Below are 54,378 nucleotides of genomic sequence, written 5' to 3' on the forward strand. Positions count from 1 at the left end.
AGCCTTTCAGCGCCGATGGTACTGCAGGGGGGACCCTGTGGGAGAGTAGGACGCCGCCGAACAATCATTGTGGGAAAGCCCCGCACCAACCCGTCCAGGGTTCGGTGCGGGGCTTTTCTGCGTTCCCGGGCCTCGGCCTTGGTCGTCGGCGGCCGGGCCGGAAATCCGGATGAAGCCTGGAGGGCGGGCTGACTAGGATCCGGTCATGAGCGACTATGTGGTCCGGCCCGTACGCGGCGACGAATGGGAGAAGGTCAAGGAGCTGCGGATGACCGCGCTCCGCGATCCGGTGGCGCCCATAGCCTTCCTGGATACCGAGCAGAAGGCCGCCGCGCAGCCCGATGCGTTCTGGCAGCAGCGGGCCGAGAGGGTCGCGCAGGGGCGCGGGTGCCGGCAGTTCGTGGCCGAGGCCGGCGACGGACGGTGGGTCGGGAGCGTGACCGTGCTGGTGGAGGCCGAGGGGAGCACCGACTACTTCGAGCAGGTCGTCGCGCAGGAGCAGGGGCACGTGGTGGGAGTGTTCGTGCACCCCGAGCAGCGGGGCACGGGGCTCGGCGAGCGGCTGTTCACGGCCGCGCTGGAGTGGGCCTGGTCGCTGGAGGCGCCGGCGCTGGAGCGGGTGCGGCTGTTCGTGCACGAGGACAACGGGCGGGCCGAAGCCTTCTACCAGCGGTTCGGGTTCGTGGCGAGCGGCATGGTGCTGCTGGCCGGCGACAGCGGCGCGAAGGAGCGCGAGTACGTGTACGGGCGGCCGGCGCTCTAGGGGAGTTCGGCGTCCGGCCAGTGGGCGCGGGCCTGCTCGCGGCTGCGGCAGAGGGCGAGCAGGGGGAGCGTCTCGTCCCGGAGCAGGTCCGGGAGTTGGGGGATCGGAGCCACCGCGGCCACGTCGTCCAAGATCAGGGCCAGTGGTGGGTCGAGCCGACCGTGGGATGACCGTGCGGCCATGCGGCGGCCGTGCTCGACCACGTGCGCGGCGAGTGCGGTGAGCAGGGGCATCGCACCCGGGTGGGTACGGGGATCTTCCAACGGTTCGCCCACCACGTACAGGGTGCCCCCTTCCGCCAGGAACGATGCCAGCGTCAGCGAATCCGTTCGATTCGGGTTGCAGGCTTCGCGGATGTGGATGGAGGTCAGGCAGGAGAGGGCGCGGGCCGTGAGGTTCTGGGCCTGCTCGCGGCGTTCCGGGTGGGCGGTGAGGGCGCTCTCCAGCTCGCCGGCGGCGCCGGGTGCGGCCTGGGGATGGGTGCGCAGGATGCGGACGGGTTCCTGGGCGCTCGTGCCCTGGGTCCAGCGGTGCAGCTGCTTGAAGGGGCGGTTGTCGAGGGCCGCGGCCTGGAGCCAGCTGCGCAGGAGCGTTTCGGCGGTGTCGGCGATCGCCGCGTCCATACGGGCCTGCGGACGTACGGGGGTCAGCAGGGCGATCGCGCGGGCGGCGGCGGTGTCGCGGTCGGCGCAGCCCTCGGCCGGGTTCCAGTGCATGCGGGCCGGGGTGTCGCACAGGTGGGAGGGGTCGTAGAGGAGGACCGGTCCCAGCTTGGCGCGGGCGTCCTTGGTCTCGGCCCAGAGGGTCGGCGAGGAGGTCACGACGAGTGCCGCGCCCTCCGCGGACGCGAGGCCGCGGGCCGCGAGGCGCAGGCGTTCGGCGGGGGTGGCGTAGGTCAGCCGCGCCGGCGGTTCGGTGAGGGCGGCCGGTCGGGGCGCGGGGGCGTAGCCGAAGCCGTAGCGGTAGGCCTCGTCCGCCGCGGGCGGCGCGGTAGGGGCCGGTGCGGCCGGTACCGCAGCGGGGGCCGAGGGCGCCGGGGCCGCGTGCTGGGCGGGGGCTGGTACGGGGGCCGGTGTCGATGCCGGTGCCGGTGCCGGTGCGGGGACGTGTGCCTGGGCGGGGGCCGGTACCGGCGCCGTCGCGGGCGGGGGATCGTAAGGCTGCGGCTGCGGCTGCGGCTGCGTGCGGGCCTGGCGGGCCCGGCGGGCCAGGGCGCGGCGGGACTTGGTCCGGGCGATCACACCGATGGCGAAGACGGTGAGGACGAACAGCACCAGGAGCTGGCTGAGGAACAGGCCCCAGAACAGGCCCCAGCCCGAGAGGGCCGCGGGGTCCGTCTCCGGCCAGGCGGCGGCCAGGTCGTGCGGTTGGGCTATCAGCGCGCGTACGGCCTCCGGCGTCCGGCCGAAGGTGACGGTGTCCGGCCAGGCGCCCTTGCTGAACCGGGCGCCGAGGCCGGTCGCGGACCAGACCAGGACGGCCAGGCCGAGGAGGAAGGCCAGGAGGCCGACCAGCAGTCCGTCGGGGATGCCGCCCCGCGCGGGAGTCTCCGTACGTCGTGCGTCGTACATGGTCAGGCCACCGTGGTCGCGGATCCGGGACCACCGCCGGCGCCCCGGCGGCGTTCGATGGACAGGGCCCGCTCCTCCGCCTCCAGTTCGGCGGCGAGCAGGTCGTCGGGGAGTCGGTCGGGGGTGGAGGCCTCGGTCATGGCGCGGTCGGTGTAGACGAGGGGGCGTTCGGCTTCGGTGATCAGGTGTTTGACCACCTGGACGTTGCCGTTGACGTCCCAGACCGCGATGCCGGGGGTGAGGGTGGGGATGATCTCGACCGCCCAGCGGGGCAGGCCCAGGACGAGGCCGGTGGCGCGGGCCTCGTCGGCCTTCTGGGCGTAGATGGTTCTGGTGGAGGCCATCTTGAGGATGGCCGCGGCCTCGCGTGCGGCCGCGCCGTCGACGACGTCGGAGAGGTGGTGGACGACGGCGACGAAGGACAGGCCGAGGCGGCGGCCGAACTTCAGGAGGCGCTGGAACAACTGTGCGACGAAGGGGCTGTTGATGATGTGCCAGGCCTCTTCGACCAGGAAGATCCGCTTCTTGCGGTCGGGTCGGATCCAGGTGTGCTCCAGCCAGACGCCGACGATCGCCATCAGGATCGGCATGGCGATGGAGTTGCGGTCGATGTGGGAGAGGTCGAAGACGATCAGGGGCGCGTCGAGGTCGATGCCGACGGTGGTCGGGCCGTCGAACATGCCGCGCAGGTCGCCGTCGACGAGGCGGTCGAGGACCAGGGCCACGTCGAGGCCCCAGGCCCGGACATCGTCTGTGTCGACGTTCATGGCCTCCGCGGATTCGGGCTCCGGGTGGCGCAGCTGCTCGACGATGTCGGTGAGTACGGGCTGGCGTTCGCGGATGGTGGCGACGACGTAGGCGTGCGCGACCTTGAGGGCGAAGCCGGCGCGCTCGTCGAGGCCGTGGCCCATGGCAACTTCGATGATGGTGCGGAGCAGCGCGAGCTGCCCGGTCGTCGTGATCGCCGGGTCGAGGGGGTTGAGGCGGATCCCGTCGTCGTTGGCGGCGATCGGGTCCAGGCGGATGGGGGTTATTCCCAGCTGCTGGGCGATGAGGTTCCACTCGCCGACGCCGTCCTCGCCCTGGGCGTCGAGGACGACGACCTGGCGGTCCTTGAAGCGGAGCTGGCGCAGTACGTACGTCTTCTCCAGGGCGGACTTGCCGTTGCCGGACTCGCCGAGGACCAGCCAGTGGGGGGCCGGGAGCTGCTGGCCGTACAGCTGGAAGGGGTCGTAGATGTAGCCCTTGCCGCTGTAGACCTCGCGGCCGATGATGACGCCGGAGTCGCCGAGTCCGGGGGCGGCGGTGGGCAGGTAGACGGCTTGCGCCTGCCCGGTGGAGGTGCGGACGGGCAGGCGCGTGGTTTCGACTTTGCCGAAGAGGAAGCTGGTGAAGGCGTCCGTCAGGGCGGACATGGGATCTCGCATGGGCGGCACTTCCCTCCAGCTAGCGTCGGATGCCGGTGGCGAACGGCAGGGTGTTGACGAAGGCCCGGTGGTGCTCGCGGTCGCACCATTCCAGCTTCAGGTAGGACTTGCCGGCCGAGGCGCGGATCGTCCGCTTGTCGCGGGCGAGGGCCTCAGGTGAACGCGAGGACACCGTGATGTACCCGACCAGGTTGACTCCCGCCGCACCGCTGGCCAGATCTTCACCCCTCTGGTCGAGCCGACCGTGGGCGGCGATGTCGCGGGGGTCGACGGTGCGGTTCATCTTGGCGGCGCGGGAGGCGTCCGCCTCGTCGTTGGTCTTCTCGGTGAGCATCCGCTCGATGGCCACCTCGGTGGGCTCCAGGTCCATGGTGACGGCGACGGTGCGGATCACGTCCGGGGTGTGGACGAGCAGCGGGGCGAGGAAGTTGACGCCGACGGGGGTCATCGGCCATTCCTTCACCCAGGCGGTGGCGTGGCACCAGGGGGCGCGGGTGGAGGACTCGCGGGTCTTGGCCTGGAGGTAGGTGGGTTCGACGGCGTCGAGCTCGGCGGGCCAGGCGTTGCGCTTGGTCATGGCCTGGATGTGGTCGATGGGGTGGTCCGGGTCGTACATGGAGTGCACGAGGGAGGCGAGGCGGCCCTGGCCGAGGGGCTGGCGGACGCGGATGTCGGCTTCGGCGAGGCGGGCGCAGATGTCGGTGAGCTCGCGGGCCATGACGATGGCGAGGCCGCTGTCGCGGTCGAGCTTGCGTCCCTTGTGGGGGGTGCCGGCGCGGGCGATGGTGTGGGCCTCGGCGGCGAGTTCGCGCGTGTAGTGCATGCAGGCGACGAGGTACGCGCGGTGCTGCTCGGAGGAGGTGGAGACCATCGACTGGAGCTGCTCGTAGGAGTCGCGCAGCCAGCCGGGGGCCCGGGTGTTGCCGCGCTGGGCCACGTCCTTGGCGTGCGCGTCGGGGTCGGCGGGCAGGGTACGGGCGAGCATCTGGAGGCGGGTGACGAAGCCGTCGCCGTTCGCCACGTGCTTGAGGAGGGTGCCGAAGCGGTCGACGAGTGCTTCCTGGTCCTCGCTGTCGCGCAGGCCGACGCCGGGGCCCTCGATCTCGATGGCGGCGGTGACGGTGCGGCGGTCGGCGTGCAGGAGTACGGCGATCTCGTCGGGGCCGAAGGGTGCGGCGAGCCAGCTGATGCGGCCGATGCCGGGGGGCGGGCCGACCTCGACCTCGCGGCCGTCGGAGCCGCGGATGCCGGCTTCCATGGCGCCGGAGCGGTACGTGGTGCCGCGGCGCAGGATGCGCTTGTAGCTGCGGTTGATCTCGAACCAGCGGTAGAAGGTGCGGCCGCGGTAGGGGACGTACACGGCGGTGAGCGCGAGCATGGGGAAGCCGGCGAGGCTGACGATGCGCAGGGTGAGGTCGGGGACGAGCAGTCCGCTCATCATGCCGAGGAACGCGCCCGCGATGATCAGGGCGATCTCGCCGGTCTCGCGGTTCTTGCCGACGATCGCGTTCGGCCGGGCGCGGCCGATGAGATACGTACGGCGGGGCGCGACCGGGTGCAGCTGGTGGGACTGGGTCGTCAACGCCCGTCACCTCCTGTGTTCCTCGTGCTCGAACTCGTGCGGGGCGGGGGTGCGGCGGAGGGGACAGAACCGCCGCCGGCTCCGCCGCCGGAGGTGGGGCGGCTGCTGTGGGCGGCCACGCCTCCGGAGATCGGGTTGGCGGGGCGGGGCGCGTTGCTGCCGCCGCCGTCGCCGCCGCGGTGGGCGCCGCGGCTGCTGTGGGTCTTGATGCCCTGCGAGACGAGGGAGGCCGGGGAGCTGATGACGGCGGCCGCTTGGGCGCCGTCGGTGGCCTTGCTGCGGTGGGAGCGGGCGGAGGCGATCTCGTCGCCGAAGCCGGGGACGAAGCGGTAGATCATCGCGGAGGCGAAGATCGCCAGGAGGATGATGGCGAGTCCGGTGACGACGGCGGAGAAGGCGTTGGGGCCCTGTTCGCCGGCGAGGGCGCCGGCGAGGCCGAGGACGATGACGATGACCGGCTTCACGAGGATGACGGCGATCATGATGCCGGCCCAGCGGCGGACGTGGCCCCAGAGGTTGCGGTCGACGAGGCCGGCGTAGACGACGACGCCGAGGAGGGCGCCGACGTAGAGGAGGGCGGCCCGGATGAACAGTTCGAGGTAGAGCACGCCGGCGGCGAGGACGGTGACGAGGGCGACGACGATCAGCATGATCGGGCCGCCGCCGATGTCGTCGCCCTTCTTGAGGGCTTCGGAGAAGGAGCCGAAGAAGACGTCGGTCTGGCCGCCGGTGGCGGCGGCGATGACCTCGGAGACGCCGTCGGTCGCGGAGACGACGGTGTAGAGGACGAGGGGGGTGAAGGCGGAGGCGAGGACGGTGAGCCAGAGGAAGCCGATGGCTTCGGAGATGGCGGTGGTGAGGGGGACGCCGCGGACGGCTCGTTTGGCGACGGCGAAGAGCCACAGGACGAGCGTGAGGATGGTGGAGGCGGCGAAGACGACGGCGTACTGCTTGAGGAAGGTGGGGTTGGTGAAGTCGACGTTGGCGCTGCCCTTGACCGCTTCGCTGAGCTTGCCGACGATCCAGGCGGCGGCGTCGGCGCAGCCGCGGGCGAGGGAGGCGAGGGGGTTGAGGGCGTCGGCGGGGTCGTTGGGGAGCCCGGCGGGGGCACTGCCGGTGGCTCCGCCGTTGCCGCGTTCGCAGTAGTCCCGGGCCGGCCCGGCGATCAGCGAGCAGGGGTTGCTCGCACTCGGTGCCGGGGTGGGAGCGGGTGGCGGGGTCGGCGCGGCGGTGGCGCGCGCCGCGAGGAGAACGACCGCAGTCTGGAGTGCCACGGTCGCTGCGCCGATCCGACGGAGCGGGAGCCGGGTGCTACCGGGCATAGGTGAACCCTCCGAATTCGGTGACCGCGCTGCCGATCTCGTCGGAGGTGGATACGGGGACGTCACCGGTGACGGGGGTGGGGCCGTCCTTCTGAGAGGTTTCGACCACCTTCCAGTCGGAGCCGTTCCACTTGAGCGTCATCGAGATCGTGAACCAGCCGCTGGTGACGGGACGAGTGGACTTCTCGCCGGTCAGGCCGAACATGCCGACGCACCAGACGTCGACCGCGGCGGATTCTCCGGCGAAGTTCTTCAGCTTGGTCCCGGCCGGGACGGTCCGGTTGACGAACGTGGAGCCAGCAGGAGCAGTGCCGTCTTTGGTCAGGCCGATCTGTGCGAGCAGGCCTGCCGAGTAGTCCGCGTCGAAGCCGCTCCGCAGTGCGGCGCGACTGCCCTCGTCTGCCAGGGCGTCCACGATGGCGCGGCGCCGACCCGGATTGAACATGGCGTCGGAGCCGAGTGCTACCGCGTAGTTGGCGGCAGCCGACTGGGCGCCCTGTTCGTCGTGGGCGAAGCCCTTCGGGACGGGGCCGTTCTTGCCCTGGACCGGGAGGGTGCCCGTCGGGGAGGTGGAGTTGGTGGTGGGGGGCTTGTCCGAGGACGTGGGCGGCGGGGTGTCCGGGCCCTGGTTCGCGAACGCGATCGCGGCGATGAGGAGGACCACCACGCCGACCACCGTGACCAGGCTGCGGCTCGGGCGCGGGGTGCGGCGGGTGGGGCCGTACGGGTCGGCGGGGGAATCCGGGAGGCGGGTACGGGTCTGGCCCGTGCCGCCGACCTCGCCGTAGCCGCCGCCGTACTGGTCGTCGTTGCTCATTCCGTGTCGGCCCCCTCCGCGTCGTACGACGGTAGCGCTGGTTCCCGCGTAGGTGCGGTGTGGTGAGTCCTCATCAGGTACGGCCGCGGTGGACCGGCTATACGGCCATTCCGTAGACGATCGTGAAGAGCGTCCCGAGGGAGCCGATGATGAAGACTCCCGTCAGCCCGGCCACGATGAGGCCCTTGCCCTGTTCCGCGCTGAACGTGTCGCGCAGCGCGGTCGCGCCGATGCGCTGCTTGGCCGCGCCCCAGATGGCGATGCCGAGACACAGGAGGATCGCCACGGCCATGACCACCTCGATCATGACCTTCGCTTCGTTGCCGAGACTGCCGAAAGGCCCCCAGTTCGGGGCGATTCCGCCGATGATGGTGGTGATGTCGCCCTTTTCGGCTGCCAGGATCATGTAACTCACCGCCCCTGCATGGGTAGTTCCGGTAGCCCGTGCCCGACGGCAGGGGTCACGCACTATCTTCGCTGATGAAACCGCCGCCGTCGTCGACTTGCGGGCTCTCTTTACCCGATCCTGCGGCCGACGGCTCGTCAGGGCGCTCTGACCTGGACCGGGGCGGTGGGCATGTGAAAGTGCGTATGGTCACTCTGTGTATCACGGGGGGTGACGCGTGGGGCTGATCGCCGTTCCGGCGTACGGGGGGTGGGTCGTGGGGCCGCCGTTCGGCGCAGTGGTTTCGCGTGTCGTTGGTCCGACTCGCTGACATTTGTCCGACATTCCGTCAGTCATTCCATAGGTTCGCGCGGTTGCGGGCGATGCTCCGTCGCGTCCGCTGTGATGACGCGAGGAGTGAACGGATGGGTTCTGCGGTGAAGTCGGGTCGGCGCGCGTGGCTGGCCGGTGGTGTGGTGGGTCCGTTGGTGTGGGTGCTCCTGGGGGTCTCGGCCCCGTCGGTGGCCGCCGTGCAGGGTGCGGAGTCGGCGGGGAGCGAGAAGTGCTCGGGGTCCGCTGCGGCTCCGAAGGGCGCCGCGGCCTCCTGTCTAGGGAAGGGCGGGGGGACGGGTAAGGGCGCGGTACAGGGGCGGCGCGCGGCGCAGAAGCCCAAGCCCGAGCGGGGTCCGGCGGGGCCTCCGGGACGGCCCGGGCCGCCCGGGCCGTGCGTGGACATCGACACGGTCGGAGTGCCCGGGTCGATGACGGGCGCCGAGTACAGCGCGGCGCTGTTCCGGGGTCGGACGTACGTCGGCTACCGGGTCTCGGCGAACAGCTCGTACGAATGGCGGGACCTCACGAACCTGAGGGTGACGCCCGGGTATCCGCGTACGGGGTGCGGGGTGTCCGTCAGGCTCGGCGCCGAGCGGGTGTACGTGAAGGTGCTGACGCCGACCGGTGCCATCCACGAGACCTCGTGCACGCTGGGCCTCGTCTGCACGGTCGGTTGGTCGTCGGTCATCAACCCCTGAGGGGTGAGGGCCGCCGCGCGCTGCCGGCGGGTGTCCGGGGGCGGGTGTTCGGGGGCGGCCCTCCTGCCGACGGGCACCCGCCCGTCCTGTGCTGCCGGACCTGTGCTGCCGGACCTGTGTTGCCCGGCGTTCGGCCTGTCGTCGCAGGTCAGGGAGTGTTGTCAGAGGGGTGCGGCAAGGTGGGGGCATGACGACTCCGTGGACCCTTGCCGATGTGGAGGCGGCCATCCGGGCGGGATGGTCGGCCGAGACCTGTTCGCCCGACGACGTCGAGCGGGCGCCCTGGACGGCCGACAATCCGGCCTGGGGGCACTGCGACATCACGGCGCTGGTCGTCCAGGACGTAGTCGGCGGCGAGTTGATGGTCGGGGAGGTCTGGCTGGACGGGGAGCAGCAGGGGTTCCACTGCTGGAACGTCATGCCCGGGGGGATACGGATCGACCTGACCCGGGAGCAGTTCCGCCGCGGGCAGACGCTCACGCCGGGGCGGCCGATGGGGCGGCGGCCGGGCGGGCGGCTGCCGAGGCGCTGGGAGGAGTACCAGCTGCTGCGGCAGCGGGTCATCGACAAGCTGGGGCCGTTGCCGGGGGTGGTCCGGGCGCCGGACGGGCGGCGGCTGTCCTATACGGACTTCGGGGGTCCGGGGGCGCCGCTGCTGGCGTTGCACGCGCACTTCGAGGACGGGGGGAGCTTCGAGGGGCTGGCCCGGGAGGTGGGTCCGGCCTGGCGGGTGATCGCCCTCGACCAGCGCGGGCACGGGGCGTCCGACCGGGCCGCGGAGTACACGAGGGAGGGGTACGTGGCGGACGCCGCGCTCGTCCTGGAGGAGTTGGGGCTGGGGCCCGCGGTGGTACTGGGGCACTCGCTGGGCGGGGTCAACGCGTACCAGCTCGCGGCGCGGCGGCCGGATCTGGTGCGGGCCGTGGTGGTGGAGGACGTGGGGGCGGTCGTCGAGGACGACCTGACGTTCGCGCGGGAGTGGCCGGCGCGGGCCGCCACCCGGGCCGGGTTCCTGGCGGGGGTGGGGAGCGCGGCGGCGTACCTGGCCGGGTCCCTGCGGGAGTACGCCGACGGGTGGGGGACCGCGTGCGTGGTGGAGGACGTGGTGGAGTCCCAGCGCCGGCTGAACGGGGACCACTGGGGGGACTGGCTGGGTGTGCGGAGGCCGACGCTGCTGGTGCGGGGGGATCGGAGCGGGGTGCTGTCGGCGGAGCTCGCGCGGGAGATGACGGTGCGGAGGGCGGGGGTGCGGTTGGTGGAGCTGCCGGCCGGGCACGCGGTGCGGGTGGGGGACCCGGAGGGGTATTTCGCCGCGGTGCGGGGGTTTTTGGCGCGGGTGTGACGGGCGGCGGGGCGGCCGGGCGCGGCGCCGTTGCGGGGCGGTGCCGCTCCGCCGTGCGGGCTCCGCCCCGGCGGGGGGTGAAAGATCGGGGCTCCGCCCCGGGGCCCCGCGCCTCAAACGCCGGCGGGGCTGGAGTGTGCCCCGGCTGGGCTTGGATGTGCCGGTGGGGGATCGGGGTTGTGCGCCGGGGGGTGCGCCTTGAAGGGGTCAGGTCCAGTGGGTGGGGCGGGTGAGGGTCGGCGGAATGCGGGTCGTCGGGTTGCCGCGGGCCGCGTTCAGTTGGGGCTGGGTGAGGAAGACGGCGTCGCGCAGGTCCGCGCCGCGCAGGTCCGCGTCGCGGAGGTCGGCGCCGATCAGGTCGGCCGTGCGGAGGTCGGCGCGGCTGAGGTCGGCGGCGATCAGGTAGGCGCCGCGGAGGTTCGCGCCGCGCAGGTCCGCGCCGGAGAGGCGGGCGCCCATCAGGTCGGCGCCGCGGTGGTTCTTCTTGCGGCCCGGCACCTCGGCCCGTACGAGCTCGCTGGTCTTGAGGAGCAGCGCGTTGACCTCCTGGCGCAGGGCGCCGACGTCGAGGTCCGCGAGTGCCTGCGCGTCGGCACGGGTCCACGCCTCGGTCTCGGCGAGCGCGTGGCGCAGGCCCGGGTGGACCGGGGCGGCGGCCGGAAGGGTGAGTGCCTCGGCGACGTAGAAGAGCAGCTCGTGGAGCTGGCGCATGACGGGGAAGACGTCGTACATCCGGCGGGCCGTGCCGGGGTGCTCCCGCCAGTCGCGGCCGCCGAAGGTGACCTGCGAGACCTGCTGCCCCGCGCCGAAGCAGTCGAAGACGGTGCAGCCCTGGAATCCCTTGTCGCGCAGCGCGGTGTGGATGCCGCAGCGGAAGTCCTGCCGGAGGTTCTTGCAGGGGGTGCCGGCGGGCTTGTTCACGGCGAAGTCGTTGGACCTGGCGAACGGGAGCGCGACGCAGCACAGCGCGAAGCAGTCGGCGCAGTCGGCCCGCAGGACGGGGAGGGGGACGCGGGGACCAGGGGAGGAAGGGGACACGCGTCCCATTCTTACCGGTGAGGTGGAATGCTCCGGCCGGCGCCGTCGGCCTTCACCACGTCCTTGACGTCCTTGACGTCCTTGACGTCCTTGACGTCCTTGCGGACCTGGTCGGTGCGGAAGACCGGCTTCTGGTGGCGTACGCGGCCGAGGCGGGTGTGGGCCGGGATGGCCCGCGTGGGTTGATCGGGGGAGGGGCGGGCGGTGAGCATCGGCTCATGACAGAAGTGATCGCAGTAGCCGTCATCACCCTCCTCGCGGTGATCAGTCCGGGCGCCGACTTCGCGATGGTGGTCCGCAACAGCTATCTCTACGGGCGGCCCACCGGGCTGTGCGCGGCGGCCGGGGTCGCGGCGGGGGTCCTGGTCCACGTCTCCTACACGATGTTCGGCGTCGGTCTGCTGATCGCCTCCTCCACCACCCTGTTCACGGTGATCAAGCTGGCGGGCGCGGCCTATCTGGTGTGGATCGGGATACGGACCTTCCGGGCCCGCGCCGATCTGGTGGTGGACCTGGAGTCGAAGCCGCAGCTGACCGGGCTGGGGGCGATGCGGTCGGGGTTCTTGACCAACGTGCTCAATCCGAAGACGACGCTGTTCGTGGTGTCGACCTTCACCCAGGTGGTCAACCCGGGCACGCCGCTGTGGCAGCAGGCCGGGTACGGGCTGTTCATGTCGGCGGCGCACCTGGTGTGGTTCGGGGCCGTGGCGCTGTTCTTCTCCAACTCCCGGCTGCGCGAGCGGATGCTCAAGGCGCAGAAGACGCTGAACCGGGCCATCGGTTCGGTGCTGGTGGGCCTGGGGGTGGGGCTGGGGTTCGCGCGCTGAGATCGGTACGGGTGGGGTGCCGGGGCTGGTCGAGCTCGTTACCACTCGGTAGCGTGATCGTATGGGTACTGCCGAGGGGTTCTTCGAGCGGATCGACGCGGGCCGGTTCCTGGCCACTGAGCACACGCGCGGGCCGTGGGACCCGGGCTCGCAGCACGCCGGGCCGCCGGCCGCTCTGCTCGGGCGGGCCGTCGAGGAGCGGCCGGGGGCGCGGACGGACATGCGGCTCGCCCGGATCACGTACGAGATCCTGCGCCCGGTGCCGATCGGGGAGCTGGAGGTAACCGTCCACGTGGTGCGGGCCGGGCGCGGCACGGAGGTGGTCGAGGCCGCCCTCGCCCCGGCGGGCGGGGCGGCGCCGGTGATGCTCGCGCGGGCCCTGCGGATCAGGGTGGCGCAGGATGCGGTGCCGGCCGTGGTGCCGGGGCCGCAGCTGCCGCCGCCGGGAGAGGTGGAGGTGACCCCGTTCTTCCCGGTGCCGTGGGAGACGGGCTACCACTCGGCCATGGAGACCCGCTTCACGGAGGGCGCGTTCGTCGAGCTGGGGCCGGGGACCTGTTGGATGCGGATGAAGGTGCCGCTGGTGGCGGGGGAGGAGCCGAGGGCGTTGGACCGGGTGCTGATCGCGGCCGACTCCGGCAACGGCATCAGCTCGGTGATGGACTTCGGCCGCTACGTGTTCATCAACGGCGACCTCACCGTCCACCTGCACCGCCACCCGGTGGGTGAGTGGGCGTGCGTGGAGGCCCGTACGAGCGTGGACGCCGCGGGGATCGGGCTGGCGGACGCGCTGCTGCACGACGAGAAGGGGCCGATCGGGCGGAGCGCGCAGAGCCTGTTCGTGGCGCCGAGGTAGCGCGGCCGCCAGGGACCTGCCGGGGACCTGTGGGGGACCTGCCGGGGGCGGGCGGGGACTCCGGCCGCGGCGCGGGCGAGCGTGCACGCGTACGAGGTGACGCACCGGGACCCGCGACCGCGGTACGTCGTCCTCGGTGCGCAGCGCCCGCAGCCGAGCACCCGGGCGGGTTCCTCCGCCCGCCCCCTCGATCTGTCCGCGACGGGGGCCCTGCCGACCGCGCGACGGTGACGTGTCCGGGACGGCTTCGGGCGGGCGCCGGCGCTCGCGGAGGGCCGGGGGGACTGGACGGTCGTCTTCTGTCGCGTCGAGGATGGGTCCAGCACGTACGCGAGCACCGCCCGCGCCGGTTTCCGGGGGGCGTGGCGGGGGACGCGTAGCAGGGGGCGTAGCAAGTGGGCTAGTAAGACAGGCGACACGGGCGAATCACGCCGAAAAGCGTTAACGATGGGGGAGGGTTGACGGGTGCGCAGATTCTGGATGGCCGGCGGGATCGGGATCGGGCTCTGCCTGAGCTTCCTCTTGTTGCTCGTCGTGGGGACGTACTCGGCCGCGGCGGGGCTCGTGGGCGCGGGGGCGGGCGGTCGCACGGTGGGGCTCGTGAAGGGGGCGGTCCCCGCCAAGTACCAGTCGCTGGTGGAGAAGTGGGGCACCCTCTGCCCGGCCATCAACCCGGCGCTGCTCGCCGCGCAGCTGTACTCGGAGAGCGGCTGGAACCCGAGCGCCGTCAGCCCGGCGGACGCGCGCGGCATCGCGCAGTTCATCCCCGGTACCTGGGCGGGACACGGAATCGACGGGGACGGGGACGGGGACCGGGACATCTGGGACCCCAACGACGCGATCCCGTCGGCGGCGTCCTACGACTGCCAGCTGTCCAAAGACGTGGCGAGCGTGCCCGGGGACGCGACGTCGAACATGCTCGCCGCCTACAACGCGGGTGCCTACGCGGTCATCAAGTACGGCGGGGTGCCCCCGTACAAGGAGACCCAGGGCTATGTGAAGACGATCACGACGCTGGCGCGCAGCTTCGCGAAGCCGGTGGGACGGGTCGCGCCCTCCCAACAGGCGGCGGGGGCGATCTACTTCGCGCAGAAGCAGCTCGGCACGCCCTATCTGTGGGGTGGCAACGGAACGCCCGACCAGAACGGCAGGTTCGACTGCTCGGGGCTGACCAAGGCGGCGTACGAGACGGTGGGGATCGAGCTGCCGCGCGTGGCGAACGACCAGTACAACGCCGGTTCGCACCCCTCGCGCGCTGAACTCCTGCCCGGCGACCTCGTGTTCTTCTCCGATGATCTGACGAACTCTCGGGACATCCGGCACGTCGGCCTGTACGTGGGCGGCGGCTACATGATCAACGCCCCCTTCACCGGTGCCGTGATTCGCTTCGACAAGATCGACACCCCGGACTACTTCGGTGCGACGCGGGTGACGAAGGACGGCGCGGAGGCGCTTCCGGAGCGCCCGGCGGGGACTCCCGCGCCGTAGCAACTCTCTGTGATGCCAAGGCCTTGAGCTGCGACGATGAGTCACTCTTCGATAACGTTGGAGTGATCATTCGGTGGAGAGTGGAACGTAGTCGCCAGAACGGGCGTTCCATGGGCGGAGAGTGTGATCACGCAGGGGGTCAGGGGTGCACACCGGCGTGTGCCCGCAGGGGAACCACGGCAAGAGCAAGGGGCCGCATCGCCATGGCTGGACTCACGACCGGTGGGCCGAACGTGGATGTCAGCCTGCTGTACGAGATCAACGAACTGGCGCGGCAGGCCCCGCCGCTGGTGGACCGGGCCGTGGCCCTGATCGGTGAGTACGGGATCCTGCTGGCCCTGGTGCTCCTGGTCCTGTGGTGCTGGCGCGGCACGCGACGGCAGGACGAGACCACCGCCGTCGAGGCGTTCGCCGCGCTGGTCTGGGCCCCGCTGGCCGCCGCGCTGGCCCTCGTGGTGAACGTCCCGCTGCGCGAATTCGTCGGGCGGCCACGGCCGTTCCTGACGCACGAGGGGCTGCTGGTGGTCGACCCCGGCTTCGGCGCGGGATTCGCGGAGACGGACTTCTCCTTCGTCAGCGACCACTCCACCCTCGCGATGGCGCTGGGCGTCGGCCTGTTCGTGGCCCACCGCGGGCTCGGGTTCGTCGGACTCGGGCTGGCCCTCGCCGAAGGCTTCTCGCGCCTCTACATGGGGGTCCACTACCCGACCGACGTGATCGGCGGCTTCGCGCTCGGCACCGCCGTGGTGCTGGTGCCGGCGCCGCTCGCGATGGCACTGCTGAACCCGGTCGTGCGGGCGGTGGCCCGCTCGCCGCGGCTGGGGTGGCTGGTGCGGGCCGAGGGGCGGGCGGTCCCGCTCGCGGTGGGCCTGGCCCAGGCCCCGACGCCGCCGGGGGACCGGACCCGCGAGAGCGACCTCGCCGCTTAGGCCGGCCGGGGGCGGCTCGGGCTGGGGCTCGGCTCGACGCCTGTCTGCCCGCGTGCTGTGCTTCTGGCCGTCTGTCCGTCTGTCCGTCTGTCCGTCTGTCCGTCTGTCCGTCTGCCTACCGCCCGGTTGTCCGGCTGTTCGGGAGGCCGGCTCAGGTGGGGGCGTACGAGTCCCGGAGCGCGAGCAGTACGGCCACCAGCAGGCACAGTGCCGCGGCGGCGAAACACAGCAGTACCGCGGGCGGGCGGGAGCGCGGGGTCACCGGTCACCGCGCTCGGCGCTGCGGCCGTCCCCGGCGTCGCGGCGGTAGCGGTAGCGCAGCCAGAGGCCGGTGGCGGCGGCCGCGGCCGCGGTGAGTCCGATGGCCAGGGCCACGTCCGCGGGGCCGTCCGCCGAGCCCGCGGGGCGGGCCCAGGCCGCGGCGGCGGGGGCGAAGGTGAGGAGCAGGGCCCACAGGAGGGCGGTGAAGCGCGCGGCGGGTCCTGGCATGAGTCAAGGGCATCCGCTCCGCCGGACCCCGGCCAGCCGGGCCGTCCGATCGGGTGAGCACCCCCGTACCCGGCACGACCGGCCCAGGTCCGCCGGGGCTCCGCGCCGGGGGCGTACCGGGCGCCCCGGGGAGGGTTCCGGGTCGGCGGGCGGGGGTCGCGTCGTGGCGAGGGCGGGCCGTGGCGGGGAGGGCGGGTCAGCCGGACGTGTGGCGGGCGGCGTCCCTGCGGGCCAGGTCGCGGGAGCGGCGGGCCGGGCCGGACCAGCCGCAGGAGCAGACGGCCAGGCAGAACGAGCCGCGTTCGGCGGTGGAGGTGGTGTGGCCGATCCCGGTGTGCCCGTCGGGCGACGCGGACTGCGGCCGGGGGAGCGGCGCGGCGGTGGGCGGAGGAAGCGGAGGGAGCGGCGTCGCTGCGGTGTGCGGTTCCACATCCCCACCGTACCCGGGCCGGGCACGGGCCGGGCACGGGCCGGGCACGGGCCGGGCACGGGCCGGGGAGGATCCCGGCCCGTGACGGGAAACCCCGGACCTCGTTAACCGGAGCGGGTGGGGGCCTCGGGCAAACAGCGGTCACGCGTTGGGGGTTGGCAGGCGATGGTGGTGCACCAGCACAGGCGGCGGCGTGGACGTACGGGTGAGGCGGTGCTCGCCGCGGGCGTCGCGCTGGCGGTCACGGCGATGAGCGGGTGCGCGGGCACCGGCGGCGACGACCGGCCTCCGGCGGCGGACCCGGCGGCGGTGGTCCGCGGGGCCGCCGACGTGCTGTCGAGGACCGGCAGCGCCCGGGCCCGTACGGCCATGGAAATGGCCACCGGCGGGACCCGGGTCACGATCCGCGGCGAGGGCGGGGTCGACTTCAAGACCCGGATGGGACAGCTCCTGGTGATGCTGCCGGCCGACGTGACCGGCAAGCCCGGCCACCGGCCCATCACCGAACTGCTCGCTCCCGGCGCGCTCTACATGAAGAACCGGGGCGCGGGGGTGCCCGCCGACAAGTGGGTGCGGGTCGATACGACCGCCCTCGCCGACGGGAACCTGGTCACGGGCGGGGCGACCGACCCGATGACCGCGGCCGAGCTGCTGCGGGGCGCGCAGGAGGTGACGTACGTCGGGGAGACCGAGGTGGCGGGCACCAAGGTGCGGCACTACCGGGGGACCACCGACATCGGGCGGGCCGCGCGGAGCGCCTCGGTGGAGGTGCGGGGAGCGCTGGAGGCGGCGGCGAAAGGGTTCAGCACGGACACCGTGCCGTTCGACGCGTACCTGGACGAGGAGGGCCGGTTGCGGAAGGTCCGGCACCGTTTCACCTATGTGAACAATGGCGTGATCGATGTCTCGTCGACGACGCTGCTGTACGGGTTCGGGACGCCGGTGACCGTCGTATTGCCCCCGAGCGGGGACATTTTCGCCGGGAAGATCGCCGAATAGGCGTGCGGGCGGCGGCGGAGGGACGCGATCGGGTCATGGGCCGGTATCCGGAAATGGTCCATCCGTGTCATGCGCGGAACGGGCGGTGCTCCCTACGCTGAGAGCGGAGTGGCGCGGGGTGGTCCGGACCGCGCGGAGGGCAGACCGGTGACGGCAGATCGAGGTGACACGCGTGACTCCCGCAGGCGGTACGACGGTCCAGGACCACGTGGCCCTCGCCGAGATCGAGCTGTGCGGTGAGCTGATCATCGCGGCTTCGGCGGCGGCCGAGGAGCGGCTCAGCCAGGACCGGATCGACGAGGTGCTGATGGGCATCTGGTCCGGCTGACCCCCGCTGTGCGAGCGCCCGCGCCGGCCCCGCCCCGCGGCCGTGTCCCGCGCCCGTGTCCTGCGGACCGAGCCCCGCCCCGGCCGGCTACGTGCGCAGGAGGCGGGCGATGGCCTTGGTGGCCTCTTCGACCTTGGTGTCGATCTCGGTGCCGCCCTTGACCGCCGCGTCCGCGACGCAGTGGCGCAGGTGCTCCTCCAGGAGCTGGAGCGCGAAGGACTGGAGGGCCTTGGTGCTCGCGGAGACCTGGGTGAGTATGTCGATGCAGTAGACGTCCTCGTCGACGAGCCGCTGGAGACCGCGGATCTGGCCCTCGATCCGGCGCAGCCGCTTGAGGTGCTCGGCCTTCTGGTGGTGGTAGCCGTGGACGGGGCCGGTCGGGCCCATCGGGGCGGCCGCCGGGTCGGTCGCGGTCGCGGGCGTGCCGGAGTCGGCTCCGGGGCCCTCCGCCTCGATGGTCGTCATGCGTCCTCCCGTGTCCGGATCGAGGGATGCGTACCCGCATACCCCTCATGGGTATAGGGTACTGGGCTCCGCCTGGAGCGACAGGGGTCCGTGGTCCTCGCTCTGTCCGATGGAGGACACTGGGGAACGGCCGGTTAGCCGTGGCCGGGGGATGCGCCTAGCATCAGCCTGACCGAATCCAATGCACCCCGAGGACCTCACGTGCGATTTCGTCTGACCCCCAGGGAGACGAGCTTCTACGACATGTTCGCCGCATCCGCGGACAACATCGTCACGGGCTCCAAGCTCCTCATGGAACTGCTCGGAGCGGACTCCTCCGCCCGGGTCGAGATCGCGGAGCGGATGCGGGCGGCGGAGCACGCGGGAGACGACGCGACGCACGCGATCTTCCACCAGCTGAACTCCTCCTTCATCACGCCGTTCGACCGCGAGGACATCTACAACCTGGCCTCGTCGCTCGACGACATCATGGACTTCATGGAGGAGGCGGTCGACCTGGTCGTCCTCTACAACGTGGAGGAGCTCCCCAAGGGCGTCGAGCAGCAGATCGAGGTCCTGGCGCGGGCGGCCGAGCTGACCGCCGAGGCCATGCCGCACCTGCGGACGATGGACAACCTCACCGAGTACTGGATCGAGGTCAACCGGCTGGAGAACCAGGCGGACCAGATCCACCGCAAGCTGCTCGCCCAGCTCTTCAACGGCAAGTACGACGCCATGGAGGTGCTCAAGCTCAAGCAGATCGTCGACGTGCTCGAAGAGGCGGCCGACGCGTTCGAGCACGTCGCGAACACGGTGGAGACCATCGCGGTCAAGGAGTCCTGAACCTCGTGGACACCTTCGCTCTGATCGTGACCATCGGTGTCGCGCTCGGTTTCACGTACACCAACGGTTTCCACGACTCGGCGAACGCCATCGCGACCTCGGTCTCGACCCGCGCGCTGACCCCGCGCGCGGCGCTCGCGATGGCGGCGGTGATGAACCTCGCCGGCGCCTTCCTGGGCAGCGGGGTCGCCAAGACCGTCAGCAAGGGCCTGATCGAGACGCCCCACGGCACCCGGGGCATGTGGATCCTCTTCGCGGCGCTGGTCGGCGCGATCGTCTGGAACCTGATCACCTGGTACTTCGGCCTGCCCTCGTCCTCCTCGCACGCGCTGTTCGGCGGCATGGTGGGTGCGGCGCTGGCGGGCGGCATCGGCGTCCTGTGGGACGGCGTCATCGACAAGGTCGTCATCCCGATGTTCGTCTCGCCGGTCGTCGGCCTCGTGGCCGGCTACCTGGTGATGGTCGTCATCCTGTGGATGTTCCGCCGCGCCAACCCGCACAAGGCCAAGCGCGGTTTCCGTATCGCGCAGACGGTGTCGGCGGCGGCCATGGCGCTGGGCCACGGTCTCCAGGACGCGCAGAAGACCATGGGCATCGTGGTGATGGCGCTGGTCATCGCCGACGTGCAGACGGCCGACGCGGCGATTCCGATCTGGGTCAAGGTCGCCTGCGCGGTGATGCTCTCGCTGGGTACGTACGCGGGCGGCTGGCGCATCATGCGCACCCTGGGCCGCAAGATCATCGAGCTGGACCCGCCGCAGGGCTTCGCGGCCGAGACCACCGGTGCCTCGATCATGTTCGGTTCGGCGTTCCTCTTCCACGCGCCGATCTCCACCACCCACGTGATCACCTCGGCGATCATGGGCGTGGGCGCCACGAAGCGGGTGAACGCGGTCCGCTGGGGCGTGGCGAAGAACATCATCCTCGGCTGGTTCATCACGATGCCGGCGGCGGCCCTGGTGGCCGCGGTCAGCTTCTGGATCGTGAACCTCGCCTTCGTGAGCTGACGGTCCGACCGCCCCTGGTCGCGTGACCGCATGACGGCGTGACGGCGTGATCGCATGACGGCCCGACGGCCGTACGGATACGAAAGCGGGCCGGCTCCCCCCACCCAGGGGGAGCCGGCCCTTCTTTCTTTCGCCTCGCGGTGGCACCGCCATGCAGCACCGCAGGACGTCTGCTCACGCGGCGCGCGGCCGCATGACGTCGGGTCCGGTCTAGCCGAAGCGGCCGGAGATGTAGTCCTCGGTCGCCTGCACGGACGGGTTCGAGAAGATCCGGTCCGTGTCGTCGATCTCGATCAGCTTGCCGGGCTGGCCTACGGCCGAGAGGTTGAAGAAGGCGGTGCGGTCCGAGACGCGGGCCGCCTGCTGCATGTTGTGCGTCACGATGACGATCGTGAAGCGCTCCTTGAGCTCGCCGACCAGGTCCTCGATGGCCAGGGTGGAGATCGGGTCCAGGGCCGAGCAGGGCTCGTCCATCAGCAGGACCTGGGGCTCGACCGCGATGGCACGGGCGATGCACAGGCGCTGCTGCTGGCCGCCGGAGAGGCCGGAGCCCGGCTTGTTCAGGCGGTCCTTGACCTCGTTCCAGAGGTTGGCGCCCTGGAGGGACTTCTCCACGATGTCGGCCAGCTCGGACTTCTTGAAGTTGCCGTTCAGCCGCAGGCCCGCCGCCACGTTGTCGAAGATCGACATGGTGGGGAAGGGGTTCGGGCGCTGGAAGACCATGCCGACGGTGCGGCGGACCGCGACGGGGTCCACGCCGGTGCCGTACAGGTTCTCGTCGTCCAGCAGGACCTTGCCCTCGACGCGGCCCCCGGGGGTGACCTCGTGCATGCGGTTGAGGGTGCGCAGGAAGGTGGACTTGCCGCAGCCGGACGGGCCGATGAAGGCGGTCACGGAGCGGGGTTCCACGGTCATCGAGATGTCGTCGATGGCCTTGTGGGTGCCGTAGAAGGCCGAGAGTCCGCTGACGTCGATTCGCTTCGCCATGAAAATCACTGCTTCTTTCGTAGCCGCGGTCAGCGGCCGGTCTTCGGGGCCTTCCAGCGGGCTATGCCGCGGGCCACCAGATTGAGGATCATGACGAAGGCGATCAGGACGAGCGCTGCGGCCCATGCCCGGTCGTAGGAGGCTTCACTGCCGACCTTGTACTGCTCCCAGATGTAGAGGGGGAGCGAGGACTGAGCGCCTTCGAACGGGTTGCCGTTGATCAGCTGGGAACCGAAGACCAGCAGCATGATCGGCGCGGTCTCGCCGGCGATGCGGGCCACGGCCAGCATGACACCGGTGGAGATGCCGCCGATGGCGGTGGGGAGCACGACCTTGAGGATCATGCGCCACTTCGGCACGCCGAGGGCCAGGGCGGCTTCGCGCAGCTCGTTCGGGACGAGCTTGAGCATCTCTTCGGTGGAGCGGACCACGACGGGCATCATCAGGATCGACAGGGCCATCGCGCCGGCGAAGCCGGAGGGACCGAAGCCGAGCATCAGGTTCCACGTCGTCAGGATGAACAGACCCGCGACGATGGAGGGGATGCCCGTCATGACGTCGACGAAGAACGTGACGGCCCTGGCGAGCGAGCCCGTGCCGTACTCGACGAGGTAGACGGCGGTCAGCAGGCCGATGGGCGCCGCGATCAGGGTGGCGAGGGCGACCTGCTCGATGGTTCCGAGCAGCGCGTGGTAGACGCCGCCGCCCTCCTCGAAGCTGGTCACGCCGTTCATCGAGTGGGTGAGGAAGTCCCCGTCGAAGGCCTCCAGGCCGCGGCTGATCGTGGTCCACATCAGGGAGAGCAGCGGGATGACCGCGAGGACGAAGCAGACCCACATGACGGAGGTCGCGACGCGGTCCTTGGCCTGCCGGCGGTTCTCGACGATCGCGCTGGCGGTGTAGGTGACGACGACGAAGAGCAGGGCGGCGAGCAGGCCCCACTGGATCTTGCTGTGCAGGTCGAAGAGGAGGCCGAGGCCGCTGCCGAGGACGATCGAGAGGACCGCGATGGCGGCCGGGGCCCAGCGGGGCAGGCCGCCCCGGGTGAGGCCGGCGGGGGCGGCGGACCTGGTGGCCCGGGTGGGCCGCTGGTCCTGGAGTGCGTGGCTCATCAGGCGTTCGCCCCCGAGAAGTCCTTGCGGCGAGCGATGATCAGCCGAGCTGCACCGTTGACCAGCAGGGTGAGCAGGAAGAGGACCAGACCGGAGGCGATCAGCGCGTCCCGGCCGAACTCGTTGGCCTCGTCGAACTTCGCGGCGATGTTCTGCGCGAAGGTTCCGCCGCCCGGGTTCAGGACGTGGAGCGAGATCAGGAAGCTCGGGGAGAGGACGGTGGCGACGGCCATGGTCTCGCCGAGGGCGCGGCCGAGGCCGAGCATCGAGGCGGAGATGACGCCGGAGCGGCCGAAGGGCAGCACCGATATGCGGATGACCTCCCAGCGGGTCGCGCCGAGGGCCAGGGCGGCCTCCTCGTTCATGCGCGGGACCTGGAGGAAGACCTCGCGGCTGACGCTGGTCACGATCGGCAGGATCATGATCGCGAGCAGGATGCCGACGGTGAAGAGCGAGCGGGCGACGCCGATCTGGGTCTTCTCGAAGACGTAGGTCCAGCCCAGGTACTCGTCCAGCCAGAGGTTCAGGCCGTTCAGCTGCGGGACGAGGAAGAGGGCGCCCCAGATGCCGTAGATGATCGAGGGCACGGCGGCCAGCAGGTCGACCACGTAGGCGAGGGGCGAGGCCAGCTTGCGCGGCGCGTAGTGGGAGATGAAGAGGGCGATGCCGACGGCGATCGGAACCGCGATGGCCATCGCGATGATCGAGCTGACGACGGTGCCGAAGAGCAGGACGGCGATGCCGAAGACGGGAGGGTTGGCCGACGCGTTCCAGTCGAAGGTGGTGAGGAAGTTGCCCTCGTTCTTCGACAGCGCGATGGCCGCGCGGTAGGTGAGGAAGGCGGCGATCGACGCCATGATCACCAGGAGCAGGATGCCGGAGCCCTTGGAGAGCCCGGCGAAGATCTTGTCACCGGCGCGGCCGGTGGACCTCGCGCTCTTGGAGACCGGCGGAGCCGTGTCTATCGGGGTGGGTGTGGTGGAAACCATGGTCTTTCCGGTCTGAGTGGGGGCGTGCCCCCGGGCGGCGGTGCACCGGATTCCCCCGGGTGGAGGGGGGAGGGTTCCCGGGCCGGTCCGCCCCGGACGGGGGGCGGACCGGGCCAGGGGTCGGGACTCAGGCCAGCGAGGCGACGACTTCGCGGACCTTGGCGTTGATCTCGGCGGGGATGGGCGCGTAGCCGTTCTCCAGGAGGACCTTCTGGCCCGCGTCCGAGGCGGTGTAGTTCAGGAAGGACTTCACGGTGGCGAGGGTGTCGGCCTTGTTGCCCTTGTCGCAGACGACCTCGTAGGTCACCAGGACCAGCGGGTAGGCGCCCTCGGCCTTGGTGGCGTAGTCGAGCTTGAGCGCCAGGTCGGAGCCGGTGCCGGCGATCTTGGCGGCGGCGATGGCCTTGGAGGCGTTCTCACCGGTGGCCTTGACCGGGGCGGCGGCGCCCGTGTTCACGTCGACGGTCTTGATGCTCTGCGAGCTGGCGAAGGAGAGCTCGAAGTAGCCGATCGCACCGTCGACGGCCTTGACCTGGGTGGCGACGCCGGCCGAGCCGGAGGCGGCCTGGCCGCCGGGGGCGGCCCACTTCTTGGCGGGCTCGTGCGGCCACGCGTCGGGGGCGGCGGCCTTGAGGTACTTGGTGACGTTCTCGGTGGTGCCCGAGTCGTCGGAGCGGTGGAAGGCCTGGATGGCGGTGGAGGGAAGCGTGACGCCCGGGTTGAGCTTCTTGATCGCCTCGTCGTCCCACTTCTTGATCTTGTCGTTGAAGATGTTGGCGACCGTGGCGGCGTCGAGGGTCAGCTTGTCCACGCCGGCGACGTTGAAGCCGAGCGCGACGGGGCCGCCGACCATCGGGAGGTTGATGCCCTGGCCACCGGTGCAGATCTTCTTCGACTCCTCGACCTGCTCCGGCTTCAGCGCGGAGTCGGAGCCGGCGAAACCGACGGTGCCCTGGTTGAAGGCGACGATGCCCTCACCGGAGGAGGAGGACTTGTAGTTCACCTCGACGCCGGAGCAGGCCGCCATGTAGTTCTTCACCCACAGGTCGACCGCGTTCTTCTGGGCGGAGGAGCCGGAGGCCAGGAGCTTGCCCTTGGCGCCGTCGCACTTGATGTCGCCCGCGGCCGCCGCGGAGGGCTTGGCCGAGCCGTCGGCGCCCTGGGTGTTGTCGTCCGAGCCGCACGCCGTGAGAACCAGGGCACCGGACACGACGAGGGCCCCGAGGGCCGAGGCACGAAGCCGGTTCTTGCGCTGAAGCTTCACTTTCGGGTGTTCCTTCCAGAAGCCGCCGGCCGCTTTCTGTATCGGGGCGGCGTGCGAAGAGGACTACGGTGTGCGCGGGAGCGGCTCGTCCTGCGGGCGACTCGCACCGTGCACCTCCGAAATTAGGCAGAACAGGTGAAGTGGCCGACCGGGAAGAGTGAACGGACGGTGAACCGTGGCGGACGGCCTGGTGCGGTAGCCCGAATGCGCACCGGAGCGTAAGGATCTGTTGTCCGGCCGTTATCGGGGCGTGACATTGGGGTGCGGTTGCGCCGATGATTTCTGGCCACCATTGTCCCCGGCCTCCCCCCACCTCGCGCGGCCTCGCCCGGCTTCGCGCCGGCGGCCGCCCGCACAGGCCGCCGTCGGGCGGCCCGTCGGCGGGCGCGGTCGGTCGCCGTAGGCCGCCGTCGGTCCGTCAGCCCGTCGTCGCCGCCGGTTCCGGGAGCCAGAGCAGCTGGAAGGCGTACCGGGCCGCCTCGACCTCGTGGCGCTGGTCGGCGTGCAGCACGCCGAGGGCGTATGCCGTCGCAGGGGCGATGCGCGGGGTGCGGGCGGCCGTCGCGGAGGCGGCCGCGGCCTCGGCGGCGTCCCGGTGGCGGTCCAGGGTCTCGCCCGCCGCCGCCAGCCGGGTCACGTCCTCGCCCAGTACTTCCCGCGCGTACCGGTGCACCCGCAGCAGGCGGCGCACCTCGTGCCAGCGCCCGTCGTGCTCCGCGTTGTACGGGTGCGCGTCCTCGGTGGACGGCAGCGCCGCGACCGACGCGGACAGGCGGGTTTCGGCCACCGCTGCCAAGGGGACCAGTACGTCCGCGATCTTCCCGCGCGCCGCGACCGGATTCAGCGGCACCTCCGAGGCCAGTAACGCCACCGCGTCCGCCACCGCGTGGAAGCGGGCGGAGCCCAGGGCCTGGAGGCCGGCCGAGTGGGCGCGCGTGCGGGCCAGGTTCAGTTGGCGTTCCAGCAGTGCGCCGGCGCGCGCCGCGCCCACCGTGAGCGCCCCCGCCGAGCCCCGGGGCGAGGGGACCTCGGGGGCCCCCGACAACCGGTGCAGGGCGTCCATGAGCCGGGCGAGCCGGTCGGCGTACGCGTGCTCGTCGGCCAGCGTCGAGGAGAGCCACACCAGCTCGGTGCGCAGCCCGTCGGCCCAGGAGGACTCGGTCACCCCCCGGAAGGTGGCCAGCGATCCGCTGATGCGGCGTGCGGCGCCCCGCAGGCCGCGCGCCGCCTCGCCGGCTCCGGCGGCGTCGGCCCCGTTCGCCCCGCCGGCCGCGCTCGCCTCGTGCAGGCGGAGCCCGCGCAGGAAAGCGGTGGCCTGGGAGCGGAGGTAGGCGCCGAGCACCTCGCCGGCGTCCGCCATCGGGTCATGGTTTGGCTGAGCCACGCCGGCGCCTCCGGGCGTCTATGAGCATCTCCTGTACGTGCCGCAGCGGCTGCCCTTCCTGGTCCGTGCTGTGCCGGGTCCATTCGCCGTCCGGTCCCAGGTGCCAGGAGGAGGTGGCGTCGGACATGCCGGTCTCCAGCAGCCGGTCCAGTGCCGCGCGGTGGGCCGGGTCGGCGACCCTGACCAGTGCTTCGATTCGGCGGTCGAGGTTGCGGTGCATCATGTCGGCGCTGCCGATCCACACCTCGGGCTCGCCGCCGTTGCCGAAGGCGAAGACCCGGGAGTGCTCCAGGAAGCGCCCCAGGATCGAGCGGACCCGGATGTTCTCGGACAGCCCGGTGACCCCGGGGCGCGCCGCGCAGATCCCGCGGACCCAGATGTCCACGGGGACGCCCGCGCGGGAGGCCCGGTAGAGGGCGTCGATCAGTGCCTCGTCGACGATCGAGTTCATCTTCAGGCGCACGTAGGCGGGGCGGCCGGCCCGGTGGTGGGCGGTCTCCTTGTCGATCCGTGCGATCAGGCCGTCGCGCAGCGAGCGGGGGGCCACCATGAGCCGGCGGTAGGTCTCGCGCCGTGAGTAGCCGGACAGCCGGTTGAAGAGGTCGGAGAGGTCCGCGCCGACCTGCGGGTCGGCGGTGAGCAGACCGAGGTCCTCGTAGAGCCGGGCGGTCTTGGGGTGGTAGTTGCCCGTGCCGACGTGCGAGTAGCGGCGCAGCTGGTCGCCCTCCTGGCGGACGACGAGGGACAGCTTGCAGTGGGTCTTGAGGCCGACCAGCCCGTAGACGACGTGGCAGCCGGACTCCTCCAGCTTGCGCGCCCACTTGATGTTGGCCTGCTCGTCGAAGCGGGCCTTGATCTCGACGAGTACGAGGACCTGCTTGCCGGAGTCGGCGGCGTCGACCAGGGCGTCGACGATCGGGGAGTCGCCCGAGGTCCGGTACAGCGTCTGCTTGATCGCGAGGACGTCCGGGTCGGCGGCGGCCTGCTCCAGGAAGGCCTGCACCGAGGTGGAGAAGGAGTCGTACGGGTGGTGCAGCAGGACGTCCCGCTCGCGCAGCGCGGCGAAGATGTCGGGCGCGGACGCGGACTCCACCTCGGCGAGGTCCCGGTGGGTGCCGCCGATGAACTTCGGGAACTTCAGCTCGGGCCGGTCCAGGGAGGCGATGCCGAAGAGCGCGGTGAGGTCCAGCGGTCCGGGCAGCGGGTACACCTCGGAGGCGTTGACCTTCAGCTCCTGCACGAGGAGGTCCAGGACGCCCGGGTCGATGGACTCCTCGACCTCCAGGCGCACGGGCGGGCCGAAGCGGCGCCGCATGAGCTCCTTCTCCAGGGCCTGGAGCAGGTTCTCGGCGTCGTCCTCCTCCACTTCCAGGTCCTCGTTGCGGGTCACGCGGAACATGTGGTGCGCGAGCACCTCCATGCCGGGGAACAGCTCCTCCAGGTGCGCGGCGATGACGTCCTCCAGCGGGACGTAGCGCTGCGGGGAGGCCTCCAGGAAGCGGGAGAGGAGCGGTGGGACCTTGACCCGGGCGAAGTGGCGGTGGCCGCTGACCGGGTTGCGGACGACCACGGCGAGGTTGAGCGAGAGGCCCGAGATGTACGGGAACGGGTGCGCGGGGTCCACGGCCAGCGGGGTCAGTACCGGGAAGATCTGGTTCCGGAACAGCGTGAAGAGGCGGGCCTGCTCCTTCTCCGTGAGGTCCGGCCAGCGGATGAGGTGGACGCCCTCCTCGGCCAGCGCGGGGCAGATGTCCTGCTGGAAGCAGGCGGCGTGGCGGGCCATGAGCTCGCGCGAGCGCGTCCAGATCAGGTCGAGCACCTCGCGGGGCTGGAGGCCCGAGGCCGAACGGGTGGCGACGCCGGTCGCGATACGCCGTTTGAGGCCGGCCACGCGGACCATGAAGAACTCGTCCAGGTTGCTCGCGAAGATCGCCAGGAAGTTCGCCCGCTCCAGCAGCGGGGTCGTCGGGTCCTCGGCGAGCTCCAGCACGCGCTCGTTGAAGGCGAGCCAGCTGCGCTCCCGGTCGAGGAAGCGGCCCGGTGGGAGCTCGCCGCCGTCCTTGTCGTCGTAGGCGTCCAGGTCGGCGTCGAGGTCCGGTTCGAGATCGACGTGCGGCCGGTGCGCGGAGATGGAACCTATCCGCGCGTGGGAGCCGGTGACGGCCCGGGACGCGGACGTGGCGGACGGGTGCTGTGCCGGGACCTCGCTGGGGCCCGCGCTGGGCTGGTGGCTCATGACTCCATTGTTCCGCGCGCGCGGAAGAACGGGCGCGTCGGAGGTGTCGGCGGTCAGCCGCAGTCGCGGGTACATGGGGGGAGGGTCGCAAGCGGTTCTGAATGCGTGGTTAATGGCGTGTGGCTTCCCGGGTGTGCCGTGCGGCCGCGCCGGGCCCGGCGGGGGCGTGCCGGTGCGGCGCTGTTGCCGGGGGCGCTGCCCCCGGGCCCCCGCGCCTCGAACGCCGGCGGGGCTGGAGGAGCGGCGCTGCGCCGCGGCCCCCGGGCCTCGGGGGGTCAGCTTTCCGTGCGGTACATGAGGTCGACCTCGTGCGTGGTGAAGCCGAGGCCTTCGTAGACGGCGAGGGCCGCCGGGTTGTCGGCGTCCACGTAGAGCATCGCGGTCGGCACGCCCCGGTCCGCGAGGTGGTGGAGGCCGATGGAGGTGAGGGCCTTGCCGAGGCCGCCGCCCTGGGCGCCCGGGCGGACGCCGACCACGTACACCTCGCCCAGCCGCTCCGCCGCGTGCACCTTGGTCCAGTGGAAGCCGACGAGCTCCCCCGCGCGCTCGGCGAGGAAGAATCCGCGGGGGTCGAACCACGGCTGCGTGATCCGGTCGTTCAGGTCCCGCTGCGTCAGTGATCCCTGCTCGGGGTGGTGGGCGAAAGCGGCCGCGTTCGCCGCGAGCCAGGCCGCGTCGTCGGCGCCCGGGACGAAGGTGCGCACCGTCACCCCGGCCGGGAGGACCACTTCCGGCAGCGGGTCGGCCTCCGGGCCCAGTGGCCGGCGCAGCTGGCGCAGCTCGCGGAAGAGGGTCAGCCCGAGTACCTGCGCCAGGTGCCGGGCGGCGGACTTCCCGCCGTGGGCCCACACCCGCAGCCGCTTGCCGGAGGCGGCCAGCAGCGCCGATCCGAGGGCCCGGCCGTGGCCGCGTCCGCGCAGCGAGGGGTGGACGAGGAGCTCGGCGGCCGGGGCCTCCACCGGGTCGGTGTCCTCCAGTTGCCCGTAGCCGGCGAGCCTGCCGTTCTCGGTGAGCAGGAAGTGCCGGATGCCCGCGCGCGGGCCGCCGCGCAGCTGGAGGCGGCCCTGCTCCGAGACGGCGGTGGTGCCGTCCGTGCGCGCGGCCTCCGCGATCAGGCCCAGGACCGCTTCGGCCTGTTCCTCCGTCAGCTCGTCGAGGGTCTGAATCTGCCGTCCGGGCTCCAGGGCCGCTGCTGCGTCAGTCATGGCACGAGCCTACGACCGCCGCGGGCGTGCGGCGGAGTGCTGCTCCGCGTCGTCCCGTCTTCCGCGCGTAACCACCTCGATACCCGTTACCCCCTGTCGTGCTACGCGCGTTGACAATAGGCTGCGGCGGACCTCCCAAGTTGTCCCGCTGTCCACAAAGGGGAACAGATGTCTGCGACGCCACAACGGCACCGCCGAGCCCGCCGGTTGACCCTCAGCGCCCTCGCCGTCACGGCCGGCGCCGGTGCGATGGTCGCCGCCGCCCTCCCGGCCGGAGCCGCGAGTGGTGGCGGTGCCGCCAAGAGCCGGACCGTCGACGTGCAGATGCTGTCGCTCAACGACTTCCACGGCACCCTGGAGCCCCCGCAGGGATCCTCCGGCTCGGTGACCGAGCGTCAGGCCGACGGCACCACCAAATCCATACCCGCGGGCGGGGTCGAGTACCTCGCGACCAGCCTGCGCGAGGCCCGCAAGGGCCACCAGTACTCCGTCACCGCCGCCGCCGGTGACATGATCGGCGGCAGCCCGATGCTGTCCGGGCTCTTCCACGACGAGCCGACCATCGAGGCGCTGAACAAGCTCGACCTGGACGTGTCCAGCGTCGGCAACCACGAGTTCGACGAGGGCCGGGCCGAGCTGCGCCGCATGCAGTACGGCGGCTGCCACCCGGTGGAGGGCTGCTACGAGTACGGCAAGGAATTCACCGGGTCCGAGTTCCAGTACCTCGCCGCCAACGTCACGGACGAGAAGACCAAGCGTCCGATGATGTCGCCCACCTTCGTGTGGAAGAAGGGCGACGTGAAGATCGGCTTCATCGGCGTCACCCTGGAGGGCACCCCGGACGTCGTCACGGCCGAGGGCGTCAAGGGGCTGAAGTTCGGCGACGAGGTCGAGACGATCAACAAGTACGCGGCCGAGCTGAACAAGCAGGGCGTGAAGTCGATCGTCGCGCTGGTCCACGAGGGCGGTCTGCCCGCCAACGGCGCGTACAACTACGACTGCGACGTCCCCGGCGCGGGCGCCGGCATCTCGGGCGCCATCGTCGACATCGCGAAGAACGTGGACGCGAAGGTCGACGCGCTGGTCACGGGCCACACGCACCAGGCGTACGCCTGCAACATCCCCGACCCGGCGGGCAACCCGCGCACGGTCACCTCGGCCGCCTCGATCGGCCGGCTGTACACGGAGACCACCCTCACGTACGACCGCACGACCAAGGACATCGTCCGTACGGCGGCCAAGTCGCCGAAGCCGGTGAACAAGCCCGTCACCCGTGACCAGCCCAAGGCCGCGGACATGACCGAGCTGATCGGGCGCTGGAACGAGCTGGCGGCCCCGATCGCCAACCGCCCGCAGGGCTTCATCTCGGCGGACATCCCGGGCCGCGGCTCGCCGGAGTTCGAGAAGCCGCTGGGCAGCCTGATCGCCGACGCGCAGCTGGCGGCCCTGGCCCCGGCCGACAAGGGCGGCGCGCAGTTGGCCCTCATGAACCCGGGCGGCATCCGTTCGGACCTGGCCCACAAGGCCTCCGGCGCCGAGGGCGACGGTGTGGTGACGTACGGCGAGTCCTTCACCGTGCAGCCGTTCAACAACATGATGAACGTGGTGGACCTGACGGGCGCCCAGCTGATCACCGCGCTCCAGCAGCAGGTCAGCGGTCCGGTCAACGGCGCGAGCCCGAAGATCCTCCAGGTGTCGAAGGGCTTCACCTACACCCTGGACACGACGAAGGCGGGCGCGGACCGCATCGTCGTGGACTCGGTGAAGCTGGACGGCGCGGCCATCGACCCCGCCCGGACCTACCGGGTCGCGATGAACGAGTTCCTCGCGGGCGGCGGTGACGGCTTCACCGTCCTGAAGGAGCACAAGAACAAGCTGGTGGGCGCGTCCGACCTGGACTGCTTCAACGCCTACCTGACGGCGAACTCCTCGCAGAGCTCCCCGATCGCCCCGCCGGCGAGCGGGCGGATCACCGTCGTCAAGTAACCGTCGCGCCACCCCTGGAGGGGGCGGTGGGCCCACGGGCCCGCCGCCCCCTCCGGCGTTCTCGGGCCGGGCGCCGCTAGACCCCGGACAGGAAGGCGGCGACGGCCGCCGTGAAGCCCTTCGGGTCCTCGAACGGCAGGTGGTGCCCGGTGTCGAGGGACGCGTACGAGGTCCCGGGCCGCCGGGACACCATGGCGGCGGCCTGCTCCCGGGACAGCACGTCGCTGCGCAGGCCGTGCAGCAGCAGCGCGGGGCAGCGGCTCGCGAGCCAGGTGTCCCAGTGGGAGCCGTAGCCCTCGGCGACCGTGGCCGCGGTCGCCTCGGGGTGGAACGGCAGCCGCCAGCCGGTGCCGTCGGCCAGGGGGCGCAGGCCCGGGGCGACGAGCTCGGCCAGCGGGCCGGCGGCGGTGATCAGCTCCTCGCGGGTCGCGGCGGTGTACGGGAGGTCGTGCAGGAAGGCCCAGAAGTCCGGGCCGTCGGGGCGCCCGATCTCGACCGGTGCCTCGACGGCGACCAGCGCGCCGACCAGATCGGGGCGGGCGGCGGCCAGGTGGTAGGCGTTGAGCCCGCCGAGGGAGAAGCCGAGGACGGCGACGGGTCCGCCGGGGTCCAGGTGCTCCAGCAGGGCCTCGGCGTCGGCGACGTAGCCGGAGCGGCGGTAGTCGGGGGCGAGGTCGGAGTCCCCGTGGCCGCGCTGGTCCGGGGCGACGACCCGCCAGTCCGCGCCGAGGGCGGCGGCCAGGCCGGCGAAGTGCGCGCCCTCGGAGAGGCCGCCGTGCAGGGCGAGCAGGGGTCGGCCGGGGCCGCCGAAGTCCAGGTAGGACAGGGTGCGGTCGTCGATCCTCAGTTCCTGGCGCATGCTGTCTCTCCCCTGTTCAGCGGCGTCGCGGCGGTTTCCGCGCCGGCGTCGTCCGCGGTCGCGCGTCCTTCGGTCCTCGAAGCCTGCCAGGATTTGGGCAAGCGTGCAATACGATTGTGTAGCGCGCTTGCCCAAGACGGGGCGCGGATACGATCCCGACATGGGAAATCGCGAGGACCTGCTGGCCGGAGCGCGCCGCTGCCTGGAGGAGAAGGGATACCTGCGCACGACCGTGCGCGACATCGCCTCCGCCGCGCAGGTGAGCATGGCCGCCATCGGGTACCACTTCGGGTCCCGCGAGGCGCTGCTCAACCAGGCGCTCTTCGCCGCCATGGACGAGTGGGCCGCGGGCTCCGGCCGGCTCGCCGGGCAGGGGGACAGCGCCGAGGCGCGGTACGCCGACACGTGGGACCGCAAGATCCGGGACTTCGGCGACATGCGGTGGCTGTGGCTGGCCAACGTCGAGGCCTTCGTGCACGCCCAGTCCTCGCCCGAACTGCTCGCGGTCCTCGCCGAGGGCCAGCGCCGGTCGCGGCGCATGGTGGCCGCGCACCTGCTCGGCGTGTCCGAGGACGCGGTCGCCGAGGAGGACGTCCGGTCCCTGGGGTCGCTGCACATCGCGCTGCTGTCCGGGGTGATGGTGCAGTCCCTGACCGACCCGGAGCGGGCGCCGAGCGGGCGGGAGCTCGCCCAAGGCCTGCGCACCATGGCGGAGTTGCTCGAGAGGTGAGACCTACCGACGGGTAGTCATCCGTGGTCCGGCACGCCATAATCCGGCCCATCACCGGGTCGGCGAAGGGGCGGGCATGGCTACGGCGGGCATGGGTACGGCGGGCACGGGCCGAGCGGATACGGGCCGAGTGGACACGGGCACGGCGGGCACGGGCACGGCGCTGGACCGGCGGGCGTTCCTGTCCGGTGCGCTGGCGGTGGGCGCGAGCGCGGCCGTGGGACTGGGGACGGCCCGCGCGGCCTCCGCGCGGACCCTCGGCACCCAGGACTGGATGGCGGGCCTGGCCGACTCCACCGCGCTCCAGCGGATGACCATCCCCGGCACCCACGACTCGGGAGCCCGCCAGGGCGGGCTCTACGTCGCCTGCCAGAACACCTCGATCGCCCAGCAGCTCGACTCCGGCATCCGCTTCCTCGACGTCCGCTGCCGGGTCACCGGCGGGTCCTTCGCCATCCACCACGGCTCGTTCTTCCAGAACCTGATGTTCGGGGACGTCCTCGCGGCCTGTGCGGGCTTCCTCGCCGCGCACCCCTCCGAGACCGTCCTGATGCGGGTCAAGCAGGAGTACTCCGAGGACAGCGACGCGACGTTCCGCGCCGTCTTCGACGACTACCTCGATTCCCGCGGCTGGCGCCCGCTGTTCCGCATCGCCGACACCCTGCCCGCGCTCGGCCAGGCCCGCGGCAAGGTCGTGCTGCTCGCCGACAACGGCGGCCTGCCCGGCCTTCGGTACGGGGACGGCAACGTCTTCGACATCCAGGACGACTACATGGCCGAGCCCTTCGCCAAGCGCGGCAGGATCGAGAACCACTTCCGGCGCGCGGTCCAGCAGCCCGGCAAGCTCTTCGTGAACTACACCAGCACCTCCGCGTACCTGCCGCCGCGGTGGAACTCCGACCGCCTCAACCCGCAGGCGCACGCCTTCGTCGACGGCGGCGAAATGGCCGGCCGGACCGGACTCGGCATCGTCCCGATGGACTTCCCGAACACCCGCTCCGGCCTGGTCGCCTCACTGATCCGGCACAACTGAGGGGCCGGGCGGCGGCGGAGTCGGCGCGCCCGGCATCCGGAGCACGGCCTCCGTCCCCGGGCCGCCGGCCGCCGCCCGCAGCTCGGCGGTGCCGCCGGCGCGGTGCACCGTACGGGCCACGATCGACAGGCCCAGCCCGCTGCCGGGCAGCGCGCGCGCCGAGGGCGACCGCCAGAACCGCTCGAAGACGTGCGGCAGGTCCTCGTCCGGGATGCCCGGCCCGTGGTCCCGTACGGTCAGCCGGCCCGCCCGCAGCGTCACCTCGACGGAGCCGCCCGGCGGGCTGAACTTCACCGCGTTGTCCAGGACGTTGACGACCGCGCGCTCCAGCGCGGCCGCCTCGCCCCGTACGTACCAGGGCTCCAGGTGCGAGGTGAAGCCGAGCTCCGGCCCGCGCAGCCGGGCCCGCGACAGCGCGGTCCCGGTGATCTCGTGCAGGGCCACCACCCCGAGTGGGCCGGGCGAGACCGCGTCCGGGCGGGACAGCTCCTGGAGGTCCCCGATCAGCGCCGCCAGTTCCGTCATCTGCGCCTTGACCGAGGCCAGCAGCTCCCTGCGGTCCTCGGGCGGAATGGCGCGGCCGGTGTCCTCGCTGCGCGCCAGCAGTTCGATGTTCGTCCGGAGCGAGGTGAGCGGGGTGCGCAGCTCGTGCCCGGCGTCCGCGATCAGCTGGGCCTGCCGCGCCTGGGAGGAGGCGAGCGCGACCGTCAGGGAGTTGAAGGAACGTGACAGCCGGGCGATCTCGTCGTCCCCCGTGTCGGGGATCCGTACGGTCAGGTCCTCGGTACGGGCGATGTGCTCGACGGCGCCGGTGAGTTCGTCGACCGGCCGCAGCCCCGTACGGGCCACCCACAGCCCGGCCGCTCCCGCACCGACCACGCCGACGCCGCAGACCAGCAGCAGGACCCAGGCCAGGGTGGACAACGGCCGGTCGATGTCGGCGAGCGGCTTGGCCACGGTCAGCGCGGCGGCCTGCCCGCCCAGCAGGGCGGGCTGGGTGTAGACCCGCACGGCGACCCCGTCGGAGGTGGTGGCGTCGTAGAGCACGGCCCCGCGCCGGCGCTGGGCGACCTCCAGGTCGGTGCCGCTGACCCGCAGGGTGCTCCTGCCGTCGACCCAGCAGTGGCCGCCGTCCGGCAGCACGATCTGCACCTGCGCGCTGAGGTTGTTGGCGGGCCGGTCCGGCAGCGTGCTGCCGGACACGCAGCCCAGCGCCCGGTACACCTGGTTGGCCTGGGCCTCCGCGTTGGTGGCGCGCAGGTTGCTGTCGAGCTGGTCCCGCAGCTGGGTCCGCACCATGACCCAGGACACCGCCGCCACCCCGGCCACGGCCAGTGCAACGGCGACCGTGACCAGCAGGGCGAGGCGCGAACGCAGCGGCAGGGCCCGGAATCTCGCCGCCGGGCTCACTCGGGCCCGCCCTCGCCGGCGCGCAGGACGTAGCCGACCCCGCGCACGGTGTGGACCAGGCGGGGCTCGCCGCCGGCCTCGGTCTTGCGGCGCAGGTACATCACGTACACGTCCAGGGAGTTGGAGCTGGGCTCGAAGTCGAAGCCCCAGACCGTCTTGAGGATCTGCTCGCGCGTCAGCACCTGGCGGGGATGGGCGAGGAACATCTCCAGCAGCGTGAACTCGGTGCGGGTCAGCTCCACCGGGCGCCCGCCCCGGGTGACCTCGCGGGTGGCGAGGTCCATGCGCAGGTCGCCGAAGGCCAGCGTGTCCTCGGGCTCCTCGCCGCCGGGGCGGGGAGTCGCGTACGCGCTGCGGCGCAGCAGGGCGCGGACCCGGGCGAAGAGCTCGTCGAGCTCGAAGGGCTTGACGAGGTAGTCGTCGGCGCCCGCGTCGAGGCCGGTGACGCGGTCGCCGACGGTGTCGCGGGCGGTGAGCATCAGGATCGGCGTGACGCTGCCGGCGGCGCGCAGCCGGCGGGCCGCCGTCAGGCCGTCCATCCGGGGCATCTGGATGTCCAGGACGATCAGGTCGGGCTCGTAGGAGGCGGCCTTGTCGAGGGCGTCGAGGCCGTCGACGGCGGTCTGCGCGGCGTACCCCTCGAAGGCGAGGCTGCGGCGCAGGGCCTCGCGTACGGCCGGCTCGTCGTCCACGACGAGGATGCGCGCTTCGCCTTCGGCGGGATTCATCTCGGTCCCCCAGGGGTGGTGGTCGGTACTCGGCGGCGCTTCCCAGCCTCGCACGGGCGGGTCAGAAGGAGGTGCCGAAGCCGTTGCCGGTGCCGGAGCCGCCGTCGGAGGCGGAGCCACCGCCCGCGCCGCCGGGGCCGCCCTTGCGCAGGGAGTCCAGGTCGGCCTTGATCGTGTCGACGGGGATGGCGAAGCCGAGGCCGACGCTGCCCGCCTCGGAGCCGTCGCTCGCGGGGGAGTAGATGGCGGAGGGCATGCCGACGATCTCGCCGTTCATGTCGACCAGGGCGCCGCCGGAGTTGCCGGGGTTCAGGGAGGCGTCCGTCTGGATCGCCTTGTAGGAGGTGGTGTTCGAGCCGGTGTCGCCGTTGAACTGCCGGCCGTCGAAGGAGAACGGCCAGCCGCCGTCCTGCTGCTGGCGCCGGGGCGACTGCTGCTCCGACTTCGGTACGTTCACCTCGCGGTCCAGCGCGGAGACGATGCCGCTGGTGACCGTGCCGGTCAGCCGGTCGGGGGAGCCGATCGCCACGACCTCCTCGCCGACCTTGAGGCCGCCGGAGTTCCCGAGCTTCGCGGGCCTGAGCCCGGCGGCGCCCTGGAGCCGGATGAGCGCCAGGTCCTTGTCGGGGTCCGTGCCGACGATCTTCGCGGCGTACTTCTTGCCGTCGCTCATCGTCACCTGGATCTCGGCCGCGCCGCTGATCACGTGGTTGTTGGTGACGATCTCGCCGTCGGCGGTCAGGACGATGCCGGAGCCGGTGCCCTGGCCCGAACCGGTACGGGTGTCGATGCGGACCACGGACGGGCTGACCTGCTCGGCGACGCCGGAGACGGTGCCGGTGCCGGTCTGCGACACGTTGGTGCCGTTGATCCCGCCCCCGGTGGTGCCCGGGGCGCCCATCAGCTGCTGGACGGCGGCGGCGGTGCCACCGCCGACCACGGCCGCGGCGAGCGCGACGGCCGCGATCAGCGCGACCGGCTTCTTGGCGCGGGCCGGCGGGGCGGCGTGCGCGGGGTGGGCCGCGGGGGCCGAGGGCGCGGGACCGGCGCCGTCGGCGGGGAGGGTCTCGCCGCGGATGACCGGCGGCCGGTGCGCCTCGTGCCAACCGGGCGGCGCGGCGGGCGGGTAGGAGGGCGGCGGCGGGTAGGCCTCCGCCGCGGTCCCCCGTCCCCGGTGCTCACGTCCGTGCTCCCCCCGCGCGCCGAGGGGCGCGTCCTGGGCCGGGCGGCTCTCCGGGCGGTTCTCCTGCGGGTACTCGCCTTCGCGGCGGAAGCTCTCGGTCATGACCCCGACTGTGCTGCTCGATCATGAGAGCTTCCTGAGCCTGACCTGAGAAGCCCGACAGAACCGCGTATGCCCGATATGAGCAACCCGGTTCCGGGGCGGAGGCGCGGCCCCGGTGGGGGCCGGCCACCGCCGGAGCTAGCGGCAGCCGCAGGAGCGCCTGATCACCAGCGCCGACGGGAACTGCTTGAGCCGTTCCCGGCGCGACCCGGCCACCCGGAGCCCGTCGTCGAGGACCAGGTCCACCGCGGCGCGCGCCATCGCCGGGCGGTCCGAGGCGATCGTGGTGAGGGGCGGGTCCGTGAGGGCCGCCTCCTTCACGTCGTCGAAGCCGGCGACCGCCAACTCTCCGGGTACATCGATCCGCAGCTCCCGGGCCGCGCGCAGCACCCCGATGGCCTGGTCGTCCGTGGCGCAGAAGATGGCCGGGGGGCGGTCCGGCCCGGAGAGGACCTCCAGGGCGACCTTGTACGCGTCGTAGCGGTTGTACGGGGCCTCGAAGAGCCGGCCCTCCACCGAACGGCCGGCCTCCTGCATGGCCCGCCGCCAGCCCTCGACGTGGTCGGCGACCGGGTCGCCGACGGACGGGGTGTTCTCCACCCCGCCGATGCATGCGACGTACGGGTGCCCGTGCTCCAGCAGATGCCGGGTGGCGAGCTGGGCGCCGCCCACGTCGTCCGTGACGACGGCGACGTCGTCGATCGCCTCCGGGCGCTCGTGCAGCAGCACGACCCGGGCGTCCCAGGCCTCGATCTCCGAGGCCGCGCGCTCGCTCATGCCCTGGCTGACCAGGATCAGCCCGGAGACCCGCATGCCGAGGAACGCCCGCAGGTAGTGGACCTCGCGCTCGTCGCGGTAGTCGGAGTTCCCGACGAGCACCATCTTCCCGCGCTCGGCGGCGGCCTGCTCGACCGCGTGCGCCATCTCCGCGAAGAACGGCTGCCGAGCATCCGGAACGATCATGCCTATGAGGTCGGTGCGCCGCGACGCCATCGCCTGGGCGACCCGGTCCGGGCGGTAGCCCAGATCCTTGATCGCGGCGAGGACACGCTCGCGCGTGGCCGGGGCGACCGGCCGGGGTCCGTTGTTGATGACGTAGCTCACGACGGCGGTAGAGGTACCCGCGAGTCGCGCTACGTCATCCCTCGTCACCTTGGCCACGCGCGGAAGTCTACGCGGGGTGACCTACCTCTGGGCAGGGCGTCCTGCGGAATGGACGCCCACCGCGTCTTCCGCCGACCGGGTGACGACCGGAGCCGCCTGGGAGGAGGTCTGCGCGGCGGCCTGCGCGGCCGCCTGGGCCGCCGCTTCCGCCGCCGCCCGCTCGACCTTCTCCGGCGTGACGAAGCGGTAGCCGACGTTGCGGACCGTACCGATCAGCGACTCGTGCTCGGGCCCGAGTTTCGCCCGCAGCCGCCGTACGTGCACGTCGACCGTACGGGTGCCGCCGAAGTAGTCGTAGCCCCAGACCTCCTGCAGCAGCTGCGCGCGGGTGAAGACCCGGCCCGGGTGCTGCGCGAGGTACTTGAGCAGCTCGAACTCCTTGAAGGTGAGGTCGAGCACGCGCCCCTTGAGCTTGGCGGAGTACGTGGCCTCGTCCACCGACAGGTCGCCGTTGCGGATCTCCATCGGGGAGTCGTCCGAGCCCAGCTGCTGCCGGCCGGTGGCCAGCCTCAGCCGCGCCTCGACCTCGGCGGGGCCGGCGGTGTCCAGGAGGACGTCGTCGATGCCCCAGTCCGCGGTGACCGCCGCGAGGCCGCCTTCGGTGACGACGAGGATCAGCGGGCAGCCCGGTCCGGTGGAGCGCAGCAGCTGGCACAGGGAGCGCACCTGCGGCAGGTCGCGGCGGCCGTCCACGAGGATCACGTCGGCGCCCGGGGTGTCCACGAGGGCCGGGCCCTCGGCCGGGGCCACCCGGACGTTGTGCAGCAGCAGGCCGAGGGCGGGCAGCACCTCGGTGGACGGCTGCAGGGCGTTGGTCAGCAGCAGGAGAGAGCTCATGCGCGACCACCCGGCCCGGTTGCGGTCGGCCGGTCGAACACGGTTCGCTGGTCCATCACGTCGGTTCCTCCTCGGTCCCGTCGAGGACGTGCGCGGTACTGCTTCGTACGGTGTCGCTGGTGCGGCGGCCGTTCGCCCCCGCGCCCTGGGGCCGGACGGTCACCACTGTTCTCGGTCCGTTCAACGTGTTGAAAGCACAAAAGGACCCGGGGGCAACGTTGCCCGGATCCTCTCGCCAGCAGAATAGCCCACCGTTCCTTTCGGGGCCGAGGCCTCTTCCGATTCCACTTGTGTGGTTCCTGCCACGCCCTGGCCCCCGTATGCCCCGGTTTTGGCGGATCAGCGGGCCCGATGGGCGGTCCGAGCGGCCCCGCGGCGGGCCCCGGCGGCGGTCCGGGCGCACACGGGGCGCGCGGAGGCACACCGGGGCACTGGCGGGAGGGGCCATCATGGAGGCCGACGGTAGAGAGCCGACGATAGGAGCAGCAGTGGCAACCGGAACCATCCGCTACTGGGCGGCGGCCAAGGCCGCGGCCAAGACGGCGGAGGAGCCGTACTCGGCACGGACCCTGGCCGAGGCGCTCGACGCCGTGCGGGAGCGCCACCCCGGGGAGCTGACCCGGGTCCTGCTGCGCTGCTCCTTCCTCGTGAACGACGAACCCGTGGGCAAGCGCCCGCACGATGCCGTACCGCTGACCGAGGGGGGCACCGTCGAGGTGCTCCCGCCGTTCGCGGGCGGGTGAGCGGAAGCCGATGAGCACGCCTGAGGAAGAGCAGCGCCGGCAGCAGGAGGCGCAGCAGCAGGGTCACGAGGGCCGGCAGGGCCGGCAGGGCCAGCAGGGTCACGTGGGTCACGAGGGCCGGCCGGGTCACGAGGGCCGGCAGGATCTCCACGGGACCCAGACCTGGCAGGCCGAGACTTGGGACACCAGCCACCAGCCGGTGCATCCGCCGCTGGGCGGGATGCCGGGGCAGCCGGTCGCGGCCGAGGGCTGGTTCCGCGACGAGGACCCCGCCTCGGGCGGGTATCCGGGGCAGTCGCCGGCGCAGCAGCAGTTCCCGCCGCAGCAGGCCGCGGCCCCGGACGGCTGGTACCACGACGAGGCGCAGGCCCCGGCCCCCGCCCAGGACTGGTACCCCGCCGCGCCGCAGGAGCTCCGGCCGCAGCAGGCCGCGGTCCCGGACGGCTGGTACCGCGACGAGGCGCAGGTCCCCGCTCCCGCCCCGGCGCAGGACTGGTCCCAGGGCCCCGGCGCTCCGGTGTCGGCGGCCGAGACGGCGTACCTGCCCCCGTACCCGGGCCCGGCGCAGCAGGCTGCCGCGTATCCGTCGCCTTACCCGGGCCCGGCGCAGCAGGAGGCGGCGTACCCGTACCCGCACCCGGTGCAGCAGGGGGCGGCGCACCCGTCCCCGTACCCGGTGCAGCAGGGGGCGGCGCACCCGTCCCCGTACCCGCACCCGGTGCAGCAGGAGGCGGCGTACCCGTCCCCGAACCCCGGCCCCGCTCAGCAGCACGCGGCGGTCCCGGCCGAGGAGACCGCGTACCTGCCGCCCTACCCGGGTCCCGCGGAGCCGCGGCAGGCGGCGGCTCCCGAGGGGTGGTTCCGCGACGAGGTCCCGGCGCAGGACCCGGCTCCCGCCCCGGCGCCGGACTGGTCCCGCGGCGGTACGGGCGTCCCCCGGCCGGAGGCGGCCCCGACCGCCCCGACCGCCGCCGAGCAGACCGCCTACCTCCCGCCCCAGGCGGCGGCCCCGGAGTCCGCCGAGCAGACGGCGTACCTGCCGCCCTACCCCGGCCCGGACGCCGAGGCCCGGACGGCGGCCCCCGTTGCGGAGCCGCCCGCCGGCGGGCCCGCGGGCGACGGGCCCGGGCCGCTCCTCGCGCCCGGCGAGGAGCCCGCGTACTCCCCTCCGACGCTCGCCGGGAACACCCTGCGCGCCGTCGACCCCGCCCAGGCCCGCGCCGAGGGCCGGTCGCCGATCATCGACCCCGGTCCGCAGTCGGCCGTGCTGACCGCCGTCCTCGGCGTGCTGCTGGCCCTCGCCGCCGTCCTGGGGGACTTCGCCCTGCTGCTTCCGCTGATCGCCCTCCAGGGCCTCACGGCCGCGGGCTGGTTCCGCCTCAACGGCATGTGGCCCGCCCGGCAGGGCATCGCGCTCGCCTTCGCCGGCGCGCTCGTGGCCGACGCGGCCGTGCTCGCCGTGGACCCGACCCACGGTCCGGGCGCGATCATCGGCACCCTCGGCGCCTGGGTGCTGCTCACGCTCGTCCTCCAACTGCGCAGCCACGCCGACCCCGACGAGCGGATGTACGGCCTGATGGCCTCCGTGGCCTCCGCGGCGCTCGCCGTCGTCTGCGCCGGTTACCTCGCGGCCGAGTCCGAGGCCGTCACCGTCGGCGCCGCCGCCGTCGCGGTCGCCGTCTTCGCCCGCGCGCTGCCGCTGCCCGCGGGGCCGTCCATCGGGGTCTCGCTGGGCGCCGCTGCCGGAGCCGGCATCGCGATCGGCGGGCTGACCGGAATCGGGGCGGACGGGGCGCTGCTCGGCCTCGTCGCCGGGGTGTGCGCGCTGATCGGCCTGCGGGTGGCGGCGTACGACTACCCGTCGAAGTTCGTCCACATGACGGCCGGCGTCGCGATGCCGCTGGCGATCGCCGCGCCCGCCGTGTACCTGATCGGCCGGGTGGTGGCCTGACGGCTCGGCGCGCCGGCCCCCGGTCCGCCACCCCGCCACCCCGTCGCTGACGTTCCCTTGACGACCGGTCATGTTCCACTGGGACGCACGAACCGGCCAGGAGGGGAGGGCACGTGCGTGCTCTGCGCGTCGTTGTGATCATCGGAGTGGTGCTGGGCGCCCTCCTCGTCGGTGTGGACCGCTGGGCGGTCGGCTACGCCGAGAACCGGCTGGCCGAGCGAATACAGGCCCGGCAGGGGCCGGCCGGTACCTCCGAGGTGGAGATCCACGGCTTCCCCTTCCTGACCCAGGCGCTCAGCCGCGACCTGGACCGGGTCGATCTGAGGCTCCGGGGCGTCGAGGCGACGGCGGACGGCCGCAAGACGCGGCTCGCGGAGCTCGACGCGCGCTTCTACGACGTCGCGCTGAACAGCGACTACAGCGGCGGTACGGCCAAGCGCGCCGACGGCACCGCGCTCATCACGTACGCCGATCTGACGGCCGCCTCGCAGACCGGCGCGACCCTTACCTACGGCGGGGCGCCGGGCAAGGTGAAGGTCACCGCGGGCGTGGAGGTGTTCGGCAGGACCCTGACGCGCAGCGTGGTGTCGACCGTCACTCTCGTGGACCCGCAGGACGGCGAGGGCGGCAAGATCGTCCGGGTGCGGGCGGACGAGGTGCCGGGCGAGGGCGTCGCCGTCATCGAGAAGGAGATCCGCAAGAAGACCGATTTCGACCGCCGTCTCGACGGCGGCCTGCCGACCGGCCTCCAGCTGTCCGCGCTGACCTCGGACGAGGGCGGCGTGCATCTCACCCTGAGCGGGGCGGACGTGGTGGTGGCCGGATCGTGAGACGGCGCGGTCCGATCCGCAGAAGGAAGGGCCGCACGAAGGCTTCCGGGGGCGGCGCGGCGGCCGTCCGGAGGACTCGCATCCCAATATTCGGACGATCCTGTCTCGGTATATGACACACCGGTGACAGGGCGGCCGATTCGTCCCTACGATCCATGGCTATGAAGCATCAGCAGGCGGACCTCACGAAGCGGCGGGCAGTAGACCTGTGTCGCGTCGCCGCCATGCTCTGTCGATCCATGTGACGTGTGAGCGCATCCGCTCCACCCGCCGGGCGACAGCCCTTCCCGCGTGACCGTACCCGCCTCCTGATCCCTGCCGCCTCCCCGCGCAGGACCCCGTGAGCGCACCCGGACGGACGCACGCACCCAGCAGCACCCGCGCAGCCCGCCGGCCATCCGGCAGGTGGGCAGCCGTACCAGCACAGCCCCGCCGCACACTGCCCCGGAGGAGAACACCATGAGCCGCAGCGACGTCCTCGTAGACGCCGACTGGGTCGAGGCCCACCTGAACGACGCGAACGTCGTCATCGTCGAGGTGGACGAGGACACGTCCGCCTACGACAAGAACCACATCACCAACGCCGTCCGGATCGACTGGAAGAGCGACCTCCAGGACCCGGTCCGCCGCGACTTCGTGGACCAGGAGGGCTTCGAGAAGCTCCTCTCCGCCAAGGGCATCGCCAACGACGACACCGTCGTCCTCTACGGCGGCAACAACAACTGGTTCGCCTCCTACGCGTACTGGTACTTCAAGCTCTACGGCCACCAGGACGTCCGCCTGCTCGACGGCGGCCGCAAGAAGTGGGAGCTCGACTCCCGCGACCTGGTCGACGGCACCGAGGTCCCGAACCGCCCGGCCACCCAGTACAAGGCCCAGGCCCAGGACACCTCCATCCGCGCCTTCCGCGACGACGTCCTGGCCGCGATCGGCACCCAGAACCTGGTCGACGTCCGCTCGCCCGACGAGTTCTCCGGCAAGCTGCTCGCCCCGGCGCACCTCCCGCAGGAGCAGTCGCAGCGCCCCGGCCACGTGCCGAGCGCCCGCAACATCCCGTGGTCGAAGAACGCCAACGACGACGGCACCTTCAAGTCGGACGACGAGCTCAAGGCCCTCTACGAGGCGGAGCAGGTCGAGCTGGACACCAAGGACACCATCGCCTACTGCCGCATCGGTGAGCGCTCCGCGCTCACGTGGTTCGTGCTGCACGAGCTCCTGGGCCAGGAGAACGTCAAGAACTACGACGGCTCGTGGACCGAGTACGGCTCGCTGGTCGGCGTGCCGATCGAGCTCGGCCCCAACAAGTAGTTCGTTCCGGGCACCGCGGCGGGCAGACGCGGCCGCCGCGACGCAGTACCCGTAAGACCTCTCTAGGACAGGACAGAGAACATGTGTGGAGCACAGATCGGCGGGCCCGACCTCGCGACGCTCAAGCCCGGTGAGACCGCCATCCAGGGCCAGGTGACCAAGGACGGCGAGCCCGTGTCCGGGTACGTCCGGCTGCTGGACTCGACCGGCGAGTTCACCGCGGAGGTCCCGACCTCGGCGACCGGCCAGTTCCGCTTCTACGCCGCCACCGGCTCCTGGACGCTTCGGGCGCTCGTCCCGGGTGCCCAGGCGGACCGTGCCGTCGTGGTCGCCGAAGCGGGCGGCGTGACGGACGTGGCGATCGCGGTCTGAGCACCGCCGTGTGATCGCCCGATCGATCGGCCGGAGGGCCGCACCCCAGGGGTTGGACGCCACTGGAACGGGGTGCGGCCCTTCGTGCCGTCCGGCCCCGGCAACCCTTGTGCGGCCGGGCGCCGGGCCTACGCTGGAAGCATGTACGCCCGGCGCCGGCGCGCCTATTTCCTGCTCATGGGCGGATGCCTGGTCCTCTTCGTCTCCGCCTGGACCTTCGTGCGCCTCTTCTCGGTGGAGGCGGCGGTGGCCCTGTGCGTGGTCGCCATGGTCATCCCGCCGGTCGCGGCGATGGTCGCCAACCGGCGCGGGCCGGACGACCGCTGGTGGGACGACCCCTCGGGCGACCCGAAGTCCGACGAGTGGTGGGACGAACTGGACGGAAAGCGGCGGCACGAGGAATGAAACGCCGTGAGACAAAAATGTAATAGAGGTTTGTACAACTACTCCCCTCCAGGGCGGGTCATGGGTACGCGCGGGTAATCGAACCGGCGCGTCCAGGCCTGTGGGGGGACTTTCTTGGAACACGAACAGACCATCCCGGAGCGGCGGAAAGAGGGGGAGACCGGTCCCGCGCCGGCCGTCGAGCCCATGCCGGTCGTCGAGCCCGCGCCGGTCGTCGAGCCCATGCCGGTCGTCGAGCCCGCGCCGGTCGTCGAGCCCGCGCCTGCTCCCGCACCCGAGCCGGAAGGCGCCCCGCCCCGCCGCCGGGGCCGTACGACGCTCCTGATCGCGGGCGCGGCCGCCCTCGGCGTACTCGCCGGGACGATCACCGGCTACACGGTCCAGTACCACCGCGCGCCCACCCCGCTGCCGCCGCTGGCCCAGCAGCAGGTGGCCGCGCCGCCGCCCGTCGCGCCGAACGACGCGACCAGCCGGCGCTCCGTCAACGCCAACCGGTGGGACGCGTCGGAGGAGGACCTGGCCAAGAAGCTCCTGGAGGCACCGAGCGGCGCCGCGGACGGCTACTCGGACTACGAGTCGCTGGACCGGTTCGCGGCGACCTACTACGAGTCCCCCGACCGGGGCTTCGACTCCATCGCCAAGGACGTGCGGCGGATCGCCACGGCGGGCTGGCGGCAGGGCGAGCACGACTTCATCGAGATCCGGCTGCTCCAGTTCCAGAACCAGCACGCGGCCCAGCGGTACCAGGAGGGCCAGTCCGCGTACCAGGACGAGGAGAAGCGCGCGGGCAACGACGGCTTCGCGCTGCCCGGCGTACCCGACGGCTACGGCCGCGGCTGGCTCTACAAGACGCGGACCCGGGCCGGGTACCACCCGCTGCGGTCGGCCCGGGCCATCCTCCGGCGCGGGGACATCGTCATGGACGTCGAGATCACGAACAAGCGGGGTGACGTCTCCGAGGGCGAGATCACCGATCTGGCCGAGCGACAGTGGGAGCGGCTGTGACCGAGCAGCACAACGATGCCGTGACCGGGCCGGCGGCCGAGCAGGACGCTCCGGACTCCGCGCGCCCGCCGCGCCGCCCGGGCCACCGCAGGACCCTGGCTCTGGTCGCGGGCGGGCTCGGCCTGGCCGTCCTCGCGGGCGGCGGTTTCTGGGCGTCGGGCAGGATCGACCAGGCCGACCGGACCTCCCCGACGCGCTACTGGGTGCCGAAGGGCTCCCAGCCGGTGGTCACTCCGGCGCCGACGGCGCCGACCGTGCCGCCCAACGAGCTCACGGGCAAGCTGATGCCGGTGCCCGCGGGCTACGAGCTGGGTCCCGACCTGGAGGACGAGGGCAACGACTTCTACGTGTCCGGCGAGCGCGCGGTCCAGGCCTTGAAGGACTCCCGTACGGGCCTGTCCGCCGCCGAGCGCGCCGAGCGGGACAAGGCCGTGGCCGACATGAAGCTCAAGGGCCTGGCCGGCCGCAGCTACACCAGGTCGTACGTCGGCCCGGTCACCGAGATCGAGCTCACGCAGGCCGACCCGCAGGCACTCACCTCGTTCTCGGACCTGAGCAAGAAGCTCCTCGACGTCCTGGTGGCCCTGGGCGAGAAGAAGCGGGACGCGCCGGCCGTCGAAGGATTCCCGCAGGCCAAGTGCGTCCTGCTGGACATCGTCGAGGAACGCCCCGGCTCGCCGAAGCCCGAGACCATCGAGTCCCTCGACTGCGTGGCCGTCGAGGGAGACGTGCTGGTGACCTTCCGGACGTACGGTCCCCGGCCCCGGCTCGACGTGAAGGAAGCCGCCGAGCTGTTCACGAGGCAGCTGAACCGCCTGAAGTCCCCCGGGGAGTCCGTGTGACCGAGCAGAACACCACCGCCGCCGCACCCGCCGCAGAGCCGGACGCGGCGGCCCACGCGACCCCGCGGGACGCGGCCGCTGCGCAGCAGGCGCCCCCCGCCGGGCCGGGCCCCGCGGCGGAGCCGGGTCCGGAGCCGGTGCCCGACGCGGCGGAGCCGGAGCCGGTGCCCGCCGCGCCGAAGGACCGCCGCAAACTGTTCGCCGCCCTGCGGTGGACCGCCGCCGTCCTCGTCTTCGCCGCCGCCGGCGCCGGCGCCGCGTACGCGGTCGTCCAGCCCGAGCGGACCGAGATCCCCGGGCTGTCCACCCTGCCCGACGGCCGCTGGACCTACCCGGAACTGGCCAAGCCCGAGCTGCCGGCCGGAGCCCCGCTGCCCGGCGGCCCGGACAACCAGGACGGCACGCACTACGCCGCGCTGAGCAGCCTGCTGCTCCCCGCCCCCGAGGGGGCCCGGCCCGACGACGCCGTCAGGGCGGACAAGGACGGGAAGGTGGCGCCCGACGCCTTCCTGGAGGAGTACGCCCCCGAGGACCGGCCGAAGCTCAAGGAAGGCTTCGAGTACGAGGGGCTGCGCCAGATCACCGGCCGGTCCTGGACCATGCCCGACGGCACCCGGAGCCGCGTCTACCTGCTGCGCTTCCACTCCTCCGGCTTCGTGGACACCTTCCGCGGCTGCGGCACCAACACCCGGCTGACCGGCGCCGACGCGCTCTCGGTCGACCTGTCGTGGAGCAAGGCCAAGACGGAGCAGCCCGGCCCCGTCGGGAGCAGCGGCTTCGCCGGGTCGGGGACCGTCAGCTCCGGCGACGTGAGCGTCTACGAGGAGGGCAAGCCCTTCGGTGACGAGCAGGTCCGCTTCGGCTGCCTCCAGGCGGGTGACGTCCAGGCGGTGATCGTCCAGTCCCGCAAGGGCGGGCTGCCCGCCGTCCCCTTCCACCAGACGGTGATCCTCCAGGGCCAGCTGCTCGGCTGAGGCCCGTACGGTCCACCTCACGGAGTGCGCCGGTCCCCGGGCCAGTAGGCTTGGGGACCGGCCCCGTACAGCCCCACCGATTCCGAGGAGCACCCCGTGCTTGAGGCAGTCTTCACCTCCCTGCTGGTCCTGGTCTGCGTCGGCGTTCTCGCCTTCACCGGCCTGGCCGTGAAGAAGCTGTACCAGGGCCAGCGCTGATCGTCCGATCAGCCGCCGCCCGCCCCGGATTCCGGAACCCCTCCCACAGAGCCTGAGCAGCCATTCATGATCCAGATTCCGTCCGACCTGAACCCGGGCCTCGTCCCCCTCGCCTTCCTCCTCGGCACCTGGGAGGGCGCGGGCGTCTTCGACTTCCCCGGCGAGGAGAAGTGCAACTTCGGGCAGGAGGTCACCTTCGGCCACGACGGCCGGGATTTCCTGGAGTACACCTCCCGCACCTGGGTCCTCGACTCCGAGGGCAACAAGGTGCGCCCGCTGGAGTCCGAGGCGGGCTACTGGCGCATCGACAAGGACCGCAACGTCGAGATCGTCATGGTCCGCGACCAGGGCGTCATCGAGGTCTGGTACGGCGAGCTCGCCGACCAGAAGCCCCAGATCGACCTCGCCACGGACGCCGTCGCCCGCACCGCGGCCTCCGGCCCGTACACCGGCGGCAAGCGGCTCTACGGCTACGTGAAGAGCGACCTGATGTGGGTCGGCGAGAAGGCCACCCCCGACGTCGAGCTGCGCCCGTACATGTCGGCGCAGCTCAAGAAGGTCGTCACGCCCGAGGAGGTCGCCGAGATGGCGCGCAACCTCCCGGACATGCCGGACGACGGCATCGCCTTCTTCCGCTGATCGGAAGCCGTGCGAAGAAGGGGATCGGGGCAGGCTCCCGGTCCCCGTCGCGCGCTTACACTGGCCCGGTGGTGAGCACCGAGAGCACCGGGAGCGGCGACAGCACCGGGAGCGGCGGCAGCGGCGCCGGCGGCGCGAGCGCCGGGGGTCCCGAAGGCGTCGACTGGAAGACCGACCTGCGCCGGCGCGGCTACCGGTTGACCCCGCAGCGCCAGCTCGTGCTGGAGGCGGTCGACGCCCTGGAGCACGCCAGCCCGGACGAGATCCTCGCGCAGGTGCGCAAAACGGCTTCCGGGGTCAACATCTCCACCGTCTACCGGACGCTGGAGCTGCTGGAGGAGCTCGGGCTCGTCTCGCACGCCCACCTCGGGCACGGCGCCCCGACGTACCACCTCGCGGATCGGCACCACCACATCCACCTGGTCTGCCGGGACTGCGCCGACGTCATCGAGGCGGACGTGGACATCGCCGCCGACTTCACCTCGAAGCTCCGCACCACCTTCGGGTTCGAGACCGACATGAAGCACTTCGCGATCTTCGGGCTGTGCGCGAAGTGTTCCGCGAAGCACCGTGCCGCTCAGGCGTAGCAGGGTCGTAGGCTTGTTTCCATGACCAGCCCCTTGCTCCATCTCCCCGGCGCCGTGCAGGCCGAAGGCCGTGACGAGGGCGTCGCCGCCCACTACGGAGAGCTGTACGGCGAACAGCGCGCCCTCGCGGCCGGCCGAGGCTTCGTCGACCTCTCGCACCGGGGGGTCGTCACCGTCACCGGACCGGAGCGGCTGAGCTGGCTGCACCTGCTGATCACCCAGCACGTCACCGAGCTGCCGGCCGGGCAGGCCACCGAGGCGCTGATCCTCTCCGCCAACGGACACATCGAGCACGCGCTCTATCTCGTCGACGACGGCGAGACCACGTGGGCGCACGTGGAGCCCGGCACGCAGGGGGAGTTGATCGCCTACCTGGAGTCCATGAAGTTCTTCTACCGCGTCGAAGTCGCCGACCGCACCGAGGAGTTCGCGGTCGTCCACCTGCCGGCCGGCTCCATCGCAGAGGTCGCCGCGTTCGCCGAGAAGCCCGCCGTGCGCGAGACCGCGCACGGCCGGGACGTCTTCCTGCCCCGCGCCGAGCTGGAGGCGTTCGCCGCCGCGCACGGCCCGGCCGCAGGACTCCTCGCGTACGAGGCCCTGCGCGTGGAGTCGCACCGGCCGCGCCTCGGTCTGGAGACCGATCACCGCACCATCCCGCACGAGCTGGGCTGGATCGGCACCGCCGTGCACCTGCAGAAGGGCTGCTACCGGGGCCAGGAGACGGTCGCCCGCGTCCACAACCTGGGGAAGCCCCCGCGCCGCCTGGTCTTCCTGCACCTGGACGGCTCCGAGGTGCTGCTCCCGGCGCACGGCGCCCCGATCCGGCTCGCCGCCGACGGGGAGGAGGGCCGCCAACTGGGCTTCGTCACCACGGCCGTCCGCCACCACGAACTCGGTCCGATCGCGCTCGCGCTGGTCAAGCGGAACGTTCCTGTCGACGCGCCGCTGCTGGCCGGGGGGACGGCCGCCGCGCAAGAGGTCGTCGTAGCGCCGTAGCGGCGCCCCCCGTGGTCCTGGGCTCCTGGGCTGCGGGGCCCCGTCGCGTCGGGGTCAGATGTCGATGACGAGGGTGAACGGGCCGTGGTTGGTGAGCGAGACCCGCATGTCCGCCCCGAAACGGCCCGTTTCCACCGTCGCGCCCAACGCGCGCAGCCGCGCCACCACCTCGTCGACCAGCGGCTGCGCGACCTCACCGGGAGCGGCCGCGTTCCAGGTGGGCCGGCGGCCCTTGCGGGCGTCCCCGTAGAGCGTGAACTGGGAGATCACCAGCAGCGGAGCTCCGTTGTCGCTGCAGGACTTCTCGCCCTCCAGCAGCCGCACGGACCACAGTTTGCGCGCCAGCTGCGCCGCCTTCTCCGGGGTGTCGTCGTGGGTCACGCCCACCAGCACGCACAATCCCTCGCCGACGACCTCGCCCACGGTCTCGCCGTCCACGACGACGCGCGCGCCGTCCACCCTCTGCACCACTGCTCGCATACCACCTGTGTACCAGGCGTGCACCCGTCCGGGGCCGATCGGGTGCAGTGGGACTGCGTCGGGGCCACGGACAGTGGCACGATGCAGGCAGGCGGTGCGGGTGCGCCGCACCGGTCGAGGGGACGGACTCGTTCGTATGAATACTTCAGGTACCTCCGTACCTGCATCACCCGCTTCCATGTGTGCCGCCGCGGTACGACCGCCCGCGCAGCGCACCGCCGAGCCGCAGGAGCCGGTGGGTGCGCCGACCAGCGCCCTGGGGCTCCCGGAGCTGCGCGCGCTGCGGCGCGACGCGCAGCGCGACGAGGCCGATCTGAGCTACGTACGCCGCCTGTTGCAGGGCCGCATCGACATCCTGCGGGCCGAGCTGGCCCGCCGGTCCGACCCCGAGACGCCGGTGGTGGACCGGCTCTCGGAGATCCTCGCCGACGCCCCCTCCAGCCGCAGCGCCTCCGCCCGGCACGTCACGCTCGGCACCCCGCACAGCGAGGAGTACCGGCGGCTGGCGGCGGAGATGCTGTCCGACGTGGAGCTGTCGGACCTGACCGCCAGAACGGACGCGGAGCTGTACGACGGGATGGGCCGGCTGGTGGGGTACGAGCAGCAGGTCTCGTGGCGCCGGCAGCAGCTCCAGCGCACGGTGGACGACTGCATCGCGGAGATCACCCGGCGGTACCGGGAGGGCGAGGCGCAGGTGGACGACCTGCTGGCCTGATCCGCCGGCCGGGCCGGTGCGCGGTGCGGTGCGCGGTGCGGCGGCTCAAGCGGGCGGAACCGGGCGGAAATTCGGGCGCCCCGGACCGTCCGGGGGATTAGCGTGGCCGGTTATGAGCGCTGAGGTGCGGCCGATCGCCGAACACGAACTCCCCGAGTGGATGCACACCCTCAACCGAGGGTTCCTGACCCCGGAACGGCCGACGGAGTCCGACGTCGCCCAGCGGTCGAAGCACGGCGACCTCACCCGGATCCAGGGCGCCTTCGACACCGGGACCGGTCGCTGCGTGGCGGCCTTCCGGTCCTTCGCGCAGGAGTTGACCGTCCCCGGCGGCGCGGCCGTCACCGCGAGCGCCGTGTCGAACGTGGCCGTGCTGCCCACCCACCGCCGCCAGGGACTGCTCAGCCGGATGATGGCGGCCGAACTGGCCGCCGCCCACGCACGCGGCGACATCCTGTCGACCCTGGTCGCGGCCGAGTACCCGATCTACGGGCGCTACGGGTACGGGCCCGCCGCGTCGATCTCGGAATGGGAGATCGACGTCCCGCGCACCGGACTGGACCCGCGCGGTTGCGTCCCGGCCGGCGGCGGGCGCGTCGACCTGGTGGACGCGGCAGAGGTCCGGCGCGTGGGCCCGGAGCTGCACGAGCGGATGCGGGCGCTCACGCCGGGCGTGGTGAACCGCGACGCGCGCTGGTGGAGCATGGCGACCGGCCTGGAGGAGTTCTCGCACCGCCCGTACAAGGAGAAGTTCTACGCCGTGTACCGGTCGGCGGCGGGGGAGGTGCAAGGCCTGGCCTCGTACCGGACCGACGACCGCTGGACGGACGCGAAGGTCCCGCAGAACACCTTGCAGGTCAAGGACCTGATCGCGGTCGGCCCGGACGCGCAGCGCTCGCTGTGGCACTTCCTGTGCTCCGTCGACTGGGTGACCCGGGTCCGCACCGGCTACCGGGCCCCCGACGACCTGGTCACCCAGCTGCTGCCCGACCCGCGCTCCGCCGGGATCCTCACGGCCGCCGACTTCCTCTGGGTGCGGCTGCTGGACGTCGTAGGGGCGCTGGGCGCGCGGACGTACGCCGTGCCCGGGGTGCTCGTACTGGAGGTGGGCGACGCGGCGGGACCGGCCGGCGGCCGCTACCGGCTGGACGCGGGCGCCGGCGTGTGCGAGCGGACGGCGGAGCCGGCGGACCTTCGGATGGACGTGTCCGCGCTGGGCTCCCTGTACCTCGGCGACGAGTCGGCGGTGCGGCTGGCGGCGCTCGGCCGGGTGACGCAGCAGCGGGCGGGGGCGGTGGAGCTGGCCGACGCGGTGTTCCGCACGGCGCGCCGCCCCTGGTGCCCGGACATCTTCTGAGCACCCGCCCGTCGACGACCGATGAACCCGAACGGAGTTGCGTGAGGCATCCGATGTCCCTGTCACTGGTGGAGAGTCTGCGCGCGGCGGGCTGCGTCTTCGCGGAGGAGGAGGCGGACCTGCTCGTCGAGGCGGCGACCGACGACGGCCACCTGGCGGAGCTGCTGGCCCGCCGGGCGGGCGGCGAACCGCTGGAACACGTGGTGGGCTGGGCGGAGTTCTGCGGCCTGCGCATGGAGGTGGGCGCGGGGGCCTTCGTACCGCGCCGGCGCACCGAGTTCCTGGTCGGGGAGGCGGTGGCGCTGGCCCGGCCGGGCGCCGTGGTGCTCGACCTGTGCTGCGGGGTCGGGGCACTGGGCGCGGCGGTCGCGGCGGGCGTGCCGGGCGGGGTGGAACTGCACGCGGCGGACATCGACCCGGCGGCGCTGGCGTACGCGCGGCGCAACGTGGCCCCGTACGGCGGCCGGGTGTGGGAGGGCGACCTGTACGGACCGCTGCCCGCGTCCCTGCGGGGGCGGGTCGACGTGCTGGTGGTCAACGCCCCGTACGTGCCCACGGAGGAGATCGGGCTGATGCCGTCGGAGGCCCGGGACCACGAACCGCGGGTCTCCCTGGACGGCGGCGCCGACGGCCTGGACGTCCACCGCCGGGTCGCCGCGGACGCCCCCGCCTGGCTGGCCCCCGGCGGCCGCCTCCTGATCGAGACGAGCGCCCGCCAGTCCCCGGTGACGGCCTCCGCCCTGACCTCGGCGGGCCTCGCGGTCCGCGCGGTCACCTCGCAGGAGCTGTGCGCGACGGTGGTGATCGGCACGCGCTGAGGCGTGCCCGGTGCCGCCGGTGCGGCGCCCGTGGCGGGTGCCGTGGCGCCGTCACGCCCCCTTGCTCGTCCACGGTGCACTCGGGGCGAGTGGGAGGTGTTGCAAGCAGTCTGCTTGCAATAGTTAGCAGAGTCGGGCAGGATCGGGGCATGGCATCGCTCAACGTCGGAAACCTCGGCGAGTACCTCCGTGAGCAGCGCCGGCAGGCTCAGCTCTCGCTGCGGCAGCTGGCAGAAGCGGCGGGGGTGTCGAATCCGTACCTGAGCCAGATCGAGCGCGGGCTGCGCAAGCCGAGCGCGGACATCCTGCAGCAGCTGGCCAAGGCGCTGCGGATCTCCGCGGAGACGCTGTACGTGCAGGCCGGGATCCTCGATGAGCGGGACCGGGACGAGGTGGAGACGCGCGCCGTCATCCTCGCCGACCCGTCCATCAACGAGCGGCAGAAGCAGGTGCTGCTCCAGATCTACGAGTCGTTCCGCAAGGAGAACGCGCTCGACTCGACGGCGGGCGAGACCCGCGCGGCCGACGGGCCGGACGACGCCGAGAACGCTGTATCCGCCGTAACCGCCGACGACACCGTCGGTACCGACGGGCAGATGCCGTCGCAAACGAACTGAACTTGATCCGGGAGGACCACCGCATGGCCATCGCCGATGACCTGAAGAAGACCCTCACCGACCCGACCCCCCTCTACTTCGCCGCCGGCACCGCCGACCTCGCCGTGCAGCAGGCCAAGAAGGTGCCGGGGCTCATCGAGCAGCTGCGCGCCGAGGCGCCCGCGCGCATCGAGGCCGTGAAGAACACCGACCCGAAGGTCGTGCAGGAGAAGGCCAAGGAAGCGGCCAAGGAGGCGCAGGAGGCGGTCACCGCCAAGGTCGCCGAGGTGTTCGGCGCGATCGACGCGAAGAAGTTCGGGGAGACCGCCCAGGACCTGGCGTTGCGTGGGGTCGGCGTGGCCGCCGAGTACGCCGTGCGCGCCAAGGAGACCTACGACAAGGTCGCCGAGCACGGCGAGCAGGCCGTACGGACCT

Annotated in this window: 57 protein-coding genes (1 of these 57 only partly in view); 32 read left to right on the plus strand and 25 right to left on the minus strand. The window is 72.3% G+C overall.

Annotation, left to right across the window (positions count from 1 at the left end; translation table 11 throughout):
* Positions 1-205: 205 nt before the first annotated feature.
* Positions 206-763 carry a GNAT family N-acetyltransferase gene (locus ACWFQ8_RS26620; RefSeq protein WP_453788809.1) on the plus strand — a complete coding sequence of 186 codons (558 nt, stop codon included), beginning with the start codon at positions 206-208 and terminating at the stop codon, positions 761-763.
* Here the strand turns inward: ACWFQ8_RS26620 and ACWFQ8_RS26625 are convergent.
* The 6 genes from ACWFQ8_RS26625 to ACWFQ8_RS26650 all read right to left on the minus strand — a co-directional run bounded on the left by ACWFQ8_RS26625 (position 760) and on the right by ACWFQ8_RS26650 (position 7,888).
* The gene (locus tag ACWFQ8_RS26625) at positions 760-2,334 is read right to left on the minus strand and encodes a type VI secretion protein (RefSeq protein WP_453788810.1); all 1,575 of its coding nucleotides are present in this window, start codon (positions 2,332-2,334) and stop codon (positions 760-762) included. The genes ACWFQ8_RS26620 and ACWFQ8_RS26625 overlap by 4 nt on opposite strands.
* A gap of 2 nt (positions 2,335-2,336) precedes the next feature.
* Positions 2,337-3,761, minus strand: a complete 1,425-nt coding sequence (locus ACWFQ8_RS26630) for an ATP-binding protein (protein WP_453788811.1) — start codon at positions 3,759-3,761, stop codon at positions 2,337-2,339.
* 19 nt (positions 3,762-3,780) lie between these two features.
* A complete protein-coding gene (locus ACWFQ8_RS26635; protein ID WP_453788812.1) occupies positions 3,781-5,343 on the minus strand; it encodes an SCO6880 family protein in 1,563 nt (520 codons plus the stop codon).
* Positions 5,340-6,665, minus strand: a complete 1,326-nt coding sequence (locus ACWFQ8_RS26640; RefSeq protein WP_453788813.1) for a hypothetical protein — start codon at positions 6,663-6,665, stop codon at positions 5,340-5,342. Before ACWFQ8_RS26640 ends, ACWFQ8_RS26635 begins: the two co-directional genes overlap by 4 nt.
* Positions 6,655-7,482, minus strand: coding sequence for a hypothetical protein (locus ACWFQ8_RS26645; protein ID WP_453788814.1), 828 nt, complete (start codon positions 7,480-7,482; stop codon positions 6,655-6,657). Before ACWFQ8_RS26645 ends, ACWFQ8_RS26640 begins: the two co-directional genes overlap by 11 nt.
* A gap of 97 nt (positions 7,483-7,579) precedes the next feature.
* Positions 7,580-7,888, minus strand: a complete 309-nt coding sequence (locus ACWFQ8_RS26650) for a hypothetical protein (protein WP_008742356.1) — start codon at positions 7,886-7,888, stop codon at positions 7,580-7,582.
* Between the two features lie 707 nt (positions 7,889-8,595).
* Here ACWFQ8_RS26650 and ACWFQ8_RS26655 point away from each other — a divergent pair.
* Together ACWFQ8_RS26655 and ACWFQ8_RS26660 are read left to right on the plus strand one after the other, a co-directional pair.
* Positions 8,596-8,898: a hypothetical protein gene (locus tag ACWFQ8_RS26655; RefSeq protein ID WP_453788815.1), complete on the plus strand. Its 303-nt coding sequence runs from the start codon at positions 8,596-8,598 to the stop codon at positions 8,896-8,898.
* Between the two features lie 187 nt (positions 8,899-9,085).
* Positions 9,086-10,240 (plus strand): alpha/beta fold hydrolase, encoded by a 1,155-nt coding sequence (locus tag ACWFQ8_RS26660; RefSeq protein WP_453788816.1) that lies wholly within the window; start codon positions 9,086-9,088, stop codon positions 10,238-10,240.
* A gap of 207 nt (positions 10,241-10,447) precedes the next feature.
* Here the strand turns inward: ACWFQ8_RS26660 and ACWFQ8_RS26665 are convergent, their stop codons facing one another.
* Together ACWFQ8_RS26665 and ACWFQ8_RS26670 are read right to left on the minus strand one after the other, a co-directional pair.
* Positions 10,448-11,287 (minus strand): pentapeptide repeat-containing protein, encoded by an 840-nt coding sequence (locus ACWFQ8_RS26665; protein WP_453788817.1) that lies wholly within the window; start codon positions 11,285-11,287, stop codon positions 10,448-10,450.
* Positions 11,288-11,289: 2 nt separating this feature from the next.
* Positions 11,290-11,490 (minus strand): hypothetical protein, encoded by a 201-nt coding sequence (locus tag ACWFQ8_RS26670; protein ID WP_453788818.1) that lies wholly within the window; start codon positions 11,488-11,490, stop codon positions 11,290-11,292.
* 6 nt (positions 11,491-11,496) lie between these two features.
* Here ACWFQ8_RS26670 and ACWFQ8_RS26675 point away from each other — a divergent pair, with 6 nt between their 5' ends.
* The 4 genes from ACWFQ8_RS26675 to ACWFQ8_RS26690 all read left to right on the plus strand — a co-directional run bounded on the left by ACWFQ8_RS26675 (position 11,497) and on the right by ACWFQ8_RS26690 (position 15,378).
* Positions 11,497-12,105 (plus strand): LysE family translocator, encoded by a 609-nt coding sequence (locus ACWFQ8_RS26675; protein WP_453788819.1) that lies wholly within the window; start codon positions 11,497-11,499, stop codon positions 12,103-12,105.
* 61 nt (positions 12,106-12,166) lie between these two features.
* Positions 12,167-12,961, plus strand: coding sequence for a thioesterase family protein (locus tag ACWFQ8_RS26680; protein ID WP_453788820.1), 795 nt, complete (start codon positions 12,167-12,169; stop codon positions 12,959-12,961).
* Positions 12,962-13,441: 480 nt separating this feature from the next.
* Entirely contained in the window at positions 13,442-14,449 is a 1,008-nt protein-coding gene (locus ACWFQ8_RS26685; RefSeq protein WP_453788868.1) for a C40 family peptidase, read from the plus strand.
* A 203-nt stretch (positions 14,450-14,652) separates the two neighbouring features.
* Positions 14,653-15,378 carry a phosphatase PAP2 family protein gene (locus ACWFQ8_RS26690; protein ID WP_453788821.1) on the plus strand — a complete coding sequence of 242 codons (726 nt, stop codon included), beginning with the start codon at positions 14,653-14,655 and terminating at the stop codon, positions 15,376-15,378.
* Between the two features lie 258 nt (positions 15,379-15,636).
* Here the strand turns inward: ACWFQ8_RS26690 and ACWFQ8_RS26695 are convergent, their stop codons facing one another.
* Both ACWFQ8_RS26695 and ACWFQ8_RS26700 read right to left on the minus strand, forming a co-directional pair.
* On the minus strand, positions 15,637-15,867 hold the full coding sequence (locus tag ACWFQ8_RS26695) for a hypothetical protein (RefSeq protein WP_453788822.1): 231 nt from the start codon (positions 15,865-15,867) through the stop codon (positions 15,637-15,639).
* A 196-nt stretch (positions 15,868-16,063) separates the two neighbouring features.
* Positions 16,064-16,297, minus strand: coding sequence for a hypothetical protein (locus tag ACWFQ8_RS26700; RefSeq protein WP_453788823.1), 234 nt, complete (start codon positions 16,295-16,297; stop codon positions 16,064-16,066).
* A gap of 165 nt (positions 16,298-16,462) precedes the next feature.
* On the opposite strand from ACWFQ8_RS26700, the gene ACWFQ8_RS26705 reads away from it, so the two are divergent.
* Positions 16,463-17,296, plus strand: coding sequence for a hypothetical protein (locus ACWFQ8_RS26705; protein WP_453788824.1), 834 nt, complete (start codon positions 16,463-16,465; stop codon positions 17,294-17,296).
* Positions 17,297-17,468: 172 nt separating this feature from the next.
* Positions 17,469-17,624 carry a hypothetical protein gene (locus ACWFQ8_RS26710; RefSeq protein ID WP_199808149.1) on the plus strand — a complete coding sequence of 52 codons (156 nt, stop codon included), beginning with the start codon at positions 17,469-17,471 and terminating at the stop codon, positions 17,622-17,624.
* Between the two features lie 87 nt (positions 17,625-17,711).
* Here the strand turns inward: ACWFQ8_RS26710 and ACWFQ8_RS26715 are convergent, their stop codons facing one another.
* A complete protein-coding gene (locus ACWFQ8_RS26715) occupies positions 17,712-18,089 on the minus strand; it encodes a metal-sensitive transcriptional regulator (RefSeq protein ID WP_453788825.1) in 378 nt (125 codons plus the stop codon).
* Between the two features lie 201 nt (positions 18,090-18,290).
* Here ACWFQ8_RS26715 and ACWFQ8_RS26720 point away from each other — a divergent pair, with 201 nt between their 5' ends.
* Together ACWFQ8_RS26720 and ACWFQ8_RS26725 are read left to right on the plus strand one after the other, a co-directional pair.
* A complete protein-coding gene (locus tag ACWFQ8_RS26720; protein WP_031145181.1) occupies positions 18,291-18,911 on the plus strand; it encodes a DUF47 domain-containing protein in 621 nt (206 codons plus the stop codon).
* A gap of 5 nt (positions 18,912-18,916) precedes the next feature.
* Positions 18,917-19,918 (plus strand): anion permease, encoded by a 1,002-nt coding sequence (locus tag ACWFQ8_RS26725; protein WP_453788826.1) that lies wholly within the window; start codon positions 18,917-18,919, stop codon positions 19,916-19,918.
* 210 nt (positions 19,919-20,128) lie between these two features.
* Here the strand turns inward: ACWFQ8_RS26725 and pstB are convergent, their stop codons facing one another.
* The 7 genes from pstB to mshD form a co-directional block, all read right to left on the minus strand.
* Entirely contained in the window at positions 20,129-20,905 is a 777-nt protein-coding gene (gene pstB, locus ACWFQ8_RS26730) for a phosphate ABC transporter ATP-binding protein PstB (protein ID WP_453788827.1), read from the minus strand.
* Positions 20,906-20,934: 29 nt separating this feature from the next.
* Positions 20,935-22,017, minus strand: coding sequence for a phosphate ABC transporter permease PstA (pstA, locus tag ACWFQ8_RS26735; protein ID WP_453788828.1), 1,083 nt, complete (start codon positions 22,015-22,017; stop codon positions 20,935-20,937).
* A complete protein-coding gene (gene pstC, locus ACWFQ8_RS26740) occupies positions 22,017-23,006 on the minus strand; it encodes a phosphate ABC transporter permease subunit PstC (RefSeq protein WP_453788829.1) in 990 nt (329 codons plus the stop codon). The genes pstA and pstC overlap by 1 nt, the downstream gene beginning before the upstream one ends.
* 127 nt (positions 23,007-23,133) lie before the next feature.
* Complete coding sequence (gene pstS, locus ACWFQ8_RS26745; RefSeq protein WP_453788830.1) at positions 23,134-24,270, minus strand: phosphate ABC transporter substrate-binding protein PstS; 1,137 nt, start codon at positions 24,268-24,270, stop codon at positions 23,134-23,136.
* 418 nt (positions 24,271-24,688) lie between these two features.
* A complete protein-coding gene (locus tag ACWFQ8_RS26750; protein WP_453788831.1) occupies positions 24,689-25,654 on the minus strand; it encodes a CHAD domain-containing protein in 966 nt (321 codons plus the stop codon).
* Positions 25,635-27,890, minus strand: coding sequence for an RNA degradosome polyphosphate kinase (locus tag ACWFQ8_RS26755; protein WP_453788832.1), 2,256 nt, complete (start codon positions 27,888-27,890; stop codon positions 25,635-25,637). The genes ACWFQ8_RS26750 and ACWFQ8_RS26755 overlap by 20 nt, the downstream gene beginning before the upstream one ends.
* A 275-nt stretch (positions 27,891-28,165) precedes the next feature.
* Positions 28,166-29,095, minus strand: coding sequence for a mycothiol synthase (gene mshD / locus ACWFQ8_RS26760; RefSeq protein WP_453788833.1), 930 nt, complete (start codon positions 29,093-29,095; stop codon positions 28,166-28,168).
* 168 nt (positions 29,096-29,263) lie between these two features.
* On the opposite strand from mshD, the gene ACWFQ8_RS26765 reads away from it, so the two are divergent.
* A complete protein-coding gene (locus ACWFQ8_RS26765) occupies positions 29,264-31,081 on the plus strand; it encodes a bifunctional metallophosphatase/5'-nucleotidase (RefSeq protein WP_453788834.1) in 1,818 nt (605 codons plus the stop codon).
* Positions 31,082-31,157: 76 nt separating this feature from the next.
* On the opposite strand, the gene ACWFQ8_RS26770 is transcribed toward ACWFQ8_RS26765, so the two are convergent.
* Positions 31,158-31,940 (minus strand): alpha/beta fold hydrolase, encoded by a 783-nt coding sequence (locus ACWFQ8_RS26770; RefSeq protein WP_453788835.1) that lies wholly within the window; start codon positions 31,938-31,940, stop codon positions 31,158-31,160.
* Between the two features lie 160 nt (positions 31,941-32,100).
* Here ACWFQ8_RS26770 and ACWFQ8_RS26775 point away from each other — a divergent pair, with 160 nt between their 5' ends.
* Both ACWFQ8_RS26775 and ACWFQ8_RS26780 read left to right on the plus strand, forming a co-directional pair.
* Positions 32,101-32,670, plus strand: a complete 570-nt coding sequence (locus ACWFQ8_RS26775; protein ID WP_453788836.1) for a TetR/AcrR family transcriptional regulator — start codon at positions 32,101-32,103, stop codon at positions 32,668-32,670.
* 91 nt (positions 32,671-32,761) lie between these two features.
* Positions 32,762-33,703: a phosphatidylinositol-specific phospholipase C gene (locus ACWFQ8_RS26780; RefSeq protein WP_453788869.1), complete on the plus strand. Its 942-nt coding sequence runs from the start codon at positions 32,762-32,764 to the stop codon at positions 33,701-33,703.
* On the opposite strand, the gene ACWFQ8_RS26785 is transcribed toward ACWFQ8_RS26780, so the two are convergent.
* The 5 genes from ACWFQ8_RS26785 to ACWFQ8_RS26805 all read right to left on the minus strand — a co-directional run bounded on the left by ACWFQ8_RS26785 (position 33,683) and on the right by ACWFQ8_RS26805 (position 39,127).
* Positions 33,683-35,113, minus strand: coding sequence for a sensor histidine kinase (locus ACWFQ8_RS26785; protein ID WP_453788837.1), 1,431 nt, complete (start codon positions 35,111-35,113; stop codon positions 33,683-33,685). The genes ACWFQ8_RS26780 and ACWFQ8_RS26785 overlap by 21 nt on opposite strands.
* The gene (locus ACWFQ8_RS26790; RefSeq protein ID WP_453788838.1) at positions 35,110-35,841 is read right to left on the minus strand and encodes a response regulator transcription factor; all 732 of its coding nucleotides are present in this window, start codon (positions 35,839-35,841) and stop codon (positions 35,110-35,112) included. The genes ACWFQ8_RS26785 and ACWFQ8_RS26790 overlap by 4 nt, the downstream gene beginning before the upstream one ends.
* Before the next feature lie 61 nt (positions 35,842-35,902).
* Positions 35,903-37,126: a S1C family serine protease gene (locus tag ACWFQ8_RS26795; RefSeq protein ID WP_453788839.1), complete on the minus strand. Its 1,224-nt coding sequence runs from the start codon at positions 37,124-37,126 to the stop codon at positions 35,903-35,905.
* 138 nt (positions 37,127-37,264) lie between these two features.
* A complete protein-coding gene (locus ACWFQ8_RS26800) occupies positions 37,265-38,287 on the minus strand; it encodes a LacI family DNA-binding transcriptional regulator (protein WP_453788840.1) in 1,023 nt (340 codons plus the stop codon).
* Between the two features lie 24 nt (positions 38,288-38,311).
* Positions 38,312-39,127: a response regulator transcription factor gene (locus ACWFQ8_RS26805; RefSeq protein ID WP_453788841.1), complete on the minus strand. Its 816-nt coding sequence runs from the start codon at positions 39,125-39,127 to the stop codon at positions 38,312-38,314.
* Between the two features lie 488 nt (positions 39,128-39,615).
* On the opposite strand from ACWFQ8_RS26805, the gene ACWFQ8_RS26810 reads away from it, so the two are divergent.
* The 13 genes from ACWFQ8_RS26810 to ygfZ all read left to right on the plus strand — a co-directional run bounded on the left by ACWFQ8_RS26810 (position 39,616) and on the right by ygfZ (position 49,977).
* Positions 39,616-39,870: a MoaD/ThiS family protein gene (locus ACWFQ8_RS26810; RefSeq protein WP_453788842.1), complete on the plus strand. Its 255-nt coding sequence runs from the start codon at positions 39,616-39,618 to the stop codon at positions 39,868-39,870.
* 517 nt (positions 39,871-40,387) lie between these two features.
* Positions 40,388-41,821 carry a hypothetical protein gene (locus ACWFQ8_RS26815; protein WP_453788870.1) on the plus strand — a complete coding sequence of 478 codons (1,434 nt, stop codon included), beginning with the start codon at positions 40,388-40,390 and terminating at the stop codon, positions 41,819-41,821.
* 113 nt (positions 41,822-41,934) lie between these two features.
* Entirely contained in the window at positions 41,935-42,651 is a 717-nt protein-coding gene (locus tag ACWFQ8_RS26820; protein WP_453788843.1) for an LmeA family phospholipid-binding protein, read from the plus strand.
* Positions 42,652-42,812: 161 nt separating this feature from the next.
* Positions 42,813-42,896, plus strand: a complete 84-nt coding sequence (locus ACWFQ8_RS26825; protein ID WP_350206375.1) for a putative leader peptide — start codon at positions 42,813-42,815, stop codon at positions 42,894-42,896.
* Positions 42,897-43,110: 214 nt separating this feature from the next.
* Entirely contained in the window at positions 43,111-43,959 is an 849-nt protein-coding gene (locus ACWFQ8_RS26830) for a sulfurtransferase (protein ID WP_453788844.1), read from the plus strand.
* Between the two features lie 81 nt (positions 43,960-44,040).
* Complete coding sequence (locus tag ACWFQ8_RS26835) at positions 44,041-44,331, plus strand: DUF1416 domain-containing protein (RefSeq protein ID WP_030030422.1); 291 nt, start codon at positions 44,041-44,043, stop codon at positions 44,329-44,331.
* 141 nt (positions 44,332-44,472) lie between these two features.
* Positions 44,473-44,736: a DUF3099 domain-containing protein gene (locus ACWFQ8_RS26840; RefSeq protein ID WP_453788845.1), complete on the plus strand. Its 264-nt coding sequence runs from the start codon at positions 44,473-44,475 to the stop codon at positions 44,734-44,736.
* A 114-nt stretch (positions 44,737-44,850) separates the two neighbouring features.
* On the plus strand, positions 44,851-45,741 hold the full coding sequence (locus ACWFQ8_RS26845) for a hypothetical protein (RefSeq protein WP_453788846.1): 891 nt from the start codon (positions 44,851-44,853) through the stop codon (positions 45,739-45,741).
* Positions 45,738-46,583 carry a hypothetical protein gene (locus tag ACWFQ8_RS26850; protein ID WP_453788847.1) on the plus strand — a complete coding sequence of 282 codons (846 nt, stop codon included), beginning with the start codon at positions 45,738-45,740 and terminating at the stop codon, positions 46,581-46,583. The genes ACWFQ8_RS26845 and ACWFQ8_RS26850 overlap by 4 nt, the downstream gene beginning before the upstream one ends.
* On the plus strand, positions 46,580-47,557 hold the full coding sequence (locus ACWFQ8_RS26855) for a hypothetical protein (protein ID WP_453788848.1): 978 nt from the start codon (positions 46,580-46,582) through the stop codon (positions 47,555-47,557). The genes ACWFQ8_RS26850 and ACWFQ8_RS26855 overlap by 4 nt, the downstream gene beginning before the upstream one ends.
* 264 nt (positions 47,558-47,821) lie before the next feature.
* Positions 47,822-48,394: an FABP family protein gene (locus tag ACWFQ8_RS26860; RefSeq protein WP_453788849.1), complete on the plus strand. Its 573-nt coding sequence runs from the start codon at positions 47,822-47,824 to the stop codon at positions 48,392-48,394.
* 176 nt (positions 48,395-48,570) lie between these two features.
* Positions 48,571-48,981: a Fur family transcriptional regulator gene (locus ACWFQ8_RS26865; RefSeq protein WP_453788871.1), complete on the plus strand. Its 411-nt coding sequence runs from the start codon at positions 48,571-48,573 to the stop codon at positions 48,979-48,981.
* A 21-nt stretch (positions 48,982-49,002) separates the two neighbouring features.
* Positions 49,003-49,977 carry a CAF17-like 4Fe-4S cluster assembly/insertion protein YgfZ gene (ygfZ, locus tag ACWFQ8_RS26870; RefSeq protein ID WP_453788850.1) on the plus strand — a complete coding sequence of 325 codons (975 nt, stop codon included), beginning with the start codon at positions 49,003-49,005 and terminating at the stop codon, positions 49,975-49,977.
* Between the two features lie 54 nt (positions 49,978-50,031).
* Here ygfZ and dtd read toward each other — a convergent pair whose 3' ends face one another.
* Positions 50,032-50,457: a D-aminoacyl-tRNA deacylase gene (gene dtd / locus ACWFQ8_RS26875; protein ID WP_453788851.1), complete on the minus strand. Its 426-nt coding sequence runs from the start codon at positions 50,455-50,457 to the stop codon at positions 50,032-50,034.
* Positions 50,458-50,593: 136 nt separating this feature from the next.
* Between dtd and ACWFQ8_RS26880 the strand changes: the two genes are divergently transcribed.
* From ACWFQ8_RS26880 to ACWFQ8_RS26900, 5 genes are all read left to right on the plus strand, one after another.
* A complete protein-coding gene (locus ACWFQ8_RS26880) occupies positions 50,594-51,172 on the plus strand; it encodes an RsiG family protein (protein WP_453788852.1) in 579 nt (192 codons plus the stop codon).
* A 112-nt stretch (positions 51,173-51,284) separates the two neighbouring features.
* On the plus strand, positions 51,285-52,529 hold the full coding sequence (locus ACWFQ8_RS26885; protein WP_453788853.1) for a GNAT family N-acetyltransferase: 1,245 nt from the start codon (positions 51,285-51,287) through the stop codon (positions 52,527-52,529).
* Positions 52,530-52,582: 53 nt separating this feature from the next.
* On the plus strand, positions 52,583-53,347 hold the full coding sequence (locus ACWFQ8_RS26890; protein ID WP_453788854.1) for a putative protein N(5)-glutamine methyltransferase: 765 nt from the start codon (positions 52,583-52,585) through the stop codon (positions 53,345-53,347).
* A gap of 149 nt (positions 53,348-53,496) precedes the next feature.
* Positions 53,497-53,964 carry a helix-turn-helix domain-containing protein gene (locus ACWFQ8_RS26895; RefSeq protein ID WP_453788855.1) on the plus strand — a complete coding sequence of 156 codons (468 nt, stop codon included), beginning with the start codon at positions 53,497-53,499 and terminating at the stop codon, positions 53,962-53,964.
* A gap of 23 nt (positions 53,965-53,987) precedes the next feature.
* Positions 53,988-54,378, plus strand: the 5' portion of a protein-coding gene (locus tag ACWFQ8_RS26900; protein WP_453788856.1) for a hypothetical protein. Its footprint extends 212 nt past the window's final position; the window shows 391 of its 603 coding nt (coding positions 1-391); it begins with the start codon at positions 53,988-53,990; its stop codon lies off the right edge, out of view.

The sequence above is a fragment of the Streptomyces sp. NPDC055254 genome (assembly GCF_053606025.1).

Excerpts from the sequence above, each read along its gene's own strand:
- mshD (WP_453788833.1), bottom strand. The coding sequence starts at position 29,095 with ATGACTGACGCAGCAGCGGCCCTGGAGCCCGGACGGCAGATTCAGACC.
- ACWFQ8_RS26880 (WP_453788852.1), top strand. The coding sequence starts at position 50,594 with ATGAATACTTCAGGTACCTCCGTACCTGCATCACCCGCTTCCATGTGT.
- ACWFQ8_RS26780 (WP_453788869.1), top strand. The coding sequence starts at position 32,762 with ATGGGTACGGCGGGCACGGGCCGAGCGGATACGGGCCGAGTGGACACG.
- ACWFQ8_RS26835 (WP_030030422.1), top strand. The coding sequence starts at position 44,041 with ATGTGTGGAGCACAGATCGGCGGGCCCGACCTCGCGACGCTCAAGCCC.
- ACWFQ8_RS26670 (WP_453788818.1), bottom strand. The coding sequence starts at position 11,490 with ATGCTCACCGCCCGCCCCTCCCCCGATCAACCCACGCGGGCCATCCCG.
- ACWFQ8_RS26645 (WP_453788814.1), bottom strand. The coding sequence starts at position 7,482 with ATGAGCAACGACGACCAGTACGGCGGCGGCTACGGCGAGGTCGGCGGC.
- pstA (WP_453788828.1), bottom strand. The coding sequence starts at position 22,017 with ATGAGCCACGCACTCCAGGACCAGCGGCCCACCCGGGCCACCAGGTCC.
- ACWFQ8_RS26675 (WP_453788819.1), top strand. The coding sequence starts at position 11,497 with ATGACAGAAGTGATCGCAGTAGCCGTCATCACCCTCCTCGCGGTGATC.
- ACWFQ8_RS26715 (WP_453788825.1), bottom strand. The coding sequence starts at position 18,089 with ATGACGACCATCGAGGCGGAGGGCCCCGGAGCCGACTCCGGCACGCCC.
- ACWFQ8_RS26755 (WP_453788832.1), bottom strand. The coding sequence starts at position 27,890 with ATGAGCCACCAGCCCAGCGCGGGCCCCAGCGAGGTCCCGGCACAGCAC.
- pstB (WP_453788827.1), bottom strand. The coding sequence starts at position 20,905 with ATGGCGAAGCGAATCGACGTCAGCGGACTCTCGGCCTTCTACGGCACC.
- ACWFQ8_RS26705 (WP_453788824.1), top strand. The coding sequence starts at position 16,463 with ATGGTGGTGCACCAGCACAGGCGGCGGCGTGGACGTACGGGTGAGGCG.
- ACWFQ8_RS26625 (WP_453788810.1), bottom strand. The coding sequence starts at position 2,334 with ATGTACGACGCACGACGTACGGAGACTCCCGCGCGGGGCGGCATCCCC.
- ACWFQ8_RS26680 (WP_453788820.1), top strand. The coding sequence starts at position 12,167 with ATGGGTACTGCCGAGGGGTTCTTCGAGCGGATCGACGCGGGCCGGTTC.
- ACWFQ8_RS26830 (WP_453788844.1), top strand. The coding sequence starts at position 43,111 with ATGAGCCGCAGCGACGTCCTCGTAGACGCCGACTGGGTCGAGGCCCAC.
- ACWFQ8_RS26650 (WP_008742356.1), bottom strand. The coding sequence starts at position 7,888 with ATGATCCTGGCAGCCGAAAAGGGCGACATCACCACCATCATCGGCGGA.
- ACWFQ8_RS26770 (WP_453788835.1), bottom strand. The coding sequence starts at position 31,940 with ATGCGCCAGGAACTGAGGATCGACGACCGCACCCTGTCCTACCTGGAC.
- ACWFQ8_RS26620 (WP_453788809.1), top strand. The coding sequence starts at position 206 with ATGAGCGACTATGTGGTCCGGCCCGTACGCGGCGACGAATGGGAGAAG.
- ACWFQ8_RS26885 (WP_453788853.1), top strand. The coding sequence starts at position 51,285 with ATGAGCGCTGAGGTGCGGCCGATCGCCGAACACGAACTCCCCGAGTGG.
- ACWFQ8_RS26795 (WP_453788839.1), bottom strand. The coding sequence starts at position 37,126 with ATGACCGAGAGCTTCCGCCGCGAAGGCGAGTACCCGCAGGAGAACCGC.
- ACWFQ8_RS26660 (WP_453788816.1), top strand. The coding sequence starts at position 9,086 with ATGACGACTCCGTGGACCCTTGCCGATGTGGAGGCGGCCATCCGGGCG.
- ACWFQ8_RS26690 (WP_453788821.1), top strand. The coding sequence starts at position 14,653 with ATGGCTGGACTCACGACCGGTGGGCCGAACGTGGATGTCAGCCTGCTG.
- ACWFQ8_RS26895 (WP_453788855.1), top strand. The coding sequence starts at position 53,497 with ATGGCATCGCTCAACGTCGGAAACCTCGGCGAGTACCTCCGTGAGCAG.
- ACWFQ8_RS26685 (WP_453788868.1), top strand. The coding sequence starts at position 13,442 with ATGGCCGGCGGGATCGGGATCGGGCTCTGCCTGAGCTTCCTCTTGTTG.
- ACWFQ8_RS26765 (WP_453788834.1), top strand. The coding sequence starts at position 29,264 with ATGTCTGCGACGCCACAACGGCACCGCCGAGCCCGCCGGTTGACCCTC.
- ACWFQ8_RS26825 (WP_350206375.1), top strand. The coding sequence starts at position 42,813 with ATGAAGCATCAGCAGGCGGACCTCACGAAGCGGCGGGCAGTAGACCTG.
- ACWFQ8_RS26840 (WP_453788845.1), top strand. The coding sequence starts at position 44,473 with ATGTACGCCCGGCGCCGGCGCGCCTATTTCCTGCTCATGGGCGGATGC.
- ACWFQ8_RS26860 (WP_453788849.1), top strand. The coding sequence starts at position 47,822 with ATGATCCAGATTCCGTCCGACCTGAACCCGGGCCTCGTCCCCCTCGCC.
- pstC (WP_453788829.1), bottom strand. The coding sequence starts at position 23,006 with ATGGTTTCCACCACACCCACCCCGATAGACACGGCTCCGCCGGTCTCC.
- ygfZ (WP_453788850.1), top strand. The coding sequence starts at position 49,003 with ATGACCAGCCCCTTGCTCCATCTCCCCGGCGCCGTGCAGGCCGAAGGC.
- ACWFQ8_RS26790 (WP_453788838.1), bottom strand. The coding sequence starts at position 35,841 with ATGAATCCCGCCGAAGGCGAAGCGCGCATCCTCGTCGTGGACGACGAG.
- ACWFQ8_RS26890 (WP_453788854.1), top strand. The coding sequence starts at position 52,583 with ATGTCCCTGTCACTGGTGGAGAGTCTGCGCGCGGCGGGCTGCGTCTTC.
- ACWFQ8_RS26805 (WP_453788841.1), bottom strand. The coding sequence starts at position 39,127 with ATGAGCTCTCTCCTGCTGCTGACCAACGCCCTGCAGCCGTCCACCGAG.
- ACWFQ8_RS26665 (WP_453788817.1), bottom strand. The coding sequence starts at position 11,287 with ATGGGACGCGTGTCCCCTTCCTCCCCTGGTCCCCGCGTCCCCCTCCCC.
- ACWFQ8_RS26775 (WP_453788836.1), top strand. The coding sequence starts at position 32,101 with ATGGGAAATCGCGAGGACCTGCTGGCCGGAGCGCGCCGCTGCCTGGAG.
- ACWFQ8_RS26695 (WP_453788822.1), bottom strand. The coding sequence starts at position 15,867 with ATGCCAGGACCCGCCGCGCGCTTCACCGCCCTCCTGTGGGCCCTGCTC.
- ACWFQ8_RS26630 (WP_453788811.1), bottom strand. The coding sequence starts at position 3,761 with ATGCGAGATCCCATGTCCGCCCTGACGGACGCCTTCACCAGCTTCCTC.
- dtd (WP_453788851.1), bottom strand. The coding sequence starts at position 50,457 with ATGCGAGCAGTGGTGCAGAGGGTGGACGGCGCGCGCGTCGTCGTGGAC.
- ACWFQ8_RS26640 (WP_453788813.1), bottom strand. The coding sequence starts at position 6,665 with ATGCCCGGTAGCACCCGGCTCCCGCTCCGTCGGATCGGCGCAGCGACC.